Source organism: Kitasatospora sp. NPDC022856 (assembly GCF_055561235.1).
This window is the reverse complement of record NZ_JBVHHE010000010.1, coordinates 1-57671: the sequence shown is the minus strand read 5'-3', so window position 1 is coordinate 57671 and position 57671 is coordinate 1. Positions and strand designations below refer to the sequence as shown.

At 72.8% G+C, this 57671-nt stretch carries 43 protein-coding genes (1 of these 43 running past the window's edge); 19 read left to right on the top strand and 24 right to left on the bottom strand.

What is annotated here, in order from left to right; translation table 11 throughout:
• Together ACZ34W_RS14545 and ACZ34W_RS14540 are read right to left on the bottom strand one after the other, a co-directional pair.
• Positions 1–18 carry the 5' end (the start) of a YbaK/EbsC family protein gene (locus tag ACZ34W_RS14545; RefSeq protein WP_329490376.1) on the bottom strand. It extends 465 nt beyond the left edge of the window, so only the first 18 of its 483 coding nucleotides appear in the window; it begins with the start codon at positions 16–18; its stop codon lies beyond the left edge, outside the window.
• Positions 15–1763 carry a 2-isopropylmalate synthase gene (locus tag ACZ34W_RS14540; RefSeq protein ID WP_465604003.1) on the bottom strand — a complete coding sequence of 583 codons (1749 nt, stop codon included), beginning with the start codon at positions 1761–1763 and terminating at the stop codon, positions 15–17. Before ACZ34W_RS14540 ends, ACZ34W_RS14545 begins: the two co-directional genes overlap by 4 nt.
• A 202-nt stretch (positions 1764–1965) precedes the next feature.
• Between ACZ34W_RS14540 and ACZ34W_RS14535 the strand changes: the two genes are divergently transcribed.
• The 6 genes from ACZ34W_RS14535 (at position 1966) to ACZ34W_RS14510 (ending at position 8881) form a co-directional block, all read left to right on the top strand.
• Positions 1966–2658, top strand: coding sequence for a FadR/GntR family transcriptional regulator (locus ACZ34W_RS14535; protein WP_329490374.1), 693 nt, complete (start codon positions 1966–1968; stop codon positions 2656–2658).
• Positions 2659–3037: 379 nt separating this feature from the next.
• Positions 3038–6178, top strand: coding sequence for a nitrate- and nitrite sensing domain-containing protein (locus ACZ34W_RS14530; protein WP_465604001.1), 3141 nt, complete (start codon positions 3038–3040; stop codon positions 6176–6178).
• Entirely contained in the window at positions 6175–6606 is a 432-nt protein-coding gene (locus tag ACZ34W_RS14525; RefSeq protein ID WP_465603999.1) for a roadblock/LC7 domain-containing protein, read from the top strand. The genes ACZ34W_RS14530 and ACZ34W_RS14525 overlap by 4 nt, the downstream gene beginning before the upstream one ends.
• Before the next feature lie 7 nt (positions 6607–6613).
• Positions 6614–7039, top strand: a complete 426-nt coding sequence (locus ACZ34W_RS14520) for a DUF742 domain-containing protein (RefSeq protein WP_380386868.1) — start codon at positions 6614–6616, stop codon at positions 7037–7039.
• 3 nt (positions 7040–7042) lie between these two features.
• Entirely contained in the window at positions 7043–7654 is a 612-nt protein-coding gene (locus ACZ34W_RS14515) for a GTP-binding protein (RefSeq protein ID WP_465603997.1), read from the top strand.
• An 81-nt stretch (positions 7655–7735) separates the two neighbouring features.
• Positions 7736–8881, top strand: coding sequence for an FAD-dependent monooxygenase (locus tag ACZ34W_RS14510; RefSeq protein WP_380386865.1), 1146 nt, complete (start codon positions 7736–7738; stop codon positions 8879–8881).
• Positions 8882–9006: 125 nt separating this feature from the next.
• Here the strand turns inward: ACZ34W_RS14510 and ACZ34W_RS14505 are convergent, their stop codons facing one another.
• Together ACZ34W_RS14505 and ACZ34W_RS14500 are read right to left on the bottom strand one after the other, a co-directional pair.
• On the bottom strand, positions 9007–9816 hold the full coding sequence (locus ACZ34W_RS14505; protein ID WP_465603995.1) for a leucyl/phenylalanyl-tRNA--protein transferase: 810 nt from the start codon (positions 9814–9816) through the stop codon (positions 9007–9009).
• The gene (locus ACZ34W_RS14500; RefSeq protein WP_465604275.1) at positions 9813–13226 is read right to left on the bottom strand and encodes an amino acid adenylation domain-containing protein; all 3414 of its coding nucleotides are present in this window, start codon (positions 13224–13226) and stop codon (positions 9813–9815) included. Before ACZ34W_RS14500 ends, ACZ34W_RS14505 begins: the two co-directional genes overlap by 4 nt.
• A 356-nt stretch (positions 13227–13582) precedes the next feature.
• Between ACZ34W_RS14500 and ACZ34W_RS14495 the strand changes: the two genes are divergently transcribed.
• On the top strand, positions 13583–16756 hold the full coding sequence (locus ACZ34W_RS14495) for a putative bifunctional diguanylate cyclase/phosphodiesterase (RefSeq protein WP_329490367.1): 3174 nt from the start codon (positions 13583–13585) through the stop codon (positions 16754–16756).
• A gap of 6 nt (positions 16757–16762) precedes the next feature.
• Here ACZ34W_RS14495 and ACZ34W_RS14490 read toward each other — a convergent pair whose 3' ends face one another.
• Both ACZ34W_RS14490 and ACZ34W_RS14485 read right to left on the bottom strand, forming a co-directional pair.
• Entirely contained in the window at positions 16763–17230 is a 468-nt protein-coding gene (locus tag ACZ34W_RS14490) for an OsmC family protein (protein WP_352287520.1), read from the bottom strand.
• 41 nt (positions 17231–17271) lie between these two features.
• Positions 17272–18045 (bottom strand): dienelactone hydrolase family protein, encoded by a 774-nt coding sequence (locus tag ACZ34W_RS14485; protein ID WP_465603992.1) that lies wholly within the window; start codon positions 18043–18045, stop codon positions 17272–17274.
• Positions 18046–18252: 207 nt separating this feature from the next.
• Between ACZ34W_RS14485 and ACZ34W_RS14480 the strand changes: the two genes are divergently transcribed.
• From ACZ34W_RS14480 to ACZ34W_RS14470, 3 genes are all read left to right on the top strand, one after another.
• On the top strand, positions 18253–18786 hold the full coding sequence (locus ACZ34W_RS14480) for a hypothetical protein (RefSeq protein WP_329490364.1): 534 nt from the start codon (positions 18253–18255) through the stop codon (positions 18784–18786).
• Positions 18787–18958: 172 nt separating this feature from the next.
• Positions 18959–19621 carry a hypothetical protein gene (locus ACZ34W_RS14475; protein ID WP_465603990.1) on the top strand — a complete coding sequence of 221 codons (663 nt, stop codon included), beginning with the start codon at positions 18959–18961 and terminating at the stop codon, positions 19619–19621.
• Between the two features lie 58 nt (positions 19622–19679).
• Complete coding sequence (locus ACZ34W_RS14470; protein ID WP_329490362.1) at positions 19680–19904, top strand: DUF6458 family protein; 225 nt, start codon at positions 19680–19682, stop codon at positions 19902–19904.
• 107 nt (positions 19905–20011) lie between these two features.
• On the opposite strand, the gene ACZ34W_RS14465 is transcribed toward ACZ34W_RS14470, so the two are convergent.
• The 5 genes from ACZ34W_RS14465 to ACZ34W_RS14445 form a co-directional block, all read right to left on the bottom strand.
• Positions 20012–20368, bottom strand: a complete 357-nt coding sequence (locus tag ACZ34W_RS14465) for a cupin domain-containing protein (protein ID WP_465603988.1) — start codon at positions 20366–20368, stop codon at positions 20012–20014.
• 308 nt (positions 20369–20676) lie between these two features.
• Positions 20677–21510 carry a DUF1206 domain-containing protein gene (locus tag ACZ34W_RS14460; protein WP_465603986.1) on the bottom strand — a complete coding sequence of 278 codons (834 nt, stop codon included), beginning with the start codon at positions 21508–21510 and terminating at the stop codon, positions 20677–20679.
• Between the two features lie 115 nt (positions 21511–21625).
• Positions 21626–22591: a DUF4331 family protein gene (locus tag ACZ34W_RS14455; RefSeq protein WP_329490358.1), complete on the bottom strand. Its 966-nt coding sequence runs from the start codon at positions 22589–22591 to the stop codon at positions 21626–21628.
• Positions 22592–22760: 169 nt separating this feature from the next.
• Positions 22761–23060 carry a DUF397 domain-containing protein gene (locus ACZ34W_RS14450; RefSeq protein ID WP_465603984.1) on the bottom strand — a complete coding sequence of 100 codons (300 nt, stop codon included), beginning with the start codon at positions 23058–23060 and terminating at the stop codon, positions 22761–22763.
• Positions 23057–23929: a helix-turn-helix domain-containing protein gene (locus tag ACZ34W_RS14445; RefSeq protein WP_359805377.1), complete on the bottom strand. Its 873-nt coding sequence runs from the start codon at positions 23927–23929 to the stop codon at positions 23057–23059. Before ACZ34W_RS14445 ends, ACZ34W_RS14450 begins: the two co-directional genes overlap by 4 nt.
• 415 nt (positions 23930–24344) lie before the next feature.
• Here ACZ34W_RS14445 and ACZ34W_RS14440 point away from each other — a divergent pair, with 415 nt between their 5' ends.
• Both ACZ34W_RS14440 and ACZ34W_RS14435 read left to right on the top strand, forming a co-directional pair.
• Positions 24345–24521: an ATP-binding protein gene (locus ACZ34W_RS14440; protein ID WP_465603981.1), complete on the top strand. Its 177-nt coding sequence runs from the start codon at positions 24345–24347 to the stop codon at positions 24519–24521.
• Positions 24511–24678, top strand: coding sequence for a hypothetical protein (locus tag ACZ34W_RS14435; protein ID WP_465603979.1), 168 nt, complete (start codon positions 24511–24513; stop codon positions 24676–24678). The genes ACZ34W_RS14440 and ACZ34W_RS14435 overlap by 11 nt, the downstream gene beginning before the upstream one ends.
• Positions 24679–24742: 64 nt before the next feature.
• On the opposite strand, the gene ACZ34W_RS14430 is transcribed toward ACZ34W_RS14435, so the two are convergent.
• Together ACZ34W_RS14430 and ACZ34W_RS14425 are read right to left on the bottom strand one after the other, a co-directional pair.
• Positions 24743–26380: an amidohydrolase gene (locus ACZ34W_RS14430; RefSeq protein WP_465603977.1), complete on the bottom strand. Its 1638-nt coding sequence runs from the start codon at positions 26378–26380 to the stop codon at positions 24743–24745.
• Positions 26381–26441: 61 nt separating this feature from the next.
• Positions 26442–27983 carry an APC family permease gene (locus ACZ34W_RS14425; RefSeq protein ID WP_465603975.1) on the bottom strand — a complete coding sequence of 514 codons (1542 nt, stop codon included), beginning with the start codon at positions 27981–27983 and terminating at the stop codon, positions 26442–26444.
• A 134-nt stretch (positions 27984–28117) separates the two neighbouring features.
• Between ACZ34W_RS14425 and ACZ34W_RS14420 the strand changes: the two genes are divergently transcribed.
• Positions 28118–28849 (top strand): TetR/AcrR family transcriptional regulator, encoded by a 732-nt coding sequence (locus ACZ34W_RS14420; RefSeq protein WP_465603973.1) that lies wholly within the window; start codon positions 28118–28120, stop codon positions 28847–28849.
• Positions 28850–30166: 1317 nt separating this feature from the next.
• Here ACZ34W_RS14420 and ACZ34W_RS14415 read toward each other — a convergent pair.
• On the bottom strand, positions 30167–30499 hold the full coding sequence (locus tag ACZ34W_RS14415) for a hypothetical protein (RefSeq protein WP_465603971.1): 333 nt from the start codon (positions 30497–30499) through the stop codon (positions 30167–30169).
• Between the two features lie 115 nt (positions 30500–30614).
• The gene (locus ACZ34W_RS14410; protein ID WP_465603969.1) at positions 30615–37673 is read right to left on the bottom strand and encodes an RHS repeat-associated core domain-containing protein; all 7059 of its coding nucleotides are present in this window, start codon (positions 37671–37673) and stop codon (positions 30615–30617) included.
• 362 nt (positions 37674–38035) lie between these two features.
• Between ACZ34W_RS14410 and ACZ34W_RS14405 the strand changes: the two genes are divergently transcribed.
• On the top strand, positions 38036–42502 hold the full coding sequence (locus ACZ34W_RS14405) for a LamG-like jellyroll fold domain-containing protein (RefSeq protein ID WP_465603967.1): 4467 nt from the start codon (positions 38036–38038) through the stop codon (positions 42500–42502).
• A gap of 73 nt (positions 42503–42575) precedes the next feature.
• Here the strand turns inward: ACZ34W_RS14405 and ACZ34W_RS14400 are convergent, their stop codons facing one another.
• The 3 genes from ACZ34W_RS14400 to ACZ34W_RS14390 form a co-directional block, all read right to left on the bottom strand.
• Entirely contained in the window at positions 42576–43322 is a 747-nt protein-coding gene (locus tag ACZ34W_RS14400) for a hypothetical protein (protein ID WP_465603965.1), read from the bottom strand.
• A gap of 89 nt (positions 43323–43411) precedes the next feature.
• Positions 43412–44008, bottom strand: a complete 597-nt coding sequence (locus tag ACZ34W_RS14395; protein ID WP_465603962.1) for a PadR family transcriptional regulator — start codon at positions 44006–44008, stop codon at positions 43412–43414.
• Positions 44009–44045: 37 nt separating this feature from the next.
• Complete coding sequence (locus ACZ34W_RS14390) at positions 44046–46094, bottom strand: oxidoreductase (RefSeq protein ID WP_465603960.1); 2049 nt, start codon at positions 46092–46094, stop codon at positions 44046–44048.
• 247 nt (positions 46095–46341) lie between these two features.
• Here ACZ34W_RS14390 and ACZ34W_RS14385 point away from each other — a divergent pair, with 247 nt between their 5' ends.
• Positions 46342–47622: an FAD-dependent monooxygenase gene (locus ACZ34W_RS14385; protein ID WP_465603957.1), complete on the top strand. Its 1281-nt coding sequence runs from the start codon at positions 46342–46344 to the stop codon at positions 47620–47622.
• Positions 47623–47682: 60 nt separating this feature from the next.
• Here ACZ34W_RS14385 and ACZ34W_RS14380 read toward each other — a convergent pair whose 3' ends face one another.
• Together ACZ34W_RS14380 and ACZ34W_RS14375 are read right to left on the bottom strand one after the other, a co-directional pair.
• Positions 47683–48258 carry a TerD family protein gene (locus ACZ34W_RS14380; RefSeq protein WP_329490340.1) on the bottom strand — a complete coding sequence of 192 codons (576 nt, stop codon included), beginning with the start codon at positions 48256–48258 and terminating at the stop codon, positions 47683–47685.
• A gap of 166 nt (positions 48259–48424) precedes the next feature.
• Complete coding sequence (locus ACZ34W_RS14375) at positions 48425–49354, bottom strand: LysR family transcriptional regulator (RefSeq protein ID WP_465603955.1); 930 nt, start codon at positions 49352–49354, stop codon at positions 48425–48427.
• Positions 49355–49458: 104 nt separating this feature from the next.
• On the opposite strand from ACZ34W_RS14375, the gene ACZ34W_RS14370 reads away from it, so the two are divergent.
• Both ACZ34W_RS14370 and ACZ34W_RS14365 read left to right on the top strand, forming a co-directional pair.
• Positions 49459–50226: an SDR family oxidoreductase gene (locus ACZ34W_RS14370; RefSeq protein ID WP_465603952.1), complete on the top strand. Its 768-nt coding sequence runs from the start codon at positions 49459–49461 to the stop codon at positions 50224–50226.
• Between the two features lie 133 nt (positions 50227–50359).
• Positions 50360–50653, top strand: a complete 294-nt coding sequence (locus tag ACZ34W_RS14365) for a hypothetical protein (protein ID WP_329490337.1) — start codon at positions 50360–50362, stop codon at positions 50651–50653.
• A gap of 153 nt (positions 50654–50806) precedes the next feature.
• Here ACZ34W_RS14365 and ACZ34W_RS14360 read toward each other — a convergent pair whose 3' ends face one another.
• Together ACZ34W_RS14360 and ACZ34W_RS14355 are read right to left on the bottom strand one after the other, a co-directional pair.
• Entirely contained in the window at positions 50807–52363 is a 1557-nt protein-coding gene (locus ACZ34W_RS14360; protein ID WP_465603949.1) for a glycerol-3-phosphate dehydrogenase/oxidase, read from the bottom strand.
• Positions 52364–52483: 120 nt separating this feature from the next.
• Positions 52484–53194 (bottom strand): TetR/AcrR family transcriptional regulator, encoded by a 711-nt coding sequence (locus ACZ34W_RS14355; RefSeq protein WP_465603947.1) that lies wholly within the window; start codon positions 53192–53194, stop codon positions 52484–52486.
• Positions 53195–53214: 20 nt separating this feature from the next.
• Here ACZ34W_RS14355 and ACZ34W_RS14350 point away from each other — a divergent pair, with 20 nt between their 5' ends.
• Together ACZ34W_RS14350 and ACZ34W_RS14345 are read left to right on the top strand one after the other, a co-directional pair.
• Positions 53215–54837, top strand: coding sequence for an FAD-binding oxidoreductase (locus tag ACZ34W_RS14350; RefSeq protein WP_465603945.1), 1623 nt, complete (start codon positions 53215–53217; stop codon positions 54835–54837).
• On the top strand, positions 54834–55748 hold the full coding sequence (locus ACZ34W_RS14345) for a diacylglycerol kinase (RefSeq protein WP_465603943.1): 915 nt from the start codon (positions 54834–54836) through the stop codon (positions 55746–55748). Before ACZ34W_RS14350 ends, ACZ34W_RS14345 begins: the two co-directional genes overlap by 4 nt.
• A gap of 224 nt (positions 55749–55972) precedes the next feature.
• On the opposite strand, the gene ACZ34W_RS14340 is transcribed toward ACZ34W_RS14345, so the two are convergent.
• The gene (locus tag ACZ34W_RS14340; protein ID WP_465603941.1) at positions 55973–56299 is read right to left on the bottom strand and encodes a hypothetical protein; all 327 of its coding nucleotides are present in this window, start codon (positions 56297–56299) and stop codon (positions 55973–55975) included.
• A 108-nt stretch (positions 56300–56407) separates the two neighbouring features.
• On the bottom strand, positions 56408–57493 hold the full coding sequence (locus ACZ34W_RS14335) for an IS110 family RNA-guided transposase (RefSeq protein ID WP_465603939.1): 1086 nt from the start codon (positions 57491–57493) through the stop codon (positions 56408–56410).
• Positions 57494–57671: the final 178 nt, after the last annotated feature.

Here is a 57671-nt window from a genome sequence, read left to right as displayed (position 1 = left end):
GGGGAGGGAGGGTGTCATACCGGCATCCTCCCGTGCCCCGCGGCCGCCCGGCCGACGGCGCTCAGCACGGCCCGGACCCCGGCCACGAGGACGGAGGAGTCCCGGCCGGCGCCCCAGACCACCTGCCCCGCCACCCGCGCCTCGACGTAGGCGACGGCGTCGCTGTCGGGCCCGGTGCGCACGGCGTGCTCGGTGAAGCGGAGGATGTCGACGGCCGTCCCGGCGGCGCGCAGTGCGGCGGTGACGGCGTCCAGCGGGCCGTTGCCCTCGCCCCGGTGCCCGCCGACCTCGGCCCAGTGGCGGCCGTCCTCCTCCCCGGTGCGCCAGTCGACGGCCGGGGCCGCGTCCAGGTAGTGGGAGCGGAACAGCGCGTACAGCTCGTCGGCCCCGACCTCGCGGCCGCTGTCGTCGGCCGACTCCTGGACCACCCGGGCGAACTCGATCTGGAGCCGCCGGGGCAGCTCCAGCCCGTGCCCGGTCTGCAGCAGGTAGGCGATCCCGCCCTTGCCGGACTGGCTGTTGACCCGGATCACCGCCTCGTAGTCCCGCCCGAGGTCGGCCGGGTCGATCGGCAGGTAGGGAACGGCCCACGGGGCCCGGCCCGGTGGCAGGCCGAGGTCGGCCGCCGCCTTGGCGTGGTGCGCGAAGCCCTTCCGGATGGCGTCCTGGTGGGTGCCGGAGAAGGCGGTGTGCACGAGGTCGCCGGCGTAGGGGTGGCGTTCGTGCACGGGCAGCCGGTTGACGTGTTCGACCGTGCGCCGGATCTCGTCGATGTCCGAGAAGTCGATCATCGGGTCGACGCCCTGGGTGTGCAGGTTGAGCGCCAGCGTGACGAGGTCGACGTTGCCGGTCCGCTCGCCGTTGCCGAACAGGCAGCCCTCGACCCGCTGCGCGCCCGCCAGCAGGGCGAGTTCGGCGCAGGCGACCCCGGTGCCGCGGTCGTTGTGCGGGTGGACGGAGAGGATCACCGACTCCCGCCGGGCCAGGTGGCGGTGCACGTACTCGATCTGGTCGGCGTAGACGTTGGGGGTGGCGATCTCGACGGTGGCGGGCAGGTTGTGGATCACCGGCCGGTCGTGGCTCGCGTCCCACAGCTCGGTGAGGCCGTTGCAGACCTCCAGGACGTAGTCCGGCTCGGTCAGGTTGAACACCTCCGGCGAGAACTCGAAGCGGACGCCGGGGCGGCCCTCGGCCAGCCGGGCCATCAGTTCGGCGGCCTCGGTGACCAGGGCGCGCACCTCCGCCCGGCCGCGGCCGAGCACCACGCCGCGCCAGATCGGCGCGGTGGCGGTGTAGAGGTGCACGACCACCCGGGGCAGCCCCTCGACGGAGCGGAAGGTCCGCTCGACCAGGTCGGCGCGGGCGGCGGTGAAGACCACCACGGTGACGTCCTCGGGGACGGCCCCGGGCGTGTCGGCCAGCCGGCGGACGAAGTCGAAGTCGGTCCGGCTGGCGGAGGGGTAGCCGACCTCGATCTCCTTGAAGCCCATGGCCAGGAAGAGGTCGAACATCCGCTGCTTGCGCGCCGGGTCCATCGGCTCGGCCAGCGCCTGGTTGCCGTCGCGCAGGTCGACGGGCACCCAGAGCGGAGCCCGCTCGATCCGCCGGGAGGGCCACTGCCGCCGGTCGCCGGCGGGCAGCTCGACCCGCTCGTGGGCGGGGCGGTAGCGCTGGAACGGCATGGCGCTGCCGCGCTGCGGATTCCAGTCGGGGGCGGCGGCCGGTACGGGCCCGGCGGGGGTGCGGAGCGTGGGGAATGGCATGGGGGAAGTCCTTCGTCTCGGGTTCTGCACCGGAGGACGAACCGGCAGCACGGCGCCCCGCAGCGGGGTGCCGGTCCGGTCAGACCCCGCTGCGGCCACCAAGAAGGCCACCGCGAAGGCAGCCGGGAAGGAGACTCCACGACTTCATGCGGGGTACCGTAACCGTGAACCAAGTCCTCAGACAACCTGACAGGTGAACGCGATGTCTCCGCTCGACCCGCTGCGCCCCTCCCCCCTGGTCGACCAGGCGACCCGGCGGATCGCCGAGCAGATCGCGGCCGGGCAGTGGCCGGTCGGCGGCAAGCTCCCCGGCGAGGTGGCCCTGGCCAAGGAGCTGGGCGTCGGCCGGTCCACCGTCCGGGAGGCGCTGCGCGCGCTGGCGGGCGCCGGCATGGTGCAGAGCCGCCAGGGCTCGGGGGTGTTCGTGACGGCGGACCGGCCGGGCGAGGACTGGTCGGCGCGGCTGCGCCGGGCCGAGCTGGCGCACGTGTACGAGGTGCGGGCGATGATCGAGGTCCAGGCGGCCCGGCTGGCCGCCGTCCGGCACGACGAGGCCGACGAGGCGGCGCTCGACCGGGCGCTGACCGCCCGCCACGCGGCGGGCGCGGCGGACGACGCCGCCTTCGTGGACGCGGACATCGCCCTGCACGCGACGGTGGTGGCGGCCGCCCACAATCCGGTGCTCTCCGATCTGTTCGCCGAGTTCGTCCCGGTACTCCGGGAGCGCCTGGTCGAGCTGGTCGGACTGCTGGGGCTGCGCGAGGGCGATCCGCACCACGGCTACGCGACCCACGCGGAGCTGGTGGAGGCCGTCCGCCGGCGCGACGCGGAGGCGGCCGGGCAGGTCCTGGCGGACGAACTGACCTCGACCCTGACCCGCCTGCTCGCCGCCTGAGCCACCCGAGCCCCCGAGCCGCCCGAGCCACCCGAGCCCCCGAGCCGCCCGAGCCACCTGAATCGCCCGAGCCGCCGGGGCTGCCCGACTGGCCGGCCGGCCCCCCGCCCCGATCCCCCGTCAGCCCGCCTCCACGAGCACCCGTTCGGGCAGTCGCGGCCGCACCGGCAGGGCAGCCACCCCCCGGCCGGGCGGGCAATCGGGAGGCACGCTCCGCACACGATCACGGCGCATCGGCGGCCGGCCGCCGGAGCCCTGGAGCGCCGCGCCCCGCACGGCTCCTTCGTTCACCGATCATTAACGACCCGATGACGGTGTGTTAAGACTGTGTGCGCACACCGTCCAGGCAGCGAACGAGTTTTCACTCCTATCACACCGTATGACTAGTATCACTTCGTCAAAAGCTCGTGCCCCCGGACGGTTCGGCCCCACCAGGCCGGCCGCCAGTCCCAAGGAGTCAGCTCTGCGCGCGCGTGCGAATCGGCGGCCCCCGACGCCGAAGTCCCCCCGCAGGCGTCCGCGCCTGTCCCTGCGGACGGCGCTGCTCGTCCTGGCCGTCGTCCCCAGTCTCGCCCTCGCCGCCCTCTGGGCGGTCACCAGCGGCCAGACCTTCCTCGACTTCCAGCGCCAGGCGGCCCAGGGCCTGCTGGCCCAGAAGGCCGGGCAGCCGTCCAACCACGTCTACTACAACCTCCAGGAGGAGCGCCGGCTCAGCGCCGAGGCGCTCGCCCGGCCCGGCAGCGTCACCGACGCGCTGCGCCGCCAGCGACAGCTCACCGACGACGCGGTGCGCCAGTTCCAGTCGCTCTCCGACGAGACCGCCGACAGCGCGCCCACCGAGGTGCGCACCGCGGTCACCGAGGCCCGGCAGGCGATGGGCAAGCTGGCCGAGCAGCGGGCGGCGATCGACCGCGCCGCCGTCGACCAGCAGACCGCCTTCACCTACTACACCGACCTGATCGCCGTCGACCTGCGGCTGTTCACCGCGCTGAGCCACGTCGACAACGGCGAGGTCACCTGGATCTCCAAGACCCTGGTGAACGCCTTCTGGGCCAAGGAGATGCTGGCCCGCGAGGACGCCCTGCTGGCCCGCGGCTGGCCGTCCGGCAAGCTCACCGCCGGCGACTACCAGCAGGTCCAGCAGGCGATCGGCGCGCAGGACCACCTGTTCACCGTGCAGGTCGTGCCGTACGTGCCGGCCGCCGAGGCCGCCGCCTGGCAGGACGTCATGACCAGCCCCGCCTGGCAGGCGAAGGCCTCCGTGGAGCAGTCGCTGATCAGGGCCACCCCGGCCGATCCGAGCGGCGCCGTCAAGCTCCCGGCCGCCCAGGACCAGTGGCGCCAGGCGCTCGACCAGCTCAACCCGGAGCTGGTGAAGGCGATCGAGACCCGCACCGACGGCATCGTCGAGGTCGGCAAGGGCTCCTTCCTCTCACTGCTCACCGCCTTCGTGCTGACCACCGTCATCGGCCTGGTCGCGGTCGTCGCGGTGATCCTCACCAGCTGGCGGCTGACCCGCTCGCTGCGCCGCCGGATCAAGGCGCTGCACACCCAGGCCGAGGAGCTGGAGCGGACGCTGCCCGAGGTCGTGGAGCGCCTCTCGCGGGGCGAGCAGGTCGACGTCGAGGCCGAGAGCCGCGCCATCACCGCCGATCCGCACGGCAACGGCACCGACGAGCTGGCCCAGCTCGGCCAGGCGCTCAACCTGGCCCGCACCTCCGCGCTGGAGACCTCCGTCCGGCAGGCCGACCAGCACCGCGGCTTCGAGCGGCTGCTGCAGCGCATCGCCCGCCGCACCCAGCTGCTGATCGGTCAGCAGCTGCGCAAGCTGGACGAGCTGGAGCGCAAGCACGAGGACCCGGAGGTGCTGGAGGGCCTGTTCGACCTCGACCACCTCACCGCCCGCCTGCGGCGCTACGAGGAGAACCTGGTCATCCTGGCCGGCGGCCAGCCGCAGCGGCGCTGGCGCAAGCCGGTCCCGCTGCTGGACGTGCTGCGGGCCGCCCAGAGCGAGGTGCAGGACTACCGGCGGATCATGCTGGACGTCGAGGGCCACCCGTGGCTCTCCGAGCGCGCCGTCGGCCCGGTCGCGCACGTGATCGCCGAGCTGATGGAGAACGCCGCGAGCTTCTCCAAGCCGCCGACGCCGGTCGAGGTCCGTGCCGCGATGGTCGGCCGCGGACTCGCGGTGGAGATCGAGGACCGCGGCCTCGGCATGGACCCGGAGCAGTACGACGCGGCCAACGAGCTGATGAGCCGTCCGCCCCGGATGGACGTGCTGGCCCGGGCGGACGACATCCGCCTCGGCTTCTACGTGGTCGCCCGGCTGGCCGCCAACTCCAACCTGAGGATCGAGTTCCGCCCGTCGGCCTTCGGCGGCACCCGGGTGGTCGTGCTCGTCCCCGACGAGCTGGTCATCGACGGTGACGCCGGGCTGCCGGACGCCACCCCGGTCGAGCCGATCCCGCTCGCCCGGCGCACCCGCAGGACCGCGCCGGCCGCCCTCGCCGGGCCCCCGGCCCACGCCCGGCCGGCGGACCGGGAGGCCACCGTGGCGACGGCGGTCGCGACGGCCCCGCCGGCGATCGAGCCGCCGGAGACCGTCCTGGTCGCGACCGCGGCCGCGGAGAACTCGGCCGAGGCGTTCGCGCACGTCGAGTACATCCAGCCGCCCGCGCCCGAGCAGCCGGTCGAGCACAGCTCCCCGGTCGACGCCTCGGCCGGCTACGGCAGCGCGGGGTACGGCGCCGGCGGGTACGGCACGGCCGGCGACGGCGGCGCCGAGTACGGCACCGACGGGTACCGCACCGACGGCTACGGGACGAACGGGTACGGCACGGACGCCTACGGGGGCCAGGAGTACGCCGCGCCCGCCGACGGCACCCCGGAGTACGCCGCGCCCGCCCAGGAGCCGCTCGCCCGGACGCCCGCCCAGGAGACGCCCCTCCAGGACGCCTCCGCCCGGGACACCCCCGCCCAGGACGCCCCCGCCTACCCGGACATCGCCTACGCCAAGGTGACGCCCGCGGAGGCCCCCTACGCCGACGAGCAGTACCGCCCGGCCGACCACTACCGCCTCGCCGAGCGGCGCGAGTACGCCTCGACGGTGCCGCTCAGCGAGCCGGCCGACGGCCAGGCGCCGCTGCCGCAGCGGGTTCGCCAGGCCAGCCTGGCCGCCGAGCTGCGCGTCCCGCCGCCGGCCCCGGCGCCCGGCGAGCGCGTCACCGGAGCGCCGGGCATGCCGGGCTCCTTCGGCACGCCGATCGGCTCGGCCGGCGCGTTCCAGCGCCCCCCGCGCCGCTCGGGCGCGGCCATCGGCGCCTTCCAGCGACAGTCCCGGGTGGCCCGCGGCCAGGACTCCGGCGAGGTCCACCTCCCCGGGCCCGACGTCTTCACCCGCGGCTCCCGCCCGGCGCCCCCCACCGGATCCGCCGGCTCCCCGGCGCCCGCACCGGACCCGGCCCCCTGGGCCCTGCCCGCCGCGGATCCCCGAACCACTAGGACGGATGACCAGTCATGAACCGCACGATCGCCACCCACCAGGACCTGGACTGGCTGCTGGACGGACTCGTCGACTCGGTGGCCGGGACCAGAAACGCCGTGCTGCTCTCCGACGACGGCCTGGTCGTCAGCCACTCCCGCACCATCGAGCGGGCCGACGCCGAGCGGCTGGCCGCCGTCGCGACCGGCCAGCAGAGCCTCGCCCGGGGCGTCGGCCAGCTGTTCGACGGCGGGCCGGTGCACCAGGTGATCGTCGAGCTGTCCGAGGTCTGGCTGTTCATCATCGCCGCGGCGCAGGGCACCCACCTGGCCGTGGTCGCCTCCCAGGAGGTGGACGCCGAGGTGATGTCGGTGGCCATGCACACCCTGGTCCAGCAGGTCGGCCAGAAGCTGAGCACGCCGGCGCGCAGCGACTTCGACGCCTTCGCGGCCAGGAACCGGGGTTGATGCCCCGGTGATCCCGCACTGGAGCGAGGTGCCCGACGAGGACGAGGACGACGGTGCCGGCACGATGGTGCGCCCGTACACCATCACCCGCGGCCGCACCGCGCCCGAGCGCGACGACCTCACCCTGATCACCGTGCTGACCACCGTGTCGGAGGAGGCCCGCACCGTCCTGGCGCGGGGCTCCTCCCGCTCGGGGCCGCGCGGGCTCCAGCCCGAGCACCGGATGATCCTGGACCGCTGCCGGCGTCCGGCCGCCGTCGCCGAGGTGGCGGCGGAGCTGGACCTGCCGATCTCGGTCACCAAGATCCTCCTGGGCGACCTGATCTCCCAGGGCCTGCTGCTGGCCCGGGCGCCGCTCTCGGTGGCCCGGGCCGGCGGGGGCCTGGACCTCGGCCTGCTGACGGCCGTTCGCGAAGGACTCCGGAGACTCTGAACCATGGCACCGACCGCACCCCTTCCCTCCTCCTCCGCCTCCGGCGCCACCGCGCCGTCCGCCGTGAAGATCCTCATCGCGGGCGGCTTCGGCGTCGGCAAGACCACCCTGGTCGGCTCGGTCAGCGAGGTCGCCCCGCTGCGCACCGAGGAGTACCTGACCCGTGCCAGCGTGGGCGTCGACGACCTGTCCGGCGTGGACAGCAAGGACACCACCACCGTCGCCCTGGACTTCGGCCGGATCACGGTCAGCCCCGACCTGGTGGTCTACCTGTTCGGCACCCCCGGCCAGGAGCGCTTCTGGTTCATGTGGAACGACCTGGTGAACGGCGCGCTCGGCGGCGTCGTCATCGCCGACACCCGCCGGCTGGAGACCAGCTTCGCCTCGATCGACTTCTTCGAGAGCCGGGGCATCCCCTTCGTGGTGGCGATCAACTGCTTCCACGGGCAGAACACCCGGACGCCGGACGAGATCCGGGGCGCCCTGGACCTGGACCCGCAGGTCCCGATGCTGCTCGGCGACGTGCGCGACCGCGGCTTCGGCCGGGACCTCCTGCTGGCCCTGGTCGACCACCTGATGGACCTCTCCGCCGCCCGGCCCGCGCCGGTCGGCTGACCCCGGCCCGCCCCGTACCCGACCACCCCGCACCCGAGCCCACCGCACCGCCCGCACCGACCCCCTTGGGAGACCCCCGTCATGACCTCACCCCTGCGCGTACTGATCCACGGCGGCGGCATCGGCGGCCTGACCCTGGCCACCGCGCTCGCCCGGCGCGGCCACCGGGTCGACGTGGCCGAGCTGCGCGACGGCCTGGAGGCGCTCGGCGTCGGCATCATCCAGCCGTCCAACGCCCTGCACGTGATGCGCGAGATCGGCGTGCTGGAGGCCTGCCTGGCGGCCGGCTTCGAGTGGGAGGTGCTGACCATCTGCGACCCGTCCGGCGCCACCCTCGCCAAGATCCCGCAGCCCCGGATGGGTGACGCCCCGTCCAACAACGGCATACCGCGCCCCGCCCTGGCCGGGGTGCTGGGCGACGCCGCCACCGCCGCCGGTGCCACCCTCCGCTTCGGCACCACGATCGCCGAACTGACCGACGACGGCGCGGGCGTCGACGTCACCCTGACCGACGGCCACCACGGCCGCTACGACCTGGTGGTCGGCTTCGACGGGATCGGTTCGCCGCTGCGCCGCCGGCTGTACGGCGAGAAGTACCTGCCCGAGTACACCGGATTCGCCAACTGGCGGGTGACGCTGCCGCGTTCGCCCGAGGTGCAGGGCGTGGTGATGTCCGCCGGGAACCAGCGGGCGAAGGCGCTGCTGACCCCGATCACCGACGAGCTGATGTACCTGGGATCGGTGTTCGCCGAGCCGGCGGACTTCCGCCCGGACGAGGAGCGCGCCCACGAGCAGCTGGCCGAACGGCTGACCGGCTTCGGCGGCCCGGTCGCCGAGGCGCTGGCGCTGGTCACCGACCCGGCCGCGGTGGTCTACTCGCGGATCTCCCAGGTCAGTGTCGAGGAGCCGTGGCACGTCGGCCGGGTGGTGCTGGCCGGCGACGCCGCGCACGCGAGCACCCCGCACCTGGCGCAGGGCGCGGCGATGGCGGTCGAGGACGCGCTGGTGCTGGCCCAGAGCCTGGACGCGGTCGAGGACCCGGCCACGGACGTCGCGGCCGCGCTCGCCGCCTGGGAGGAGCGCCGCCGGCCGCGCGCGATGTGGGTGCAGGCGCTCTCGCGGGCGGTCCTGAAGCAGGAGACCGGCACGCCGACCACCCCGGAGGAGGACGAGCTGCTGAAGGTCGGCATCCCGGGCGCCGCGCACGTCCTCGTCCAGCCGTACTGACGCCGGGGCGTTCGCCCGGCCGACGTCACCGACCGGCCGGCCCCGCCGGGAACCTCCCGGGCGGGGCCGCGTCGTCGGCCGCCCCGGCGCCTCCGCCGCCTCCACCGCGGGACCGGCGGCCGCGGTCACCGGCCCAGCCGGGCCGCCGGGAGCATCGCGGTGGCCAGCGGACCGACCTCGGCCGGTGCGGCCAGTTCGGCCAGGTAGCGCTCGCGCGGGACGGCGGCGGCGCCGAGCGCGCGGACGTGGGGCGAGTCCCACTGGGCGTCCAGCAGGCGCCCGCCCGCGTCGGCGAACCGCGCGGCGAGGTCGGCCACCGCGACCCGGCCGGCGTCGGAGCGGCGGTGGAACATCGAGTCCAGGCTGAGCACCGGGCCGACGGCCACCCCGAAGACCCCGCCGATCAGCTCCTCGCCCTCCCAGACCTCGGCGCTGTGGGCGGCGCCGCGCCGCTGGAGTTCGACCAGCGCGTCACGCAGCTCCGGGACGAGCCAGGAGGGTTGGCGTGCCTGCGCGCAGGCTTCGAGCACGCGCGGGAAGGCCCGGTCGGCGCTGGTCCACCACCGCCGGCCGTTCCGCAGCCGCCGGGCGAGCCGGCTCCCGACGTGCACCGCGTCCGGGGCGAGCACCGGGCGGGGGTCGGGCGACCACCAGGCGAGCGCGTAGGGGTCGTCCTCGGCGCCGGGCAGCAGCGCCACCTCCCCCGCCGCCACCGCCTCCTCGAATCGGACTTCGTTGAAGGCGCTCGCGTAGTCGTCGGCGGCGGGCATCGGGAAGAGCCCGTGCCGGTAGGCCGCCAGCAGCACGTCCGGCCCGAGCCGCGCCCCGAACGCCACCGGCCCGTCCCCCGGCGCGCGCCGCACGTCCAGGCCCCCGAACACGGCGTCGCCGAAAGCCCCGTCGCCGAAAGCCCCGTCGCCGCCGCCCCCGCTCACCGCCGGACCACCCCCGCCGGGGGCATCAGGAAGCCCTCCGCGGTCAACTGCTCCAGGTAGCGGTCGAGTAAGGCGTCGTCCACCGCCGGGAGCTCGATCCCGCTGCCCACCAGCGCCTGGTCGGTGTTGGCCCGGTCGAAGAGCGGGAATGTCGGCCGGAAGTACATCTCGCTGATGGACAGTTCGGTGCCCGGGCTGCGGTCCACGAAGAGCGGCACGAACGGGGTCATCGGGTGGGTGGGGTGCCCGGCGGCGAACCGGACGAGGTCCTCGACCCAGGCCTTGTACGGGACTTGCTCCACCGGGTGGCCGCGCGCCCGCAGCCGTTCGGCGAGGTCGGCGAGCACGGCGGGGCGCGGCGAGGTGATGTGGTAGACCTCGCCGATCGCGGGGGCGTGCCGGGCGATGTGCGCGACGGCGCGGCTGAACCGGTCGGCCGGGACGAAGTCGAGCAGCAGCCGGACGTCCGGGCAACTCCCGCTGTCGGCGATGTACTTGATCAGCGCGCAGATCTCCGTGCCGGTGTTCATCACCCCGGTGGTGAGGTCGCCGGTGACGTCGTTGGTCCGCAGCACGGTGACCGGCAGCCCGGCCGCCGCCGCGTTGTGCAGCAGCTGCTCGGCGACCCACTTGCTCTCCACGTAGCCGACCGCGAGCCGGTCCGGGTGGGCCAGCGGCGTCCGTTCGGTCACCTCGCCGACACCCGCCGGGCCGAAGCCGGCCAGCACGGCGAGCGTGGAGAGGTAGTGCACCGGGATGCCCCGCGAGTGCCCGGCCAGCCGGACGACCTCCCGGGTGCCGCCGACGTTGGGGCCGCGCAACTGGTGGTACGGGTAGATGAAGTTGACCTGCCCGCCGAGGTGGTGGATCGCGTCCAGGCTGTCGGCGAGCGCCTCGAAGCGGTGCTGGGAGAGCCCGAGCAGCGGTTCGGCGAGGTCCCCGACCAGCGGGACCACCCGGCCGTCCAGCACGTCCTTGCGCAGGTACCGCTGCTGGGCGGCCCGGATGCGCTCCAGCGCGTGCTCCTCGTCGGGGGCGCGGACCAGGCAGTGGACACGTGCCCCGGTGGTGTCCAGCAGGGCGGCGAGCAGGTGGGCGCCGCAGAAGCCGGTGGCGCCGGTGAGCAGGATCTCGGCCGGTTCGGCGCGCGAGGGCGCGGGGCGCCAGGACTGCCGTACGGGGGTGCCGAGTTCGGCCTCGGCCGTCCAGTCGACGGCCGCCTCGCCGAAGCCGTTGCCGCCGGCGCGGGCGGACTGGGTGGCGGTCGCGAAGGCCCGCAGGGTGGCGTCGCGCAGCAGCGAGCGGGTGAGGAAGCGGATCCTGGTGACGTCGATGCCGAACATGATCCGGGCCCGGGCCAGCATCTCCATGGCGAGCAGCGAGTTGCCGCCGAGGGCGAAGAAGTCGTCGGCGGGCCCGACCTCCTCGACGCCGAGCAGCTCGGACCAGAGGTGCGCGACGGCGGGTTCGATCGCGCTCCCGGAGCCGTCGGCGAGCGGGCCCGCGGCGCGGCGGGCACCGTCGGGAGCGTCGGACCGGGTGTCGGCGCCGCGAGCCTCCACGGTGCCCTCGCCGTCGCGCCCCGCGCGCCGCTGGAGCTGCGGCGCGGTGCGCGGCAGCCGGCGCCGGTCGATCTTGCCGGCGGCGGTGAGCGGCATGCTGTCGAGGAGGACGAAGTCGGCCGGGACCATGAAGTCCGGCAGCCGCTCGGCGAGGTAGTCGCGGATCTGGGACCGCCGGGCCCGGGCGCCGGAGCCGTCCCGGTCGGCGAGCGTGTAGTAGGCGGTCAGCACGTGCGTGCCGTCCGCGGCGCCGTCGGCGGCGACCCGGGCCTGCCGCACGTCCGGGTGGGCGGCGAGCACCGACTCCACCTCGGCCGGGTCCACCCGGTAGCCGCGGACCTTCACCTGGTCGTCGAAGCGGCCGAGGATCTCCAGCTGACCGTCGGGCCGCCAGCGGCCGGCGTCGCCGGTGCGGTACATCCGCTCGCCGGGGACGGGCGCGTAGGGGTCTGGCAGGAAGGCCTCCGCCGTGAGCCCGGGGGCCCGCCAGTAGCCGCGGGCCAGGCCGGGGCCGCCCAGGTAGATCTCGCCCTTCTCGCCGGGCCGCACCGGGCTCAGCCGGGCGTCCAGCAGGTGCAGCCGCACCCCGGGCAGCGGCCTGCCGATCGGGACGGGGGCCGCGCCGAGCCCGCCCCCGCCGGCCGGCCCCAGCACCGCCGGGGTGACCTCGCAGAGCGTGGAGGTCACGGCCGCCTCGGTCACCCCGTAGGCGTTGACCAGCCGGACGCCGGGCAGCCGGGCCAGGCAGTCGCGGCTGTCGTCGGTGTGCACGGTGTCCCCGCCGACCACGACGAGCCGCAGGCCCTCGGGGGCCGGGCCGCCCTCGGGGAGCAGCGCGAGCACGTGGTGCCAGTAGGCGGGGGTGAGGTCGGCGACGGTCAGCCTGAGCTCGCGCATCCGGTGCACCAGCTCGGTGGGCGCCCAGGTCCGGGCGCCGCCGAGGACGAGGGTCGCGCCGCTGAGCAGCGCGGCGAAGACCTGCTCCAGCGAGGTGTCGAAGCCCAGCGCGGCGAGCTGCAGCACCCGGTCACGCGCGGTGAGCTCGTAGGCGCGGATCACCCGGTCGAGCGTGAAGACCAGCGAGCGGTGGGTGACGGGTACGCCCTTGGGGGTGCCGGTGGTGCCGGAGGTGTAGATCAGGTACGCCAGGTCGTCCGGCACGGCCGGGTCCGGCACCGGGACGCCGTCCTCGACCGGGTCCTCCGCCGGATCCGCGGCGGTGCCCGGGGGCGTCTCCGCGGTGCCCGGGCGCGGGTCGCCGTCCGGTCCGGCCGCGTCGGCGCCGACCACCGGGACCCCGGCGAAGTGCCGCCCGTGCTCCGCCACCACCACCACCGCCCGGCAGTCCACCACGAGCTGCGCGAGCCGCCGCTGCGGGTGCGCCGGGTCCAGCGGCAGGAAGGCCCCACCGGCCTTGAGCACGCCGAGCCAGGCCGTGACCAGGGCCGCCCCGCGCTCCAGGCAGACCGGCACCACCCGCTCCGGCCCGACGCCCCGGGCCCGCAGGACGGCGGCCAGCCGGTCACTGCGCAGGTCGAGCTCGCGGTAGCTCAGCTCGCCGTCCTCGGTGAGCAGGGCGACCGCGTCCGGGTCGTGGGCGGCCCGGGCCCGGAACAGTCCGTGCACGGTGTCCGAGAACCCGGCCCGGGCCGGGCCCCGGCCGGCGCCGCCGGGCCCGGGGAGCCCGAGCCCGGCCCAGCGCCATTCGCGCTCGACACGGGCCCGGCAGTCCGCGAGGCCGGCCGGCCCGAACACCGTGTGCCAGCCGCCCGGCACGGTGAAGTCACCGGGCCAGATCGCATACTGACCGTCTTCGTTCCGCACCACGGCGTGGCGCCCGGAATTCACATCCGGGCGCGCGCCCTGTGCGCTGTCGACTGCGTCGTCCACCGGCTTGACCTCGTGGTGTGGCGGCAGAATGCTGGGAGGTGCGACATTTCCGACTATACGCACCGAAGGACCGTTCCGAACGTCCGGCCGAAAGCCACCGGACGGACGGGGCCGCTGCCCGGAAACCGCGGGCTACCCCGAGCGGACTCCCCCGACAGGGCCTACGGTCGTACCCGAGTACACCTTTCGAGGAAGTCGAGCACAACCCCGAGCACAACCCCGAGCACATCCCCCGGACCTGCCCCGGCAGATCCCGTCCTCGCCCGAAGTCACCGCCGGACCGGCGCAGTGATGTCGCGGAGGAGGTAGCGTCCTTGACACGTCGGCGACAACGCCTGATGGTCTGTTACCTGTCGTGGATGGTGCTGTTCACCTGCATCTACTACAGCAACCCGACCCAGCGGATCATCTGGTGGACCGGCATCGGCCTCGGCGGCGTAGCGGCCATCGTGGTGGGTGTCCACCTCAACCGCCCGGCGCACCGGCTGTTCTGGTACCTGCTCGCCCTCGCCAACCTCAGTTTCACCGCCGGCGAGGTCGTCCAGGTCATCCAGATGCAGTTCCTGCACCTGGGCAGCCCCTTCCCCTCCGTCGCCGACGGCTTCTACCTCGCCGAGTACCTGCTCTACGCGGCCGGCGTGCTGGGCTTCATCCGCTGGCGCACGGCCCACCAGGACCGCGCCAGCCTGCTGGACGCCCTCATCCTGACCATGGGCCTGGCCCTGCTCGCCTGGATCTACCTGATCCTCCCGTACGCCCGCAACCCGGACCTCGGCTGGTTCCAGAAGGCCGTCTCGATCGCCTACCCGCTGGGCGACGTGGTGGTCCTCGCGCTGCTGCTGCGCCTGCTGGCGCCACGCGGCGGCGGCAGCCGCGCGCTCCAGCTGCTCACCATCGGCACGGTCGGCCTGCTGATCTCCGACATCCTGTACGGGCTCATCGTGCTGCACGGCAACTGGCGCATCGGAAGCCCGGTCGACCTCGGCTGGGCGGCCTTCTACACCGCCTGGGGCGCGGCCGCCCTGCACCCCTCGATGGTCGAGCTCACCAAACCGGTCCCCACCCAGCAGGTCGATCTCGGGCGGGGCCGGCTCGCCCTGCTCGCCGCCGCCTCGCTGGTCGCGCCGACCATCCTGATCGTCGAGTCGATCAACGGCAACACCCACAACGCCGGGGTGATCGGCGCCTTCTCCGCGCTGCTCTTCCTGCTCGTGCTGGCGCGCCTCGCGCTCGTGGTGAGCGCCCGGCGCGAGGCCATCGCCCGGGAGCGCGTGCTGCGCGAGGCCGGCGCCTCGCTCACCGCCGCCGTCACCGTCGAGGAGGTGGCCGACGCCGTCCAGAGGGCCGCCTCCACCCTGATGCCCACCGAGCGCGGCCACGTCGCCCTGCTCGCGGTCAGCGAGGCCGGCGTCCTGCACATCCGGCACGCCGAGCGCGGCCCCGCCCAGCACCACCTGCACGACGGCTCCGACTCGGACGAGGTGCTCGCCCTGGCGGCCGTCCGGGAGACCCGTTTACTCCCCGTCGAGGACATCGGCACCGATCTCGCCGCCCGCTTCGACGGCATGCCCTGCGCACTGCTCTGCCCGCTCACCTTGGCCGAGCGCCCCTCCGGCGACCCGCTGATCGGCGCCCTCATCGTGACCGGCACCGAGCAGGAGCTGACCAGCCTCTGGAGTTCACTGGAGATCCTGGCCGCCCAGGCCGCGCTGGCCGTCGAGCGCGTCATGCTGAGCCAGGAGATCACCCGCCGCAACAGCGAGGCCTACTTCCGCACCCTGGTGCAGAGCGCCAGCGACGTCATCCTGATCCTCAACGCCGACGACGGCGTCCGCTACGCCTCGTCCTCCGCCGAACGCGTCCTCGGCTACGCCGACCTGGACGGCGTCCTGATCACGGACCTCGTCCCGCCCGAGGACAGCCGCACCGTCGGCAGCGCGCTGGCCCGGATGCGCGGCCCGGACGGCGGGGTCCGCACCGGCGACAGCCGCGAGCAGCAGCGCGAGCACTGGCGCCTGCTGCGCCAGGACCGCACCCCGATCGAGGCCGAGGTGCGCTGCAACGACCTGCGCGGGGATCCGACCGTCGGCGGCCTGGTGCTCACCCTGCGCGACGTCACCGAGCAGCGGCAGATGGAGCGCGAGCTCACCCACCGGGCCTTCCACGACTCCCTCACCGGCCTGGCCAACCGGGTGCTCTTCCAGGACCGGGTCGGCCACGCGCTCTCCCGGGGCGAGCGCAGCGGGGCGGTCACCGGCGTGCTCTTCATCGACCTGGACGACTTCAAGGTGGTCAACGACACCCAGGGCCACGCGGTCGGCGACGAGTTGCTGGTCGCCGTCTCGCTGCGGGTCTCCACCGCGCTGCGCACCTCCGACACGGCTGCCCGGCTCGGCGGCGACGAGTTCGCGGTGCTGGTGGAGGACGCGGTGCGCCCCGCGGACGTCGGCGCGATCGCGGACAGCGTGCTGGCCGCCTTCGTCGAACCGTTCAAGCTGAGCGCGGGCGCCGTCCGGGTGACCGCGAGCATCGGGGTGGCGACCACCGAGGACAGCGTGGACTCGGCGGAGCTGCTCACCCACGCCGACCTGGCGCTGTACTCGGCGAAGTCGGCCGGCAAGCGCCAGTGGTGCCACTACCAGCCCGCCCTGCAGGCCGGGCTGGTGGAGCGGCACGAGCTGAACGAGAACCTGGACGTCGCGATCGCCGAGTCCGCGTTCAAGCTCTACTACCAGCCGATCGTCGACCTGGCGACGGGCGAGCTGGTCGCCTTCGAGGCACTGGTCCGCTGGCCGCACGACCGGCGCGGGATGGTCCTGCCCGACGAGTTCATCGCGCTCGCCGAGGAGAGCGGCCAGATCGTGCCGCTCGGCGCCTGGGTCCTGGAACGCGCCGCGCACGAGGCCGCCGGCTGGCAGCGGCTGACCGCCGACCGCCGCCGCGCCACCGGCCGGCCACCCCTGCGGGTCAACGTGAACGTGTCCGCCCGGCAGTTCCGGGACGCCGGCTTCGTCGACGTCGTGCGCGCCGCGGTACGGGCCTCCGGGATCGCCCCCGAGGCGCTGGTGCTGGAGCTGACCGAGTCGGTGCTGATGCGGCGCGACGAGCGGGTGCACACCGACATGCGCACGCTGAGCGAGGAGCTGGGCGTCGGCATCGCGATCGACGACTTCGGCACCGGCTACTCCTCGCTCTCCTACCTGCGGGAGTTCCCGATCTCGATCCTGAAGATCGACAAGTCCTTCATCGACGGGCTCGGGATGTCGCAGCAGCAGTACGCGCTGGTCGAGGGCATCACCCGGATCGCCGACACGCTGGGCGTCCAGGTCATCGCCGAGGGCATCGAGAACACCGAGCAACGCGACCTGCTCGCCGCCATGGGCTGCCCGCTCGGCCAGGGCTACCTCTTCGCCCGCCCGCTGACGCCGGACCAGGCCGGCGCCCTGGTCCGGGGCGAGGTCGACCTGGCCGGCCAGCGGCAGTCGTGACGGCCCTCAGCCCCGGGCGGCGGCCTCCGGCGGCACCTCCGTGGTGCTGACCACGACGCCGGCGGTCAGCGTCCGGTGCACCGGGCACTTCTCCGCGATGTCCAGCAGCCGCCGGCGCTGCTCGGCGTCGAGGGCGCCGTCCAGCCGGATCTCCCGGGTGATCCGGTCGACCAGCCCGTGCCCGCTCTCGCACTCCGCGCAGTCCTCGGCGTGCACCCGCTCGTGCCGCAGCGCGACGGTGACCTTCTCCAGCGGCCAGCCCTTGCGCTCCGCGTACATCCGCACCGTCATCGAGGTGCAGCTGCCGAGCGCGGCCAGCAGCAGGTCGTAGGGGTTCGGCCCGCTGTCGGCGCCCACCGGCCCCGGCTCGTCGGCCGCCAGCTCGTGGCGGCCGGCCCGGACCTGCTGGCCGTAGCGGCCGACGCCGCTCTCGCTCACCACGACGAGCCCGCGCTCGGACTGCTGCTGTTCCATCGTCATCCCTCTCGTACGGCTCCGGCCTGCCCGGCGGCGCTTCAGAATACGGAGCCGGCCGGGAGGCCCGGCGCCACGGGTACGCGCAGGTGCCGCTCGAGGAACCGCGCCGCGCTCTCCAGCTCCGCCGCGGGCACACCCGCGTGGCCGCCGGGGTTGGCGTGCAGGGTCTTCTCCGCCGAGCCCAGGGCGTCGAACAGCGCGAACCCCGCCGTGCGCACGACCAGTTCGTCGTCCCACTGCAGCACGAACCGGACCGGGACGGTGACCCGGGCCGCCGCCCCGGTCAGCGACTCGTGGCCGGCCAGGCCCAGGACGGCGGCGGCGATCCGCGGTTCCGCCGCCACCAGCGGGAGGCCGACCACGCTGGCCAGCGACAGGCCCCAGTAGCCCACCGGGTGCTCCGCGCCGACCTCGTCGAGCCCGCCCAGCGCGTCCAGCACCGCCCGCCACTCGGGCACCGCCCGCTCCGCGAGGGCCGCCGTGTGCTCGGCGATCCCCCGGCTCAGCGGCTCGCCCGCAGCCAGCAGCGCGCCGATCTCCGCCTCGAACCAGGCGTCCCGCGCGGATCGCGGCCGGTCCCCGTGGCCGGGCGTGTCCACGGCCGCGACCGCGAAGCCGTACTCCGTCACCAGGCGGCGGGCGCGGGCCGCCAGGACCGGCGTCCGGCTGTGCCCGCCACCGCCGTGGCCCAGCAGCACCAGCGGGCGGCCACCGACGGCACCGGCGGGCGTCCAGAGCACACCGGGGACGTCGCCGTGGGTGAAGCGGCGTTCCGAGACGCCGTCAGAGGTCTCCTCCACGAGGAAGCGCATGGGTTCGTGGCCTTTCTGGTCGCCGCCGGGGCGCGGTCGGTCGTGTACCCGGGAACCGTACCGGCACCGCGCTTGGACGGGCATCTGACGGCCGCTCGGGCGACGGCGGGACAGCCGCGCACCACCCAGGGGGGTTTGCCGGGCGCCGGACGGGCAAAGCGAGGGCCCGGCGGCCGCACCGGCGGCCCGCCGCCGAAAGGAGCGGAGATGGATCCTCTTCAGATCGTCATTGTCGCGGTCATCGCGGCGGCCGCACTCTTCGCCGTCCTGGCCCCCCGGCTGCGCTCGCACCGACTGCGCGCACGGTTCGGGCCGGAGTACGACCGCACCGTCCTGGTCCACGAGGGCGACGTCCGGGCGGCCGAGCACGACCTCACCGACCGGCTGGCGCTGCGCCGCCGGGTGAAGACCGTCCCGGTCGAGGCCGCCGACCGCGACCGGTACCTGGCCGAACTGCGCGGCCTGCAAGCCCTGTTCGTCGAGGACCCGCGCCAGTCCGCCGTCCGTACGGCGCGGCTGCTGGACTCCCTGCTGACCGACATGGGCTACCCGGGCGAGGGCCGTCCGGAGGTCCTCTCCGTCGACCACGCGGCGCGGCTGCCCGCCTACCGCGACGCCCGCCGGGCCCTGGACAACCCGGGCGCGGACAGCGAGGAACTGCGCTGCTCCGTGATCGCCGTCCGCGACCTGATCGTGGAACTGCTCCACGAGGAGCGCACCGGCGCGCTCGCCCGCCACTGACCCGCCCCGTCCGTACCCCACCCGCACAGCGCACCCGCATCCGTATCCGCACAGCACTTGTACAGCGCCGACCTGTACACCACCGGCCCGTACGCCACCGGCCCGTACGGCCGCCGTACGTATCCGGGCCGGTCCGGACGCATCCGTACGACGTCAGTCCGAGGAGGAGACGATGACCCGCATCGAGCAGCACCGCAGCGAGAACGGCCAGGGCAACGACGACCGGACCGGTCACGGCCGGGTCCACCACGCCGCCGACCCGCGCCACGCCGGCACCCACGCCGGCGGCCGGTCCGGCCACCCCCGGCACGCCGCCGGGCACGGCCCCGCACCGGCCACCGCCGGCACGGCCGAGCGGTCCGAGGACCGGCCGGACGTCGCCTCGCTCCAGAAGTTCCCGGCGGTCCGACCCGCGGAGCCGGACGCGGCGCCCGCCCCGGACGCCGTCCCCGCCGCCCCGACCGCACCGCCGGCGCCGGGCGCGGCCGCCCCGACCGCGCCCACCGGCGAGACGGTCGCTCCGACCGCGCCCGCCGCCCCCGGCCGACCGGCCGCCGGCCTGGGCCCCTGGCTGGACACCACCGCCGTCCAGGAGGCACGGGCCGAGTGGGAACGCGCCCAGATCGCCTTCGTGGACGACCCCGCCGGTTCGGCGGCCGCCGCCGACAGCCTGGTCAGCCGAACCGCCGACCTGGTCGCCGAGGCCGCCCGCCGACGCCTGGAGGACCTGCGCGAAGGCTGCCGGACCCCCGACGAGGAGCCCGGCGCCCGCACCGAGCAGCTCCGACTGGCGATGCGCGACTACCGCGCCGTCCTCGACCGACTGCTCGCCTGACCCCACACCCGCCCCGCCGGCCCCGGCCGGCCCTTCCGAGAACGGGAAGGAGACCGCCATGGGTATCGGCGGTTGCATCATCGTCTTCGCCTTGGGCGCCATCCTCACCTTCGCCGTCGACTGGCACCTCTCGGGCGTCAACGTCGATGTCGTCGGCATCGTCCTGATGGTGGCCGGCCTGCTCGGCCTGGTCGTCTACGCCCGCGCCCTGCGCCGCCGCCGACCGGTCGTCGGCGGGGTCGACCCGGTGGTGGAGGAGCGCCGCTACTACGACGGCGCCTGAATCGGCACCGTCCGCAGACCTTCACCAACGCCCTTCCGCCGCCGGCCCGTCCTCTACGGGCCGGCGGCGGAAGGGCGTTCGCGGCGAAGGCCGGAGCCGGAGCCGCCTCAGGAGGTCGCGCGCGGGCCGGGAGTGGCGAGGAGGAGCAGCGACGGGCCCTCCACGGCAAGGGCCGTGAGGCCGGTGGCCGTGCCGGAGGCGTGCTCCTCGCCCGGCTCCCAGCGGACGCCGTCACCGGCCGACACCGGCACCCGTTGCCCGTCGGCGCCCGCCACCCAGCCATCGCCCGCGATCACCAGGAAGAGCTGACCCACCGGAGCCGGATGGGCGCCGATGATCCCGCCCGGTTCGATGACCAGGCAGGTCAGGTGGACGGTTTCCCCGCCTGCGACGACCGGCGTCGCGGTGGCACCGAGGCTGTCGTAGCGGTCGACGACCTTCTCGGCGCGGTCGAAGCGGAACATCTCCAAAGAAGGACTCCTCGTACGATCGGAAAGCACCCGATCGTACGAGGTAGCCAGGCAGCGGGCGCCCGCACCTTCCGGGTGACCGGTCGGGACGTCGCGCGACCGCGGGGTGCGGAGGCGCCCGGCCCTGACGGGGCCGGGCACCTGACCAACACGATCAGGGCTCGCGGTGGCTGCCCGCCCGCTTCTCCCCCGGCCTGAGGGCAGGATCCGGCTCACGCCGCCCGGCGCCGGACTCGACCCGCACGGCTCGAAGAGCCACCGGTCCGACCGCAGGGTCCGACCGGTGGCACCGCCGGGCGCCGTCAGGAGAGGCGGCGCCAGCGCGCGGAGGCGAAGGAGAAGGCGCCGAAGAGCAGCAGACCGACCGCGGTGAGCACCAGCAGCCAGGGGCCGACCGGGGTGGTGGCGAGGCTGCGGAGGGTGTCGTCGAGCCCCTTGGCCCGCTGCGGGTCGAAGCGGACCGCGGCGGTGACGGCGAAGGCCCCGGCCGCGACGAAGACGATGCCGCGCGCGGTGTTGCCGGCGACCCCGCAGGCGGTGACGGCCGAACGGACGCGCGGCCCCATCGCCGCCGTGTCCAACCGTTCGAGGAAGCGGCGCCGCAGGGCCCGGACGGCGGTGCCGACCCCGACCCCGGCCAGCACCAGGCCCGCCGCGCCGACCAGGTACCGCCCGGCCGGCAGGTCGAGGGCGGAGGCCGTCCAGTCCTTGGAGGTGTCGTCGCTGCTCGACCGTCCGCCACTGCCCAGCGCGAAGGCGGCCGTTCCCCAGCAGACCGCAGCGTAGAAGAACGCGCGGCCGGCGTTGAGGGCGCGCTTGCCCGGCTTGCCGTCCTTGCCACGGCCGAGAGCGGCTGAGGCGGCCCGCCACAGCGCCATGCCCGCGAAGCCGGCCACCAGCAGCCAGAGCACCGCCCGGCCCAGCGGCTGGTCGGCCACCGTGCGCAGCGCGCCCTGGCGGTCGGCCTCGTCCGAGCCCTTGCCGAAGGCGATCCGCAGGGCGAGGTAGCCGACCAGGACGTAGACGACGCCCCGGGCCGTGAACCCGGCGCGTCCGGCCCAGCGCAGCGCGCGGTCCGCCGTGTCGTCGGCGGCCACTCCCCGGCCGGCCGGTCTTCCGTGCGCTCCTGCGGCCACGACGGCCCCCTCTCGGCAGCGGGCGCCGTGCGCGCCCGGTCTGCCGGGGCGTCTGCCCGGCAGACCGTCGGACACGCGTGCGGGCGAGCGGTGGGACGGGCGGGCGGCCCGGGCGTCAGACGGCCGGGTGCGGGTGGCCCAGGTGGGGGAAGACGGGGAGCAGGTCGACGTGCGGCGGGATGTGGTCGCCGGTGATCTTGCCGCCGGAGACCATGGACAGCCGGGCCGAGGTCACGTCGTCGACCAGGGTCCGCCCGTTGGGGTAGATCGCCGGGCGCGAGCGGTCGTAGCGCAGGATGTCGGGGAGGACGAGCTTCAGCGTCTCGGTGGCCGCGTCCGTGGTGTAGTCACCGGTGTGCTGGAGGACGGCCGTCCAGGGCTCGCGGTACTTCGCCCAGTCGTCGGCCGGTTCGCCCGCGTTGTACGCGTCCTTCACGTCCTCGGCGTTGAAGTAGGCGGTCAGGGAGGGGTGCGCGCCCCGGTCGACGGAGACCAGCCGGCCGTCCTCGTGGAGGCTGACCCGCGCCCAGACACCGATCGTCGCCTCCGGCCCCAGCTCGGCGTCCGGCGCTTCGAGGGCGATGCCGAAGACGTTCGCCTCGGCCATCGCGTCCTTGCCGGTCCAGGTGAAGTTGTTGACGATCCCTTCGAGGTCGGCGAAGAAGGGGTCGCTGCGCAGGCCGACGGAGAGCTTGTAGCCGTTGGCCTCGACCACGTCGGGGGCGTCGCCGAAGGCGACCGGGACGCCGGCGAAGAGGACGTCGCCGTTGGCCTCGTGCCGGCGCGCGGCGTCACCGGTGGCCCGGTGGACGGTGACGGTCTGGGCGCCGGCCTCGGGGTCGGAGAAGGTGAAGGAGTAGGCGACGTCGGCCTGGTCGTCCCCGTCGTTGTCGATGTTGATCCGGTAGACCGCGTCCGGGTGGAAGGCGTTGGCCCGGGTCGGCGCGTACGGGTTCACGTTCATGATGAGCACCGTCCGCCCCGAGGCGTCGGCCGCCGGGAACGCGAACACGTCGGTGAGGTCCAGCCGGGCGTCGCCCCGGGGCGACCGCAGGTCGGGACCGCTGAGGTGGTGGGACATGGCTGCGCTACCTCGTCTCTGCGTTCCCCCCTGGCTGTCGGCTCCGTTGCTACCAGCGGCACCCGTACAAGAGGGGGAGGCCACCCGTACAGAAGACGGCCGTCCGCCGATTGGCGGACGGCCGGAGGTCTGTGACGGGTAGTCGGAGAGGGACGTCGGAGCTACGGAGTCAGAGGGAGGAGGCGGCGGCGAACTCGACGAACGCCTGCCAGGCGGCGGGCTCGAAGGCCAGCTGCGGGCCGCTCTTGTCCTTGGAATCGCGCACGTGGACGGTGCCGGGCATGGAGGCGACCTCCACGCAGTTGGCACCCTCGTTACCGCTGTGGCTGCTCTTCTGCCAGGCCACCTCGACGCACGCGGTGCCCTCATTGCCGCTGTAGCTACTCTTCTGCCAGGCAACTTCGATGCAAGCAGCGCCCTCGTTGGTGCTGTGGCTGCTCTTGAACCACGCCAGCTCGGCCTTGCTCATCGCTCTACCAGCCTCTTCTCGATCAAGGCCAGCGACGCTTCGGAACTGAGCGCCTGTGCCCTGATGCTGCCGTAACGTACGGCCATTCTACGGACTTCCTCCGGATCCGTGATCAGTCTATTAACGTGCTGCACCTCTACATAAGCGATCTGCGACCGCCCGCTCGGAGTCAGAAGGATGAAGGAGCCTCCCATACCGGCATGCCCCGTCCCATCCAACGGCAGCACCTGGAGTTCCAGGCCCCGCATCTGCCCGATCGTCAGCAGGTGTCTCAGTTGTTCCTCATGCACATCCCAGCCACCCACCGGCCGTCGCAGCACGCTTTCGTCGACCACCCAACTCATCGCCGGTAGTGGCCATCGGCTCAGGATCTCCTGTCGGGCCATCCGGGCAGAAACCCACTGATCCACCTGCTCCGTCGACAACCACGGGCGGCGCATGTTGTACAGGGCCCGCGCATGCGCTTCTGTCTGCAACAGGCCAGGGACTGCGATCATGCTGTACTCGTGGATCTCAATGGCCCGGGCCTCTTCCTTGGTGAAGGCCTTCGACCATGCCGGGTGCCGCGTGCTGACGCGGATCTTCGCTTTCATCACATCGCCCGCGACAACCTTGAGCGCTCCGCCCGCGCCGAGGAGCTCGTCAGCGGCGTTCAAGAACTCGACCCGTGCCGTCCTCCGCCCTCGCTCGACCGCTCCGACAAGGTCCTCGCCGTATCCGACGCGCTGAGCGAACTCCTTCTGGGTAAGGCCAGCCCGCTCACGGAACAGCTTCACCAACTTCCCCACCGCGCTGAAGAACTCCGCGACCCCCTCGGAACCCTCCGGCAGTTCGCCGTCCTCGAACACCACGCGCTCATCGCCGCCCACAGCAACCACCCCGTCGTTTCGATCGGTTAATCCTCAGCCAACCGACAAGCCGACACTCCGCACCCGGACAAGCACTCTCCGTACTCGCCCGATCCATGGTCAGGGTACTTCCGAGGGACCAGGCTTTGTCACATGAAGTCCGAAATTCCCCTCGACACAGCGACCCCCCGCGCCCACACCGCGCAGCTCACCGCCTCCCCCAAGGGAGCCTCGATCGGGCGGCGGATCGCGAGACAACAACTCACGGCCTGGGGGCTCAACTCCATCGCCACCGAGACCTTCCACTCCGCGCTGCTGGTGATCGCCGAGCTGGCGGCCAACGCCAGCACCCACGGACGTGTGCCGGGCCGCGGGTTCGAGCTCGCGCTCCGCCTCGTCGACAAGCCCCCCGGGCGGCGCCACCCTCCGTATCGAGGTGTCCGACTGCCGGGGGGACCGTCACCCCACCGTTCCCGCCGCCTGCGCCGCCCACGCGCAGTCCGGGCGCGGGCTCACCCTCGTCGGCGCGCTCGCCGACCGGTGGGGCAGCATCCCCCGCCACCCCAACGCCAAGACCGTCTGGGCCGAACTCGACCTCCCCCGTGCCTCCTGAACGCCCCGGCACCGCCCAGGCCACGGTCCTGACCGTGCTCCCCCTCGCCCTGCTGCTCGCCCTCCTCGTCTGGGCGCTCCCCCTCACCGCGCGGCACCATCAACCGGCCCAGCCGCCGCGCCCGGCCCCGAGCGCGCCGACCGCTGCCCGCCCCTGAAACCGATGCTGCACAGGAAGTCGGACCGGCCGACTTTCTGTGCGGCACCGATTCGCGCGTCTCATCAGCCCTTCGCGTAGACCAACTGGCCGCCCACGTACGTCCGCTCCACCCGGGTGGCGGCGATCTCCTCGGGCGGGGCGGCGAAGAAGTCGCGGTCGAGTACCACCAGGTCCGCGAGGTGGCCGGTCCGCAGGCTGCCCGCGTCGTCGTGGCCGTTCACATGGGCGGATCCGGCCGTGTAGGCGGCGACGGCGGTGGCGAGGTCCAGCCGCTGCTCGGGGAGGAAGACCCGGCCGTCGGTCGCGTCGGGTTCCATCCGGTTGACGGCGACGTGGATGCCGGCGATCGGGTCCGGGCTGCTGACCGGCCAGTCGCTGCCGGCGGCGAGGGTGGCACCGGCCCTCAGCAGTCCGCCGAACGGGTACTGCCAGGCGGCCCGTTCGGGGCCGAGGAACGGGATGGTGAGCTCGTCCATCTGGGGCTCGTGGGCGGCCCAGAGCGGCTGGATGTTCGCGATCGCGCCGAGAGCGGCGAAGCGCGGGAGGTCGCTCGGGTGGACCACCTGGAGGTGGGCGAGGTGGTGCCGGGTGCCGCGCCGGCCGTTGGCGGCGCGGGCGACCTCGATGGCGTCGAGCGCCTCGCGGACCGCGCGGTCGCCGAGGGCGTGGAAGTGCACCTGGAAGTCGAGCGCGTCCAGGGCGGTGACGTAGCCGCACAGGGCGGCGGGGTCGACGAAGCTGAGGCCGGAGTTGGCGGTGGCGCAGCCGCAGCCGTCCAGGTAGGGGGTGGAGAGCGCGGCCGTGAAGTTCTCGGCGATGCCGTCCTGCATGATCTTCACCGAGCCGGCCCGGAACCGGCCTCCGGTCAACTGCTCGCGACGGGCGACCAGTTCGGGGATCTGGTCGGCGCCCCGGTTGCGGTCCCACCAGAGTGCGCCGGTGACCCGCGCGGTCAGCGTGCCGGCCTCGGCGGCGGCGGCGTAGGCGTCGGACGGGTCCGGCTGGCCGTTGAAGATGCCGAGCAGGGCGTCCTGCCAGCCGGTGATGCCGAGCGAGTGCAGGAGTTCCTGCGCCCGGTGCAGTCCGGCCAGCCGCCCCGCCGCGTCGGTCGGCGGGACGAGCCGGGCGACCAGGCCGGTGGCGCCCTCCTGGAGCATCCCGCTCGGGGTGCCGTCCGGCTCACGCTCGATCCGGCCGTCGGCCGGGTCGGGGGTGTCCCGGGTGAGCCCGGCGAGCTCCAGCGCCCGGGTGTTGGCCCAGGCGCCGTGGTGGTCGCGGTTGACCAGGTAGACCGGGCGGTCGGGCACGACGGAGTCGAGCAGTTGCCGGGTGGGAAGTCCGCCCGCGAAGCTCTCCATCGACCAGCCGCCGCCGGTGATCCACGTCCGGTCGGGGTGGGCGGCGGCGAACGCGGCGACGCGGCGCAGGTACTCGTCGGCGCCGACCGTCCCGGTGAGGTCGCACTCGGCCAGTTCGGTGCCGCCGAAGACGGCGTGGATGTGCGAGTCCTGGAAGCCGGGGATCAGCAACCGGCCTTCGAGGTCGACGACTTCGGTGCCGGGGCCGATCAGCTCGCGGACCTCGTCGTGGCCGACGGCGGTGATCCGCTCGCCGGTGACGGCGAGCGAGGTGGCGCGGGTGCGGGCCGGGTCGCCGGTGTGGACGGGACCGTTGGTGAAGACCAGGTCGGCCTTGGACATCGGTGGTGCTCCTGGGAGTTCGGCGGCCGGGGCGCGGCCGGGTTCGGGGCGGCAGTGGGGGTCAGGCTGCGGGGGCGGCCGTCGGATCGGCGGGGGCCGGGTCGACGGCCGCCGGGTCGGCCGGTTCCTGCCGGTCGAAGTAGGCGGACTTGCGGTGGAAGCGGGACCACGCGGCGGCCACCAGCCCGGAGCCGATCATCAGCACCGGTACGGACAGGCCGAACCAGCCGTTGTCGGCCGAGAGTTCGAAGTGGTCCGCGGAGTCGTACAGCATCCAGCAGAGATACCCGCCCACCGCCAGCAGCACCGCCGCGCCGAGCAGTGGGGCGACGACCGCGCGCAGGCCCTCCAGCGGTGAGGTGCGCAGCAGGTGCCGGAACCGGACCGCCGCCGCCACCGCGGTCAGCGCGTAGTAGAGCGCCACCACGATGCCGATCGCGTTGACCGTCGCCGAGATCAGGTCGTTCACGGTCGGGATGACCAGCGAGAGCACCGCGAGCAGGATGGCGGCGCCCGAGATCAGCAGGGTGCCGGCGGCGGGGGTGCCGTAGCGGGGGTGGATCCGGGTCCAGACCGGGCCGAGCGTGCCGTCCCGGCCCATCGCGTACATGCCCCGGGCGGTGGGGATGACGGAGGCCTGCAGCGAGGCCACGGCGGAGAAGGTGAGCGCGATCAGCGGCAGCGCCGCCAGCGGCTGGCGGGCCAGCTTCTCGCCGAGGTACGTCAGCCCGTGCGCGCCGTTGTCCGCCAACTCCTCCATCGGCAGCACCCGTTGGAAGGCCGTCCCGGCGAGCAGGAAGAGCAGCAGCATCACCGCCAACGCGATGAAGCCGCCGCGGGAGGCGTCGCCCGGTTCGCGGACCTCCTCGCCGATACTGAACACCGACTCGAAGCCCCAGTAGCAGAACACCGCCAGCACCATGCCCTGTGCGAGGGCGTCCACCGACGGGATCGCGAAGGGGTTGTACCAGTCGAGCGAGAACGGCTGGTCGCCGGCGAACAGGCCGTAGCCGCAGAAGGCCAGCAGCACGACGTACTCGAAGACCAGCAGGTACTTCTGCAGCCGGGCGGCGAGCTCCAGGCCGCGCACCGCGACCAGCGCGGCGGCCACCAGGACGACCATGCCCAGCAGGGTGGCCTGGAGGGTGGAGTCCGCGTCCAGCCGCAGGCCGGCCACCGAGCTGACCCGCGCCTGGCCGAGCAGCTGGATCAGTGCCGACCCGGTCACCGTCGTGGTGTAGGCCATGAACACCACGGTACCGACGGTGTTCACCCAGCCCGTGAGGAAACCGAGCCAGGGGTTGAGCACCCGGCCGACCCAGGTGTAGCTGCTGCCGGAGTCCGGGTCGACGCGGTTGAGCCGCCCGTAAGCGCCGGCGATGCCGAGCACCGGGAGGAAGGCCAGCAGCATGATCGCCGGCAGGTGCAGGCCGACGACGCCCGCCATCAGGCCGAGCCCGATGCCGATGCTGCTGGTCGCCGCGGTGCTTGAGGCGGCGAGGACGATGCCGCCGACCACGCCGACGGACTTGGGCAGCGGGCCCTCGGGGGTGGGCGCGCCGGCTCTCGGGGTGTCGCCGGAGTCCTTGACCGTCGTTGCCAACGGATCACCGCCTTGATCGTGGGGGGGAAGGGGTGGCGGCCGGTAGCTGTCCTGGCCGTGGCGGCCATGAAAGCCTCGCCCCGGTCGCACGTCAATGCTGTTGTCATAAGGCGCGATGCCCTAGGCTCCCCGCCATGACGGAACGCGTGGTCCCCGAACCGCAACGGCGGCGCCGGAAACCGACCAAGCAGGGCACGGTGCTGTCCGAGCAGGTCATCGTGGCCACCGCCCTGCGGCTGATCGGCCAGCACGGCGCGGCCGCCCTCACCGTCCGGCGCCTCGGCGCCGCCCTCGGCGCCGACCCGAGCGCGGTCTACCGGTACTTCCACAACACCGACGACCTGCTGCTGGCCGTCGCCGACGAACTCATCGGCCGCGCCCAGCACGGCCTCGCCCTCACCGGCGACTGGCGCACCGACCTCCACGCGATCGGCATGCGCGTCCACGCCGCCTACCTGGCCCACCCCCAGGCCGCCCAGCTCGCCGCCCACCGCACCACCGGGCGCGACCACGAGACCCGGGCCGTCGAGACCATCCTCGGCGTGCTCCGCTCAGCCGGCTTCCCCGACCACGAGGCCGTCCGGATCTACCACGCCTTCATCGACCAGGCCCTCGCCTTCGCCGCCCAGGACGCCGCCGCCCTCGCCCTCCCACCCCCGGCCCGCGCCGCCGACCTCGCCGTCTGGCGCGTCCGCTACGGCCGCCTCGCCCCCGCCACCCACCCCAACATCGCCGCCACCGCCCCCCTCCTCATCACCGACATGGACCGCAGCGGCTACCCCTTCGCCCTCGACCTCCTCCTGGAAGCCGTAGCCGCCCGCCTGCGGGGGCAGGAGGAGCAACCGCCGTCGCGGCGCGAACACTGACCGTCCGACCCGACACCAGAGCGACGTCGCCAACGCCCGCCAGGTGCGCCGGACGACCGGCTCGACGTGCGGCCTGCCCGCCGAGCCGGGGGAGCCCGTCGAACATCGGACGGGAAGGGCCTGCTCCGGGCACTACATGATCGCTTGCCGCGGCGCCGTCACGGCGGACGTCACCCCAGGAGCCAATCGATGCGCAGAGCAAAGACGCACCGGACAGCTTCATTGCGAACTTCATCCTGGAACCCCCTGCATCAAAATCGACGACCCGGAGCGTCGACGTCCCGCGCCAGCCCGACTGTAGTGCGGTCTGCCGGCACTTCCACGACACCGACGACCTGCTGCTGGCCGTCGCCGACGACTCATCGGCCGCGCCCAGCACGGCCTGGCACTCACCGGAGACTGGCGCGCCGACCTCCACGCGATCGGCATGCGCGTCCACGCCGACTTCCGTGCTGTCGCCCCCCATCGCGGTACGTCATCGACAACCCGCCGGCACGGCACTCGCCCGCCCCAGAACCATCCGAGTAACACACCGTTGACCGCCCGCCCCCAAGAGGGAGCGGGCGGTCAACGAAGGAACCCGACCGATATTCGACACGTATCGACGTCAGTCGCGCATTTCTAGATCGACCTTTCCCGCCAGCTGTCGCATGCTCTCGGCGGCCCCGTCAATCGATGACTCCTCAATGCCCACGACCTCGACAAGATACTGTCCATACCTCAGCCACATACCCCACTTCTGGCATTCGGCACCCTCCGACAGAAGGCAGGCGTATTCTTGATCATCGGCACTCCGGCTGCCGGGCACAGAGATCGGTTCAACCTGACCATAGCGCGAGTACCGGCTCTTGAGGCCACCAGACCGGAACACGAGCCACGCCCACGTCGGCGAACCGAACCGCATGACCGTCTGGCTCACCCTCCCCTTTGACGGATCCGAAGCATCTCGCACGAAGGAACGTTCCTGCCGCTCGTCCAGCCCTCGCATATAGGGAGCACCGGGATCCCGATCTTCCCGCCTCTGCCACGGCCCTTCAGAGACCGGTGACTCAAGAAGAAGGTCCGAAACCGACCCGTCCGCCCGCCACTGCCCCATCAGGGGAATATTCCATAGACAGATCCCCATGACAACCAGCACGGCAGCTGCTATCGAAATCACTCGCCCGACACGAGACTTGAAAACCGAGTCACGTCCCCCCATTGACCCAACTCCCCGACAATCTCTTCCTTAGATGCCTCGATGGGCGAGCCAAAAACCAAAAATATTCATCAGCGGCCCATTGAACCCAATACACAAGGAACGACAATATTCCCAGCTCAGCATCCGAGATCGACGTCCGATGGATAGAAGAGCCACATCTCGAAACCCGCTGCTGCCAGTATCCCCAGCACCGTTGAGCAGAATATGAAGAGCTCAGGATCACTAAACTTGGCCGACAACCCGGTCTTCACGGAGAGGAAAGATGCCGAAATTCCAGCCACCGATTGGACAACAAAGAAGAAGAGCAGAAAAACGGCGAGCGCAAATCGAGGGCCGGCGTCGATCCCATCGGCACAGGACGCAGTCTGGTTAGCCAATATTGAAACTAGCCAGAATGATACCAGACCGGATATGGCCAGCCCTCCGCAGCCGACTTTAAAACTTCCCATCCAATTCCTCCGAAGCCAACACGCCGCGCCGGGCGAGTAAGTTAGGACGGCGCTGGCGCCGCCGGCAGCAGCGGTGCCGACCGGCGCCAGCGCCGACTAGGTAACCAGGAACCTTCTACTTGTCATTAATCGGACGCCACTGGTCGGCGCCCGCCTTGGACAGCTGGTCCACTACATCCATCACTCCGAGATGAAACTGCTCGAAGGTGATATCGGGGCCGTACTTATCGTAGAGGGAAATTCCAGCCCTAACGGTTATTTCATCCCCCTTATCCGTCCTGCCGACGCCAGGTATGGGAACCTTGGCACCCCGTTCGAGCACATCTCCACTGAATCCGGCGGCACGACCTAGATATCCGTAGTGGATATTTGCCCAAATGTCATAGCTGACCTCCTCACTTTTCCCAGGGAGCTTGAAGTAGAAATCTTCAGGAGACGACAGCTTCAGATTCTTCTTTAGGTCAACTTTGTAGTCCCATTTGCGGCCCGACCACACCAGATCTGTCCAGCGAACGAAAGCTGCGGCCTTTGCGCCCGCAGCCGAAATCGGATCACCAAGACCACCACCAGAGAGAGCATCAGAGATTCCATTAAATTCCCCGGAACTCTGATTGCTTTTCATCTTGTCGAATGTGAAACGCTCCGCCGAGGCAAACCTTCCCTCCCCCTTCGCGAGCGCTGTTGCGCGATCCTTGGCCCGCTGCGCCAGCGGCCTCCTCGACACATAGACGTTTCCGCGCGGATCAGTGTTCCAGCGCCCGGTGTCAAGCGCGAGCTGCTTCATTCGCTCGGCCTCTTCCTGGCAGGCCTGCACGCCACAATTATTAGTATTATCACCAATCACACCATCGGTATCGAGCATCGTTCCAGCGCACCTACCATCCTTCCCTCCACCCGGCGCGCCATGCACACACTGGAGCCCGGTGGAGTCGAAGTTGTTGACAGGGTCCTGGTCTGAATATGCGTAGGCGTTCCACTGAAGTGGGTCGCCGGCGTCGAGGATGGGGTCCGGGCTGAGGAAGCGGCCCGTGCCGGGCTGGTACTGCCTCGCTCCCAGGTTGGTGAAGCCGGTGGCGTCGTCCTTGAGGCCGCCGACGTAGCCCTTGTCGCCGGACCAGGGGGTGGCGAGTGAGCCGGGGCCGCGGGTGGCGCCGAAGGGGTCGAAGGTGCGGCGGGTCTCGTTGGTGGTCGCGGACTCGATGGACAGGGAGCTGGTGCCGTGGTGGTCGGAGAACTGGTAGGCCAGCTTGCCCGGGCCCTCGCGGACCAGGGTGATTCCGCCGGGGATGCTGTAGTAGCGCGCACCGGTGCTGGTCCCGGTGCTGGTGTCGTACGAGAGTTCGTCGCCGCCGCCGAGGTTGACCGTCACCTTGCCCGGGTTGCGGCGCACGAGCTGGTTGCCGTCCGCGTCGTAGAGGTACGACGTGGTGGCCGAGCCCTGGGTGAGTGAGGCGAGCTTGCCCTCGACGTCCCAGGTCAGTGTGGTGGCGTTGGCGGCGTCGACGGCGTTCCAGGTGGAGCTGCTCCACTTGGCCTGCCAGCTCGACGTGAAGACGATGAAGTTGCCGTCGTCCTGCACCTTGGCGAAGTAGCCGCTGTTGTTGCCGACCCAGGTCTTGGAGGACCAGAGCGGGACGCGCTGCGGGTCGTAGACGACGAAGTTGCCGTCGTCCTGCATGGTCGCCCAGGCACCCGGGTGGTCCTGGGTGTTGGTGGACCAGATCGCCTTCCCGGTGCGCAGCGAGCTGAGGACCAGGTTGCCGTCCGGCTGCATGGCGAGCTGGACGCTGTTGGAGCGCACCGACTCACCGGAGTTGAGCACGAACCCTGCCTTGAGGTCCTTGCTGCCGCCCGGGTTGTTGATCTTCGTGGTGTTGCCGGCCGCGTCGTACTCGTCCGTTCCCTGCACACCGACTGCGACGCCGAAGGTGGACCTACCGGTTGCGAGCGCGTGCGGACCACCGGTGCCGCCACCCGTGCCGGCGGCGGCGGTGGGCGTATTCCGGCCGCCCGGGGCCGGGAAGGTCTGATCGACCTTCAGGTCCTTGCCCGGGTCGCCGGCCGGGTCGTGATTGACCAGCTCGGTGCGGTTGCCGGCCAGGTCGTAGCCGTACTCCTGCCAGTAGGCGGCACTGCCTCCCACGGTGGTCTTCGCGGGCGCGGTGGCACCGCTGGTGGGCGTCGAGTTGGCGCAGGACCCCTGTCCGCCGAGCGACGGAGTCGGCTGGTTGAGCTGCCCGGTGTCACTCCACGCGGTGGTGAGGCGGCCCAGGTAGTCGTAGCTGAAGCACTGCAGGTCGGTCGCAGCCGGGGTGTTGTTCGGGATCGCCCTGATCGCGGTGATCTGGCCGGCCTGGTTGTAGGCGTAGGCGGTGTTCTGTACGGAGCCGGTCCCTGCCGTCTGCTTGTCGACGTACTGGTTCAGCAGGCGGCCGGTCGGCTCGTCGTAGGTGTTGGTGGCGACGATCTGGGTGCCCCACGGGTTCATCGTGGAACGGATGTTACGCCCGTAGGCGTCCCAGTCGGACTGGCGGAGGTAGGTCGTCCCGGCACCGCCCAGATCGTGCAGCAGCCCGTAGTCCTCGTAGTGGTAGGTGATCCATTCGTCGGCCAGGGTTCCGGCTGCGGCGCGGCTCTCCGAGATCAGCGCACCCGTGATCTCGTCGTAGACCGCCTGGTAGCCGAAGGTCGCCTGACCGGTCCTGCCGACCTCACTACCGGGAAGCGTGACCGTGGTCGCGGTCGGCCGGTAGGCCACGTCCAGCCCGGTGACGCTCTTGCTGTACGCCGCACCGCTCGCACCGCCCACGTACCGGGTCGACGATGCCGCCTGGCCCTTCGCCACGGTGTCGTAGGTGTAGCCGGTCAACTGGTTGGCTGGGGCGACCGTGCCGTCGTAGGTACCGGTCTTGCGGCCGAGCAGGTCGTAGGTGAGCGCGACGGTCTGGTTGCGCGCGTCGGTCGTGGACGCGAGCCGGCCCGCGCTGTCGTAACTGCGGGTGGACACACCCGTGTCCGGGTCGTCGGCGCGGACCAGGCGGCCGCGCTGGTCGTAGCCGTAGCTCCAGGTGTTTCCCGCCGAATCCACCCGCGTCGCGGCTGAGCCGCTCGGCGTGTAGGTGTAGGTGGTGACGTCCGCGTCGGCCGGGTTGCCGGTCGCGCCCGGCGTCCGGTACTGCCACAGCTGGGACGTACGGCCACGACCGTCGGTGACGGTGCTGGTCGCGGTGGCCCCGGCGGGAGGGCTCACGTCGACCCGGTCAGCGCCCGGGTAGGCGGTGGTGGTGGTCGACTGCAGAACACCGAGGGCGATGAACTGGGTACTGACCGGGCGGCCCATGCCGTCGAACTGCGTGGCGGTCCGGTTCGGCACCATCGCACCGTCCGGGGCCCACCGGACCGTGCCGGGCCCGTTGGTGTCCTCGTAGTAGGTGTTGTAGGCCTGGTTGGCACGGCCCTGCGAGTCGTAGAAGGTGTCGGTGATCAGACGCCCGTGGTAGGCGGAGATTGCCGGAGGGTTCTGCGTCTGGATCACCCGGCCGAGGCCGTCGATGATCTGCGTCGCGGTGCCGTACTGGCCACTGGATCGCAGCGTTTTACTGCTGATCGTGGACGGTGCGGTGGTGCCGTTGACCGCGTAGTCGTAGGTGAAGTTGGCACTCAGGGTCGTGTCCCGGCCGGGCGTCCAGACGGCCTTGAGGCGGCCCAGTGCGTCATAGGACTGGGTGACCTTGCGGCCGTTGGGATCGGTCGTGATGATCGGCAGCCCTCGGGCCGGGTTCACCGTCACCGTGGTCTCACGCCGGCCGCCCGCGTCCGGAGCGCCGGCCGGCGCCGGGGTCCCGGTCACCGTACGGTTCGGCAGCTCGCCCGGATTGGCGGAGCTGTAGGAGGTGGTCACCACCGCGCCCTTGGGATTCGAACCGTCCGAGACCGTCGGGTCGGTGACGGTGGCCACGCGGCCGTACGCGTCGTAGGTGCTGGCACCACTGGTCACGTACTGGGCCGTACCCGAGCCGTCATAGCGGTCGAGCACCTGGCTGCCGGTGGCCTCGCCCTTGTCGCCCGCCACCTTGTAGGCAGCGCCGTCGTAGAAGGCGCGGGTACCGGAGACCGTGTTGGCCGCGGTCGCCGTGGCGGCACAGGCATCGGCGCCGGAGATGGTCAGCACCTCCGCGACCAGCCCCGTCATCTGCGGGTCGCTCGCGACCGCATAATCGGTGCGGGTGCAGATGTCAGGGGTCCCGTCGGCCGTGCTGAGCGAGGACTTGACCCGGTTGTTGTGGTCCTTGTCGGTCTTGGTCACCGTGGAGGTGGTGCGGGTGCCACCGGTGGTCTTCACCGTACTGACGGCGGTCGACGTGGTGGCCGCGTAGCGGGCCTCCAGGTCCGGCAGGCCGGTGCGCTTGTGCGTGGCGGTCGAGGCCTCTCCGGAGCTGGTGTTCACCGTGTAGCCGACGGGATCCGCGGCGTCGGCGTCGGTGTAGCTGTCCGACTCCAGCACCCGGCCAGCGAGCCAGTCCTTGTCGGCCTGGGCACCGCTCCTCGGACCGGCCACACTCGCGGTCTTCGGCGAGCCGTTCGCCTTGAGGTCGTTGTCCATGCCCTGGTAGTAGAACGTGGCGGACTTCGACTTGGCGCCGTCCGTACCGGAGCCCGTCACGGCGGTCACGCTGGCGTAACCGCGGAACTGGTCCCACGTCCGGTAGTCGGAGTCGACCAGGGCGCCGTCGTTGCGGTGCCACGCGGCCTTGCCGTACGTGTAGCTGGTGGTCTTCGGGACCGAGCCCTGGACGAGGTTGCCGTTCGGGTCCACGGTGACGGTCTCGACCGGGTAGCGCAGGAACCAGTCATCGGCGGTCGCCTTGATGCCGGTGTCGTACCACTTCACGTTGTAGCAGCTCATCGTGTTGCTGTCGGCGGACGCCGGCATCCGGCCGGCGGTGCGCGAGCACGAGTCGAGCGCGTACTTGACGGAGATGGTGCCGCCGGTCTCGGTGGTGATGACCTCGATGCGCGGACGGTTGTACCGCGGGCGCGCCGGGACGAGGCCGTCGACGCGGTTGGGCAGCAACGCGCTGGCGAAGGTGACCTCCGGGAGGCCCTTCTCCTCAGGACTGTTGAACGTGTCCTTGCCGACCCGGCGGACCGACGCCAGCCACGGGATCGCGGTGTCCTCGGTCGAGTTCTGCGGCTTCATGAAGCTGTGGGCGAGCTGGTAGCTGTCCACCGGACGGTACGAACCGCCGGAACGGACCTTGGTGGTGATCGTGTTGAGCCACTTGGTAGACCAGTAGCTCGGACCGGAGTTGGAGCAGACTCCCGACTGGGCGCACTGCTTGTCCAGCGGGACGTCCGGCCAGTTGGTGGCGTTCGCCGAGGTGCGCTGCGACGGGTCGCAGGAAGCGCCGAGGCACCGCTCCCCCGTCTCGAACTCGATCTTCGAAGCGGGCAGGTAACTGCCGCCGGCGGCGATCTGGTCCGCATCCAGCTGGCCGTAGCCGATCGAGGCGAGCGTGCCGCCACGGGTGTACTGGGTGTTCACCCCCGCGCCCGGGTTCTGACCGCCACCTCGCGCGTACCAGTTGGTCTCGGGTGCGTAGGTGTAGGTGGTCAGGTTGTGGTGCGTGTCGACGACGTAGTCGAGGTTCCAGCGCCACGCCATCTGGCACCAGGAGCCCTTGCCCTTGGCCGAGTCGTAGCAGGGGTCACCGGCGTTCGGCGAGTAGACCGGCACCGTCCAGGCCGACTTGCTCTCCGGCCCGGTCCGGCTCGGCGCGCCCGCTGCGGTGGGCACCTGGTTGAGGCCGAAGTAGTAGACCGTGCCCGAGGTGTCGGTGACCTTCAGGTACGACTCGTTCCAGGTGCCGTTGGCGGCGCCGGTGAGGAACTCGACCTTGGTGCCGTCGTCGTTCTTCAGCCGCCATTTGCACTTGGACTGCTCGAACCGGGCATCCGTGTTCACGCACGAGGCGTCGTGCGGGACGAGTTCACCGGAGTGGCCGCCGAGCGACAGCGTGAGATTGGCGCCGCCCCAGCACTGGTCGCCGGATCCCGCGATCCCGGCCTTGGCACACGCCTTGTAGGAGCGCTCCACGAACCCGGAGCTGAGGTCCCAGCCGTCACCGATCCACGAGGCCTGGGAGTTGGTGGAGGCCGTCCGGCCGTCCACTGAGGCGGAGTCGTAGCCGAGCGCGAGCTGAGGTGCCGCTCCGCCGAGGGTCGGCGGCGACTGGATCGGGTAGCTGTAGCTGAACGAGCCCGAGGAGCTTCCGGCCGTCCACGCCTGGCTCGACGAGAGCGAGGTCGCGCTGTAGGTACCCGTGCCACTGGAGGGTGCGGCCTCGGTCGCCAGGACCGTCGGTGCCATCGCTGCCGACGTCGCCGGTGCGGCGGACTTCGCCGCACTCTGCTCCTGCGCCGTCAGTGATCCCTCCACTGCCGGCAGTTCGACGTCCGCGATCAGCCGCTTGGCCTGCGTGTCGTAGTGGGACGGCACCGGGGTGCGAACCAGGCAGCTCGGCACCTCGGGTGTGGTCAGCGCACAGGCCGGCAGCGCGACGAGGCGCGCCCGCTCGGCGAAGTCACCGCCGAATCCGACGCCGCCGAGGTCGAGCTCCACGCGGACCTTGGCCGCCTCGGCCCGCCCGCTGCGGGAGAGGGCCAGCAGGGTGCCCTGCACGCCGAGCCCGTCGGCCGCCTTGGCCTCCGCCACGTCCACGCGAACGGACGTCGCGGTCGCCGCCGTGTCACCGGCGGCAGCGCTCTCCGCGCCCTTCGTCGCGGCCACGTCCGGGGCCAGCGGCGCGAGCCAGACCGGCAGGTCGCCCGCCTGCCGGGACGCGCCGGCGGCGGGCTCGCGGACCTCGGCACCGCCCGCATCCGTACGCGTCGTGACAGAACCCGCGGGCGGAGCCGTATCCAGTGTCGCCAGTGCGGCACCGTGCGGAGCAGGCGGCGGCGCCTTCGGCGGGACCCAGTTCGGCGAACCGGTGGCCGGCGGCACCACCTTGGGCTTCTCGGCCCTGCCGGGCACCGATGCCGTCTTCGGCAGCGGGGTGTTCGGCGGCGACCAGATCCGGTCCTTGTTCCCGTCCGCCGACGGCGCGGCGAGTGCCGGCGCCATCGGCGAAACCAGGGCACCCAGGATCGCCAGCGAACTCACCAGGGCCACCCGGGATTTCCGCCTCCCCGGTGACGGACTCCCCCTCCCGATCACCCAGGAGAAACGGACATGACGAACTGACACCTCGACCCCCCACAGGCTCAACCGCACCACGCATCGGGTACGGATGGATGACTGTGGCGGAGGCTAGGCCCTCGACTGCCCTCCGGTCGAGCAAATTGTCGACCTATCACCTGAGTGACTGACCTCACACGATGAGTAATCGGGAGCCACTCTGCAAATCGGACACCCGTACGAATAATCGGTTGACGAACCGTCACCCTCTGCGACAGCTTGCTAGCAGCCTCTGCGCGTGAGCTTCACAGATCTTCCACGCGCAGCTGATCCGACACTTCCGTGGGGGACTCACCATGCCTGCCGCTCCGCCCGGAGCTCGCTCCGGCGCGCGCTCTTCCGACCACTCGTCCCGGCGGTCCGTCGCCGCTGCCGTCGGCCTTCTCCTCGCCCTGACCTCGGGGGCACCGGTCGCCTTCGCCGCACCGGCCTCCGCGCCGACACCGGCCCCGCCCACCAGCTCCTCGCCCGGCCTCTCCGCGATCATGGCCGAGGCCGACGCCAAGCGGGCCGACGAGAAGACCGTGTCCGCTGCCGCCAACAGAGCGGCCGCCCGCGCCAAGGCGACCGGAAAGCCCGTCCCGGTGCCGGAGCTGACCGATGCGTTCAGCGAGACCGTCGCCACCCCGCAGGGACACCTCTCCCGCAGCCAGCACGCCGACCAGCAGCGGGCGAAGCAGCCGGACGGCACCTGGGCCAAGCTCGACGCGACCCTCGTCGCCGACCCGGCGGGCGGGTACCGGCCCAGGGTCGCGGCGTCCGGCGTCCATCTCTCGGGCGGCGGCCCCGGACCGCTCGGCACGCTGAGCAGCCCGGCGGGCGAGACGCTCGCCATCCAGTCGCCGTTCCCGCTCACCACACCCACCGTGGACGAGGACGGCGACGGCCTCGTCTACCCGGAGGTCGCCCCCGGCGTCGACCTGAAAGTGACCGCGTCCGCCACCGGCGGTCTCAGCACCGTCCTCATCGTCAAGACCCCCGAGGCGGCGACCGACCCGAAGCTCCAGAAGGTCCGCTTCGGCACCACCACCAAGGGCGTGACGGTGAAGGCGGACGCGGCCAACAACCTCACCGCGAGCGCGACGGACGGAACCGTCGCCTGGCATGCTCCAGCTCCCCGGATCTGGGACAGCTCCACCGCGGCCGCTCCCCCGGCCGGCAAGTCCGCGCGGGCCGCCGCAGGCGTGGACGGCGCGGACTCCGGCACACCTGGAAAGTCGCCCCGGACGAGCACCGCGGACGGACCGGGCGTCGACGCGAAGGTCGCCACCATGGCCACCACCGCCACCGCGGACGGCATCGAGGTGGTCCCCGACCGGTCCGTCCTCGGCCAGGGCCAGGGCCCTTGGTTCATCGACCCGGTCTGGCAGTACGACCGGCGCGAGGGAAACGCCTGGACGTGGACGCAGTCGGGCCATCCCTATGACTCCAACTACCTGAAGACGACTGCCACCGGCCAGGCGTACGACCACCCCGGCGTGGGCTACCAGGGGTACCAGACCGTCAAGGGTGTCGAACGCTCCTACTTCCAGTTCGATACCCGTTGGTACAACGACATCTACATCCACCGGGCGACCATGTCGGTCTGGGAGTACGAGTCCGCCGACCACTCCTGCACCAACAAGTACCCGGTGGACCTGTACCTGACCGGGGGGATCGACAACGGGACCACCTGGTCCAACCCCCCGGCGGTCGTCGGCGACCGGGTCGGCTCCACCGACGTGGCCGGATCCGGCGGCAACGGCTGCCACGACAACCTCCAGTTCGACTACGACGTCACCTCCGCCTACCAGAACTACGCACCGTCGCGGGACTCGCTGACCTTCGGCCTCTTCGCCCGGGACGAGCAGAACAAGCTCGCGTTCAAGCGGATGGACTACCGGCCGGTCGTCGTGGTCGAGTACGACCGCTACCCCGAGACCCCCACCAATCCGAACGCCTGGCCGGCCCCCAGCACCGCCGATCCCCGGACCACCAACCAGGGCTGCGACGGCTCCTCCCTGGGCTGGATGAACTCCTCGGCCGGGTTCAACGGCAACGTCTCGCTGAACGTCAACGTGCACAGCCCGATACAGAACACGCTCAGGTCCTGGACCCACATCTGGGACTACTCACTGCCCGGCGCGCCGGACGTGGCGAGCGGCAACTCGGAGGAGGTCCCCAACGGAGGGGTCGCCGGCTTCCCGGTGCCGCCCGCCGTGCTCACGGACGGCCACGTCTACGGGTGGGGCGCCCAGTCCTACGACACCCTGATCGACGCGAAGTCCGAGTCGACGCCCACGTGCCGGTTCGGCATCGACCTCACGCCGCCGACGCTGAGCGTCCCGAACGTCTACAGCCAGCTGTCCGAGGCCGACCTGGCGAACCAGTTCCCGCCCTCCGGCAACGGCCAGGTCTCCAAGAAGCGCTCCGGTGAGTGGGGCGTCGTCCCGTTCACCGCGGCCGACGCGGCGCCGAACGGCGGTTCCCCCTCCGGTCTGGTCTGTGCCCGCTGGTCGTGGAACCCACAGCTGGCGGGCGCGAGCTGGTCCTGCGGCGCCTCGTTCCCCCAGGGCGGCATCGGCGTCCTTCCGACGCACTGGGGGACCAACATCCTCTACCTCCAGGTGATGGACAACGCGAGCAACGTGTCGCCGATCGCCCAGTACGCCTTCTACGTCCCGTGGAATCCGGACGGACCTCCGCCGGCCTTCGGCGACCTCACCGGTGACAGCGCACCGGACATCCTCACCCCGGATCAGTCCGGCTACCTGCGCACCTACAACGCGCCCGGGAACCCCCACGCCACCAGTCCGGCCGTGGCGGTCGCCGCCACGGCGGCGGACTCGCCGACGGGGCAGGGCTGGAACAACATCCAGCTCACCCACCGGGGCACCCTGACCGGTGGGCACAACGTGGACGACGTCATCGCCCATGCTCCCGGGGACACCAACCTCTGGGTCTACGGCAACCCCAACAACGACAACGTCGTCGGACGGATCAACTCAAAGGCCAAGCTCACCAAACCGCAGTGCGTGGTGACGGCGACGGAGACCTGCGCCTGGTACACGGCGGCCGGCTACAACGCCGCGAACTGGTCCACCACCCTGCGGATAGCCGCTCTGGGGGACCCGGTGCACACCGACCTCGACGCCGGCCTGAAGTTCAGGAACAGGACGGGCCTGCTCACCGTCGAGAGCACCGACAACGGGGCGGACGCCGCGCTCTGGTACTACCCCGCCACCGGGACAAACACCCTCGGCAAGCCGGTCCGGCTGGCAGCCTCCGGGTGGAAGGACAAGGAGCTCATCACCCCCGGCGACTGGGCGAAGCAGGGCCACCCCGGCCTGTGGGCGCGCAACCTGCGGACGGCCGCCGACGGGGCACAGGGCGACCTGTTCGCCTACACCCTCACCACCGGTACGGTGGTCGCCACCAACGACCAGGGCCAGCCGGTCCTCGATGACAACGGTGCACCCCTGACGGTGCCGACGCTGACCCAGATCGCGACCACCGCGAAGATCGGCGCGGTGCCGGTGGACGGCTGGCCGGTCCTGGGCTCCGACGGTGACCTCACCGGATCCGGCCACCCGACGCTGTGGGGCAAGACCGCGGAGGGCCGGATCGACGTGTGGTGGGGACAGACGACCGACCCTGGCACCGCCAACGCCGGCTTCGCCTGGCAGGTCGGCCCCGAGACGATCGGGGACACCGGGGTGAATCCGCTCTGGTGGGCGCTGGACGGCCGCAGCGGCGGCGACACCGGTGACACCAACGCGCTGTACCCGAAGGAGAACATCGCGCGCACCACCGATCACAACGGTGCGGCCAACAAGGCCACCGCCTTCGACGGCACCAAGGTCTACCGGTCGACCGCTCCGGTCGGCCCGACCGCCGAGAAGCCCGGTCTGGACACCACGCAGAGCTACACCGTGGCCGCCTGGGCGAAGCTCGACAACACCAACGACTACCAGACCGTCGTCTCGCTGGCCGGCCAGGACCGGAGCCCCTTCTACCTCCAGTACTCGGCCCAGTTCGGCAAGTGGGCCTTCGTCTTCCCGGAATCGGACAACTACCACACCGGCACCTACTACGCGGTGGTGGACGACGGCGCTCGGCCGTCGCCGCTGACCGGTGTCTGGACCCACCTGGTGGGGACGTACAACGCCGGCACCGGTGTCGCGACGCTCTTCGTCAACGGCCGGGCGGCGGGTTCCGCGAACATCCCCGGAGTCTGGAAGACCAACGGCACGGTGAACATCGGCGGCGATGTCACCTCCCGCTACCCCGGCCCCAGCGATCGACTGAGCGGCGCGATCAGCGACGTCCGGCTCTACCCGTACGCGCTGACCGACCAGCAGGTCAACGCCCTGGCCACCACCGCCGCCAGTGTGCAGATCCACAGCGCCTACAGCCCCGGCAAGTGCGTCGACAACTGGGGCGGCGGTCTCGGTGCCTACGCCGCCGTACACGACTGCTACAACGGCGACAACCAGCACTTCACGCTGACCGAGAAGAACCAGCTGAAGGTCCCGGGCACCGATCGCTGCCTCGGCACCAAGGACGAGCCCGCGCACTGGGGCAGCAACGTCACGGTCCAGCCCTGCGGTGACCCCACGACGCAGACCTGGGTGCGGCAGTACGACGGTTCGCTGTACAACCCGGACTCCGCCACCTGCCTCGAACTGCCGGGGTGGAACACCGGCAACGGGGCCGCGCTCGGGGTCTGGCAGTGCAACGGCGCTCCGAACCAGCGCTGGTACTTCGAGGCTCAGACGCGCTGAGCCCTGAGGCGCACGCGTACGGCCCCCTCCCGAGTGGTGCTCGGGAGGGGGCCGTTCGTCGTTGTCGAGGGGGTCAGACCGAGGCGGGTGGGGCGGTGGCGGTGCCGGCGGCGGTGCCGAGGGTGCGTTCGGCCTTGGCGACGGCGGCGCGGTAGTAGAGGGAGGCGAGTTGGGAGGAGGGGTCGTCGCGCTGGTAGAAGCCGTAGGAGAGGGCGACGGTGCCGAAGCGTTCGACCGCGAGGTAGCCGCTGAGCGGGACGCCGGCGAGGGTGCCGTCGAGACGGACGGCGGGGGCGTCCTTGCGGTCGCCCAGGGTGACGGGGGTGACGGTGAAGGTCACGGAGGCGTCGGTCCCGTCGTTGAAGGTGAGGCTGTGGCAGTCGGTGAACGCGTCGGACACCACGGTGAGGTCGCTGGTGAGTTGGGTGGCGTCCTCGGCGGTGAGCGACTCGGTCAGCATCGGGTTGCCGTCGGGGCCGTCGAACTCGATCTCCTGGTGCGGCAGTTGAGAGGACGGCCCGGATTCGTTCCCGTTCAGCAGGGCGCGGAGCGCGTCGCAGCCGGCGACCGGGGAGGCGCCGCCCGCCGCCGTCGGGCTGTCGGCGACCGGGACTTCGGAGAAGTTCGGGCCGAGTTCGGTGTTGCTCAGCAGGGCCGCCTTCAGCTGGTCGGCCGTGGGGAGCTGGCCGGCCGGCGCGGCCGCCCGGATCGTCACGGCCGACGGAGCCGCGGAGCCGGTGGCGATACCGGCCGCCCCGAAGGTGAGCACGGTGACCACGGCTGCGGCGGTGAGGGCGAGGAGAGGCCTCGGGTGAGACATACGGCCCCCGATCGGGAGTCGGGCAGGGACAGGCACTCAGTGTCCCACCGGGCCTGCGGCCGCGCCCGCCCACGCGACATCGTCGCAGGTCAGGCCGTAGGGAGGCCAGGACGGGACGGGTCTGCGGGCAGGGCGGCCCGGGTCTCGGTGAGCCACTCCACCCAGAAGGACTCCAACCCGATTCCGGCCCGCAGTACGGCGTGCCGCAGCCGGTCCCCGTCGGCCGGCTCGTCGCCCTCGGCGGGCCGGCCACCCTCCGCCGCCCGGCCCGACGGGAAGTCCCGCCGCTCGATCTCCCGGTAGTCGGCCAACTGCGCACGGTGCAGCGCGAGGTGGCGGGCCAGCTCGGCGTCGAGCCCGGCAGTGCCGACCACCGCCGCCGCGCGCAGCCGCAGCAACAGCGGCTCGCGGACGGCCTTCGGGTCGTCCCCGCCGGCCGTCCACCGTTCGAGCTCGGCGCGGCCGGCGGGCAGGACGTCGTACTCCTTCTTCTGCCCCCGCGCCGGACCGTCCTGCGGGAGCGCCCGGATCAGCCCGGCCGCCTCCAGCCGGCCGAGCTCCCGGTAGATCTGCTGGTGGGTGGCGGACCAGAAGAACCCGATCGACCTGTCGAACCGCCGGGTCAGCTCCAGCCCCGAGGACGGCTTCTCCAGCAGGGCGGTCAGGATGGCGTGCGGCAGGGACATGCCCCGATCCTAGATCCCACCGGAGCACCCGCCCCCGTCAGATCGTGGCGGCCAGTTCGGTGCCCTGCTTCACGGCGCGCTTGGCGTCGAGTTCGGCGGCCACGTCGGCGCCGCCGATCAGGTGGGGGGTGATGCCGAGCTCGCGCAGGGCGGCGTCCAGGTCGCGGCGGGGTTCCTGGCCGGTGCAGAGGACGACGGTGTCCACGGGCAGGAGCTGCCGTTCGCCGTCCACGACGAAGTGCAGGCCGGCGTCGTCGATCAGCTCGTAGCTCGCGCCGGCGACCATGGTGACGCCGCGGTGCTTGAGCTCGGTGCGGTGGATCCAGCCGGTGGTCTTGCCGAGGCCGGCGCCGACCTTGGTGGCCTTGCGCTGCATCAGGTGGACGCTGCGCGGGGGGCGGGGCGGCTCGGGGCGGGTGAGGCCGCCGCGCTCGCGGTACTCCGGGTCGATGCCCCACTTGCGGTGGAACACCGGCGGGTTGAGGCTGGCGGCGTCGCCCTGGTCGGTGAGGTACTCGGCGACGTCGAAGCCGATGCCGCCCGCGCCGAGGACGGCGACCCGCTCGCCGACGGGCGCGCCGTCGCGCAGCACGTCCAGGTAGCCGACGACGCTGGGGTGGTCGATGCCCGGGAGGTCGGCCGGGGTGCGCGGGGTGACGCCGGTGGCGAGGACGATCTCGTCGAAGCCCTCGGCGGCGAGCTGCTCCGCGTCGACCAGTGCGCCGAGACGCAGCTCGACCGCCAACTCGGCCAGCCGGGTGCGGTAGTAGCGCAGCGTCTCGTCGAACTCCTCCTTGCCGGGGATCCGCCGGGCCACGTTCAGCTGCCCGCCGACGGTGTCGGCGGCGTCGAACAGGGTGACGGCGTGGCCGCGTTCGGCGGCGGAGACGGCGAACGCGAGCCCGGCCGGGCCGGCGCCGACGACGCCGATCCGCTTGCGCCGCTTGGTCGGTGCGAGGACGAGTTCGGTCTCGTGGCAGGCGCGCGGGTTGACCAGGCAGGAGGTGATCTGCCCGCTGAAGGTGTGGTCCAGGCAGGCCTGGTTGCAGCCGATGCAGGTGTTGATGGCGGCGGAGCGGTCGCGCCGCGCCTTGGCGACGAAGTCGGGGTCGGCGAGCAGCGGGCGGGCCAGCGAGACGAGGTCGGCGCAGCCGTCGGCGAGCAACTGCTCGGCGATCTCGGGGGTGTTGATGCGGTTGCTGGTGACGAGCGGGATGCCGACCGAGCCCATCACCTTCTTCGTCACCCAGGCGTAGGCGCCGCGCGGGACGGAGGTGGCGATGGTGGGGATCCGCGCCTCGTGCCAGCCGATGCCGGAGTTGATGATGGTCGCGCCGGCCGCCTCGACGGCCTGGGCGAGCCGGACGACCTCGGCGAGGGTGGAGCCGCCGGGGACGAGGTCGAGCATGGAGAGGCGGTAGACCAGGATGAAGTCGGGGCCGACCCGTTCGCGGACCCGGCGGACGATCTCGACCGGGAAGCGCATCCGGTTCTCGTAGGCGCCGCCCCACTCGTCCTCGCGGTGGTTGGTGGCGGCGGCGGTGAACTCGTTGATCAGGTAGCCCTCGGAGCCCATGATCTCGACGCCGTCGTAGCCGGCCCGCTGCGCGAGGGCGGCGCAGCGGACGAAGTCCTCGATCGTCTGCTCGACCTGCTCGGCGGTGAGGGCGTTCGGCACGTAGGGGCTGATCGGGGCCTGGAGGGCGCTGGGCGCGACCAGGTCGGGGTGGTAGGCGTAGCGGCCGAAGTGCAGGATCTGCATCGCGATGCGGCCGCCGGCGGCGTGCACGGCGTCGGTGACGACGCGGTGCCGGTCGGCCTCCGCCTCGGTGGTGAGCATGGCGCCGCCGCCCCAGGGCCGGCCGGCCTCGTTGGGGGCGATGCCGCCGGTGACGATCAGGCCGACGCCGCCGCGGGCGCGCTCGGCGTAGAACGCGGCCATCCGCTCGAAGCCGTTCGGCGCCTCTTCCAGGCCGACGTGCATCGATCCCATGATCACGCGGTTGGGGAGGGTGGTGAAGCCGAGGTCGAGCGGGCTCAGCAGGTGCGGGTACGGCTTCCGGGCCCGGTGGGGGTCGGTGCTCATCGGCGTCTCCTGTGCGGCGTGCGGCGGCTCGTTGTTACCACACGGTAGGGGACGTGGAGCCGAGTATGCAACTAGTTGCATAAACGCGCCCTCCGGGGGACGACGGCCGGCCCCGCCCGGCCGCGTCCGAAGTTGCCTGACCACTCGTCAGCTCGGGGCCGGATGTGCGTAGGGTTCCTCCTCGGCGGGGGTTCGGAGGAACCCCGGGACCGGTGGGGGTTCGGAGAACCCCGGGGAGGGGACGACTGTGCGAGGCGGATCGATAGCCGTGGTCGGCGGCAGCATCGCGGGGTGCGCGTTCGCGCGGGCGGCCGCCCGGGGCGGGGCGGAGCGGGTGGTCGTGCTGGAGCGCAGCCCCGGCCGGCTGGAGGACCGCGGCGTCGGCCTCTGCGTGCTGGAGGACCGCTTCGCCGAACTGGCGAGCGCCGGCCACCTCGACGACGGCATGCGGTGGCACCGGCTGACCGAACGGCACTGGCTGGCGCGCGATCCCGACGGCGGGGGCGGACCGCGCGGGCGGCTGCTCTGGGCGCAGGAGATGCCGTTCCGCTCCTACCACTGGGGCGTGCTCTGGCAGTCGCTGCGCGAACGCACCCCGGACAGTGTGGAGTTCCGGCTCGGCGAGGCCGTCCCCGCCGTCGGGAACGGCACCTCCGGTGCCGGCGCCCCGGGCACCGGCACCGACCACGCCTGGGTGACCGGCGCGGCCGGCGGACGCGAGCCGTACGACCTGGTGATCGGCGCCGACGGCTACCGCTCGGTGGTCCGCGAGGCCGTCTGCCCCGAGGCCCGGCCCGAGTACGCGGGCTACGTCTGCTGGCGCGGCAGCTTCGACGCCCGGCTGCTGGACGGGCTGCCCGGCGGCGCGGCACTCTGGCCGGAGCACGAGGTGATCACGGTCTGCTACCCCGGCGGCCAGGTGGTGCTCTACCGCATACCCGGCCTGACCCCGGGCTCCACCCAGGTCAACTTCGTCTTCTACGCGCCGACCCCGGCCTGGCTGCGGCCGGGCGACCCGACCAGCGTCCCGGCCGGCGCGCTCACCGGCGGGCAGTTCGAGGAACTGGCCGAGCTGGCCGAGCGGCACCTTCCCTCCTACTGGGCGGGGGTCGTCGCGCTCTCCCCCCGCGAGCGGACCTTCATCCAGCCGATCTACGACCTCGCGGCGCCGCGCCGGACCGCCGGGCGCCTACTGCTGGCCGGGGACGCGGCCACCGTCGTCCGCCCGCACAACACCAGCGGCGCGGTCAAGGCGGTGCAGGACGCCTGCGCCTTCGAGGACGCCTGGCGGGCGGCGGACTCCTGGGCGGAGCTGCTGCCCGCGTACGACCGCGAACGCGGCACGGTGGGGCGGGAGATGGTCGAGGTCGGCCGGCGGCTCGGGCGGGCCCAGGTGACCGGGGCGCCCGACTGGGCGGCCATGGACGAGGACGCGATGACCGCGTGGTGGCGCCAACAGGTCGCCGGTACGGGCGGGTTCGGCGGCCACGCGCTCGGCCGTCCACCGACGGGGTGTCAGAACTTCTGATTGTCACCGTGTTTCACCCCCGGACCGGCGCGCCGACGGTCCGGGGGTGGCTCTGGCGCCTCAGACGTTGACGCCGTAGTCGGTGGCGATGCCGCGCAGGCCGGAGGCGTACCCCTGGCCGATGGCGCGGAACTTCCACTCGGCGCCGTTGCGGTACAGCTCGCCGAAGACCATCGCGGTCTCGGTCGAGGCGTCCTCGGAGAGGTCGTACCGGGCGATCTCCTGGCCGTTGGCCTGGTTGACGATCCGGATGAACGCGTTGCGGACCTGGCCGAAGCTCTGCAGGCGGGCGTCGGCGTCGTAGATCGACACGGGGAAGACCACCTTGGCCACCCCGGCCGGCACCGCGTCGAGGTCGACCCTGATCTGCTCGTCGTCGCCGTCGCCGCCACCGGTCAGGTTGTCGCCGCTGTGCTCGACCGAACCCTCGGGGCTGCGCAGGTTGTTGAAGAAGACGAAGTGCTGGTCCGAGACCACCTTGCCGAGCGCGTTGCAGAGCAGCGCGCTCGCGTCCAGGTCGTAGTCGGCCCCGGTGGTGGTCCGCACGTCCCAGCCCAGACCGACGATGACGGCGGTCAGGCCCGGCGCCTCCTTGGTCAGCGAGACATTGCCACCCTTGGCCAGCGAAACTCCCACGATGCCCTCCTCGGTTGCTCTCCCTCCGAAAGAATCTACAACACTGTAGAGATCACGAGAATCCATCCGACCTGATGCGCCCCCGTCGTGCGCCCCCGGCGGCACCCACCCGCGCGCGCCCCGGCCGCCCGACGTGCTCCCGACCCTTCGCCGGCCCGCTCCACCGCTACTCGCCGGGCGCCGCCGCCGCCCCCGCGAGCACCTCGGCGACGTGCGGCGGCAGCAGGCAGGCCTGCCGCGCCAGCAGATCGACGAAGGCCGCCGTCAGCGGATCCGGCCGGGTCCGGGTGTACGCCGCGAGCGGGCGCCGCACGGGCGGCTCGGGCAGGCGGACCAGGCCGTCGAAGCCCGGCGGGACGAGGTTGGCGGGCACCAGGGCCGGCCCAAGCCCGGCCGCGGCCAGCAGCGGCGCGGCGGCCGTCTGCTCGGTCCGCACCGCGGCCCTCGGCCGGAACCCGGCCTCCGCGCACGCCCCGTCGAGCAGGTCGGCGAGGCCGTTGCCCGGCGCGTAGTGCACCCAGTCGCGCCCGGACAGGTCCGCCAGCCGGACCACCCGGCCCGCCGGCACCGCGTCCGGTTCGGCCGGCAGCGCCAGCACGAACTCCTCGACGCCCAGCTCCCGGATCGGCCCCTCCCAGTCCGGCGGCGGCGTACCGACCGCGACGTCGGCCTGACCGGCCGCCATCGCCGCGCGCAGCTCGTCGTTGTGGGCGTACTCGCGCAGCCGGATCCGCACCTTCGGGTGGAGCCGGTGCCAGGCCCGCAGCACCGGCGGCAGGATGCCGAGGCTGATCGAGTAGACGGTGGCGAGTTCGAGCTCGCCACCGTCCAGACCGGCCGCGAGACGGGCCGCGGTGCGCAGGCGCTCGGCGTCGGCGAGCGCGGCGCGGGCGTGCGGGAGCACCGCCCGGCCCATCGGCGTCAACCGGACGGCACGCGGCAGGCGCTCCAGCAGCGTCCCGCCGACGGCCCGCTCCAGTGCCCGTACCTGGTGGGAGAGCGCGGGCTGGGTGACGTGCAGCAGCTCGGCGGCCCGGGTGAACGAACCGGTGTCGACGACGGTCACCAGGTATTCGAGCTGTCGGAGAGTGGCCATGCACAGAGTTTATGGCTCGGCGAAAAGACAAGCCTTGGACGCATCGGTGCAGCTCGGCGCAGGGTGGAACACGAAACCGCCCCCCTTCTCCCGGAGTATCGATCATGACCGCCACCTCCCCTGCCACCGCGCCCGCCCTCGCCCCCGCCGCCCTCGAAGGGCGCCGCGTCGTGGTCGTCGGCGCCGGCTCCAACACCGGTCGCGCGCTCGCCCGCACCGCCTCCGCGGCCGGCGCCGAACTGGTCCTGGCCGGCCCCGACCCGCGCAAGCTGGAGTGGACCGCCGGCGAGCTGTCCGGCCCGTCCCGGGTCGTCCCCGTGGACCTCACCGACGAGGCGTCGATCGCCGCCCTCGCCGCCGCGACCGGCCGGTTCGACCACCTGGTCTCGACCGCCGCGATGCCCGCCAACGGCCCGCTCGCCGCACTCGAACTCGTCGACGTCCAGCGCGCGTTCGCGGCCAAGGTGGTCGGCCCGCTGCTGCTCGCGAAGCACCTGGCCGGCCAGGCCGCGACCGACGGGCCGGACGGCGCCTCGTTCACCTTCTTCTCCGGCGTCGCCGCCTGGCGCCCGGCGCCCGCCCGCACGGTGATGGCCGCCACCAACGGCGCGCTGGCCTTCCTGGTGCAGGCCCTCGCGGTCGAGATCGCCCCGGTCCGGGTCAACGCCGTCTCCCCCGGCATCGTGGACAGCGGCGCCTGGGACCGGATGGGCACCGACAAGGAGCCGTTCCTGCGCGCGGTCGCCGAGCGCAACCCCGCCCGCCGGGTCGGCAGCCCGGACGACCTGGTCCGCGCCGTCCTCTTCTCGATGGCCAGCCCGTTCGTCACCGGAACGGTCCTGCACGTGGACGGCGGCGGCCGCCTGGTCTGACCGCGAAGGGCGTGGGCGGAGCCGTGGGCGGAGCCCGGTGCCCCGCCCAGGTGGCGGAGCACGCGCTCCGGCCACGCCGCGAGGTCCGGCCTAGACTGGCCGTGCGGGCCAGGACCCCCGCGCGGGAGGTGCCGTGCGCCGCCGGTACAGCTTCCACCTCGACCGGGCGGGCCGGTCCGTCACCGTGAACGTCCGCTCGGGCTGGATCACCGAGACCGAACTGCTGGTGGACGGCCGGGAGTGTGCCTTCCACCGCGTCCACGGCCACGGCCTCTACCCGCTCACCCTGGCCGTCCGGCTGCCCGAGGATCCCCCGCTGCCGGTCTCGGTCCGGCTGGAACGGACCGGCTCGGCGGAGCACCCGCTCACCTGCACGGTCGACCTGGACGGCACCGTCCACCCGGTGCCGGAACGCGTCGAGCAGTGAGGCGTTCCGGCACCGGGCGTTGAAGGCCGGGCGGCGTGAGCCCGGCGTCGAGGGTCGGGCGTTCCGGCGCCCGGCGGCGAGGGCCGGGGTGTGAGGGCCGGCCTTCCGGCGCCCGGCCGCGGGGGCCCGGCGATGAGGCCCCGCGGCCGGCCGCTACCCCGCCAGGGACCGCTCCACGATCTCCTCCACCGCCGCGCGGGCCCGGGCGGCGTCCGCCACGACCAGGCCGATCCGGGTCCGCCGGTCGAGCACGTCCCCGGCGTCCAGGGCGCCCTCGTGCGTCACCGCGTAGGCGATCTCGGCACGGGTCACGTCGATGCCCTCGGCGATCGGCTCGGCGCCGCCCGCCGCCAGGACCTCACGGGCCGCGCCGCCGTGCCGGGCGAGCAGCGATGCGGGCACGCCGCCCTCCGGCACCGGCCGGCTGTCCCGGTGCCCGGGCGCGCCGACCAGGGGCAGCCGGGCCGTCCAGCAGTCGCGGGCCGGCAGGCCGCGCAGGCGGACGGCGGTGTCCACCGCGTCCTCGGCCATCCGCCGGTAGGTGGTGAGCTTGCCGCCGACCACCGTGATCACCCCGGACGGGGACTCCAGCACCGCGTGCCGGCGGGAGATGTCCGCCGTGCTGCCGCCGCCGGTGTCGATCAGCGGCCGCAGCCCGGCGTAGGCGCCGCGCACGTCCGCCCTGGTCAACTCGGTGGCCAGGGCCGCGTTGACGGTGTCGAGGAGGAAGTCGAGCTCGGCCTCGGTCGGCTGCGGCTCGTCCGGGACCGGTCCCGGCGCGTCCTCGTCGGTCAGCCCGATCGCCACCCGGCCGAGCTGCTGCGGCAGCGCGAAGACGAACCGGCTGGTCGAGCCCGGCACCGGCACGGTGAGCGCGGCGACGGGGTGGCCGAGCGCGGCCGCGTCGACCAGCAGATGGGTGCCCCGGCTGGGCCGCAGCCGGATCGACGGGTCGACCTCGCCCGCCCAGACGCCGGTGGCGTTGACGACCGCGCCGGCGGTGACGACCAGGGACTGCCCGGTCAGGCTGTCGACCAGCCGGACCGAGCTGCCGGTGACCTCCTCCGCCCGGACCCGGGTCAGCACGGTGGCGCCGTACTGCGCGGCCGTCCGGGCCAGTGCCACCACCAGCCGTGCGTCGTCGACCAGTTGACCGTCGTGCGCGACCAGCGCACCCGCCAGGCCCACTGACCTTACGCCGGGCACCAGTTGGCGGGCCCGGGCGGCGTCCACCCGGCGCATCCGGGGCAGCACCGCCCCGGGCGTGCGCGCGCTCACCCGCAGCGCGTCGCCCGCGAGGAAACCGGCCCGGACCAGCGACGCCTGCCCGGGGCGCAGCAACCCCGGGAGCAGCGGGACGAGTTGCGGCAGCGGGCGGACCAGGTGCGGGGCGGTGCGGGTCATCAGCACGCCGCGCTCGACGGCGCTCTCCCGGGCCACGCCGATCCGCCCGGAGGCGAGGTAGCGGAGGCCGCCGTGGACCAGCTTGGAACTCCACCGACTGGTGCCGAAGGCCAGGTCGCGGGCCTCGACGAGGACGACGCGGAGTCCGCGCGCGGCCGCGTCCAGCGCCACGCCGACGCCGGTCACCCCGCCGCCGACGACCAGCAGGTCGACGGCCGGGGTGGCGGCGAGCGCGTCCAGCTCCACCTCCCGCCGGCGGGAGCTGAGTCGGGTGGTTCCGGCGAAAGGCCCGGCGTTGATCGTCATGGCGCGAGGTATCCGTTCGTCACGGCGTGCAGGGTATGACGCGAGCGGTCAGGGGGCGTTCGACTGCGGGGCAGGCAGCCGCGCGACGGGCCGCCGCCCCGGCCCGAACCCCGCGAGCGGTCACGGCGCGAGGTATCCGTTCAGCGCCCGGGCCAGCTCGCGCCGCCAGGCCGCCTCCGGCAGCAGCTGCGCCACCATGCGGTGCGACTGGACGGTGGACTGGGCGATCAGCAGCACCATCGCGGCCAGCTCGACGGGCTCGCCGGCGCGGACCGAGCCGTGCGCCTGGCCTTGCTCGATGCCCCTGCGCAACGCCTCCAGCAGCCCGAGCTGGCTGGTGCCGAGCCGCTCGACGACGTACTCGAAGAGCGCGTCGGAGTCGGCCGAGCGCAGCAGGGCGGCGAGCACCGGGTGGTCGCGCAGCCGGACGGCGACCTCGACGACGCCCTCGACGAAGGCGGCGCGGTCCTCGCCCACCAGCGGGACGGTGGCCTGGGTCGCCAGGATCTCCCGGGTGAGCAGTGCCCCGATCACCGCCCGGACGTCCGGCCAGCGCCGGTAGACGGTCGGCCGGCTGACCCCGGCGCGCCGGGCGATCTCGGCCAACTGCGTCCGGCGCACGCCGAGGTGGACGATCAGCTCGGCGGCGGCGTCGAGAATGGCGTCATCGGTACTGCGCGGCTCGGCCGCACGCGACTCGGCTCCACGCTGCGCAGGGCCGCGCGCCTCCGCGCCGCGCGCCTCCGCGCCGCGGGACTCCGCGCCGCGGGACTCGGTGCCCGCCCCGGGGCCGACCGGGCGGCCGTCGTGATCATCGTTACTACTTGACATGATGTGTGAAACTGTAACGCATGGCACCTGAGACGCAAGCGGGACCGGCCCACGCCGCGCTGCCGCTCCCCCCGATGAAGTGGGACGCCTGGGGCGACCCGGCCCTCGCCAAGGAGCTGTCGGCCGACATCAAAGCCCTGCTGGCCGCCGCCCTCGGCGTCACCGGCGACGCGGCCCCCGGGCCCGCCGCCGAGGAGGTCACCCTGCGGCCCTCGCGGCTGACCGAGGCGGACCTGAAGGCGCTGGCCGCCGTGGTCGGTGAGACCCACGTCAGCGCGGCCCCCGCGGACCGCCTCCCCCGCGCGGGCGGCAAGTCCACCCCCGACCTGCTGCGCCGCCGCAGCCGCGAGCCGCAGGACGCGCCGGACGCCGTCGTGCTGCCGGGCGGCGAGGACGAGATCGCCGCCCTGCTCGCGCTCTGCGCCGAGCGCCGGATCGCCGTGGTCCCGTTCGGCGGCGGCACCAGCGTGGTCGGCGGGCTCGACCCGGAGCGCGGCGGCCTCACCGCCGTCGTCTCGCTCGACCTGCGCCGCCTCGACGGGCTGCTCGACCTGGACGCCACCTCCGGCGAGGCCGTCCTGGGCGCGGGCCTGACCGGCCCGGCGGCCGAGGCGCTGCTCGCCGAGCACGGCTTCGAACTCGGCCACTACCCGCAGAGCTTCCGCTTCGCCACCATCGGCGGCTTCGCGGCCACCCGCTCCTCCGGCCAGGACTCCGCCGGGTACGGGCGCTTCGACGAGATGGTGCGCGGCCTGCGGGTCGTCACCCCGGGGGGCGTGCTGGACCTCGGCCGCGCCCCCGCCTCCGCCGCCGGCCCCGACCTGCGTCAGCTCTTCCTCGGCTCGGAGGGCACGCTGGGCGTGATCACCGCCGTCCGCGTCCGGATCCACCCGGTGCCCGCCGTGAAGGCCTACGAGGCGTGGTCCTTCCCGGACTTCGCCACCGGCGCGGCCGCACTGCGCGCGGTCGAGCAGCAGGACACCGGTCCGACGGTGATCCGGCTCTCCGACGAGGCCGAGACCATGGTCAACCTCGCGATGACGGAGAAGATCGGCGGCGAGCCCGCCGTCACCGGCTGCCTTGCGGTCACCGTCTTCGAGGGCTCCGCCGACCAGGTCGCGACCCGTCACCGGCTCACCCGGGACGTCCTGCTCGCCGCCGGCGCCACCTCGCTCGGCGAGGCACCGGCCCGGGCCTGGGAGCACGGCCGGTTCAACGCGCCGTACCTGCGGGACTCGCTGCTGAGCGCGGGGGCGCTCTGCGAGACCCTGGAGACCGCGACCGACTGGCGACGGCTCGCCGACCTCCGCCTCGCGGTCACCACCGCGCTGACCGGCGCCCTGCCCGCCGCCCTCGTGCTCTGCCACATCTCGCACGTCTACCCGACCGGCGCCTCGCTCTACTTCACCGTCGTCGCCGCGCTCGGCGAGGAGCCGCTCGCCCGCTGGGCCGTCGCCAAGCGCGCCGCCGGGGACGCCATCCTCGCCAACGGCGGCACCATCACCCACCACCACGCCGTCGGCGCCGACCACCGGCCCTGGATGGCCGAGGAGATCGGCGAGCTGGGCGTCCGCATCCTGCGCGCGGTCAAGGCCGAGCTGGACCCGGCGGGCATCCTCAACCCCGGCAAGCTGATCCCATGACCGACCGGAGAACCATCACGCGGGTCGTTCTCCTCACCAACCCGGCCGCGGCCGCCGGCCACGCCGAGCCGGCGGCCCGCCGCGCCACCGACCGGCTGCGCGCCCTGGGCGTCGAGGTCGACGCCCGGGCGGGCTCGTCGGCCCAGGAGTCGCTCGACCTGGCCCGCGCGGCCGTCTCCGCCGGCTCCTGCGACGCCCTGGTGGTCGTCGGCGGCGACGGCATGATCAACCTCGGCCTCCAGGCCGCCGCGGGGACGGAGGTCCCCCTGGGCGTCGTCCCGGCGGGCACCGGCAACGACCACGCCCGCGCGTACGGGCTGCCGCGCGGCGAGCCGGAGGCGGCGGCCGACGTCATCGCCGCCGGCCGCACCCGCACGGTGGACCTCGGCCGGATCACCTCGGCGGACGGCACGCGGCGCTGGTTCGGCTCCGTCCTCGCCAGCGGCTTCGACTCGCTGGTCAGCGACCGCACCAACCGGCTGCGCTGGCCGCACGGCAGGATGCGCTACAACCTCGCCATCCTGGTCGAGTTCGCCAACCTCCGCCCGCTCCCCTTCCGCCTCACCCTCGCCGACGGCACCGTCATCGCGCGCGACCTCACCCTCGCGGCCGTCGGCAACACCAGCAGCTACGGCGGCGGCATGCTCATCTGCCCCACCGCCGACCCCACCGACGGCCTGCTCGACATCACCCTCGTCGACGCCATGCCCCGCCACCGCATCGCCCGCTTCTTCCCCACCCTCTTCAAGGGCACCCACGTCGATCACCCGGAGGTCACCACCCACCGCACGCCCTCGCTGCGGATCGACTCCCCCGGCATCACCGCCTACGCCGACGGCGAGTTCATGGCCGCCCTGCCGGTCGACGTCGAGGCCGTCCCGGGCTCCCTGCACCTGCTCACCCCGGCCTGAAATCCGGCCTGAGACCGCCCTGAAACCGGCCTGAGGTCCGGCCCGGGCTGTCCCACCCCTCTTCCGGGCAACGAACGCCCCTGCTTCGGCGGGACTCGCCGCGACGTCCGGGGCGACGAGCCGAGCGTCCCCGGCCCCCGCGCAGGATGTCGGACCGGCCGACTTCCTGTGCGGAGGTGCCGGGCGGAGGGGGCCGGGGCCTCCGGGGCCCTACCTCCCGGAAGTCACCAGCCGCGGGACCGGTCCGCCGCTGCCGCCCGCAGCCGCCTCACCTCGGCGATCAGGCGGGGGACGTCCTGGCGGGCGGCCGCGATGAAGTCGATGTCCGCGTCGAGCCTCGGGTCCTGTCCGGGCAGTCGGGCGCCCTCGACGAAGCGGCTGACGTGGATCTCGTCGTCCGGCCCCGCCTCGGGGCGGACCTGGATGAAGCTGTCGCCGCCGACGCCGTGGCGACCCTCCAGCCAGGCGGTCCACGGGCCCGGCGCCGCCGCGGCGGCGCGTCGTTCCATTGCGCTGAGGTCTTCCTCGGTCAACGGTCCGTCAGCTGTCATGCGCCGATCCTCCCGTCACCCCGCCCGGATGTCCACGTGCCGGGCCCGGGGACGGGCGTCATCCGGCCGGTCCCGAGGAACGGGTGCGCGCGGATGCTCCTATAGACGTCAAGCCGCAGGAGCAAGGTCGGGTTGGGTGATTCGTGAGGTTGGAGTGCTGGTCAGTGCGCGGTAGACCTCGCGGGCGACGAAGCGCTTGAGGCAGCGCGTGATGTCCTTCTTCGACAGTCCTTCCTTGGTGCGGCGGGCGACGTAGGCGCGAGTGCGTTCGTCGTAGCGCATGCGGACCAGCACGATTGTGTGGAGGGCGTTGTTCGCGGCCCGGTCACCGCCTCGGTTAAGGCGGTGACGGTGGGTGCGGCCCGAGGAGGCGGGGATCGGTGCGACGCCGGCGAGGTGCGCGAACGCTCCCTCGGAGCGCATCCGTTCGGGGTTGTCCCCGGCCGATGCGAGAAGCTGGCCGGCGGTCTCGGGGCCGACGCCGAACAGCGCGAGAAGGTCGGGCGCGGCTTCCCGGACCAGCGGGCCGATCTCGGCGTCAAGCTCGGTGATCTCCTCGTCCAGCGCCTGGTGGCGGCGGGCCAGGCACCGCAGGGCCGCCTTGGTCGCGGCCAGAGGTGTCGACAGGTCCGTACCGGGCCGCAGCCGGGCGAGTGTGCGTATCAGGGCGGCCCGTTCCAGCCCCGCGAGCTGCTCGCGCAGGACCGCCGGAGCGGACACGAGCAGGCCGCGGATCTGGTTCATCGCCTGGGTGCGGGCCTTCACCGCGCTGCGGCGGCCTACCCGCAGCACGCGCGCGGCCTCGACCACACCGTCGCGGCTCTTCGGGACGCCGGTGGCCCGTCCCGAAGCCACCGCCGTGGCAGCCGCGTAGGCGTCGATCGGGTCGGACTTGCCCTTCAGCCGCCGGGTCTTTCGGTCCGGCCGGTCGACGTCGACGACCGTGACCCCCGCGGCGGCCAGCACCCGGGCGAGTTCGGCACCGTAGGCGCCGGTGCCCTCCACACCGACCGCGGTCAGGACGCCGTGCGAGCGCATCCAGTCCAGCAGGTCCCGGTAGCCGACGATGGTGGCTGGGAACTCCCGGTCGGCGAGGTGTCGGCCAAGCGAGTCGATCACCGCCGCGTGGTGGGTCAGGCCGTGAGTGTCGACTCCGCCGGTGATCTCCGGGCCGTCGTGCGTCATGCTGGTCATGTCCGTCCTTGTCGCTTGTCCGAGCCGAGGGCGGCACGCGCCGGTCGGGCGGGTGGACAAGACAGTGACGGGGCCTCTGGCCAGGCTCCTGACTTGTTGAATCGGACCCAGGCGCTCGGTCTGCAGCCGTAGCGTCCAGGGTGTCGGTCGGCACGGGCCCGCAGTGCTCCTTGCCGCC

Excerpts from the sequence above, each read along its gene's own strand:
- ACZ34W_RS14405 (WP_465603967.1), top strand. The coding sequence starts at position 38,036 with ATGCCTGCCGCTCCGCCCGGAGCTCGCTCCGGCGCGCGCTCTTCCGAC.
- ACZ34W_RS14370 (WP_465603952.1), top strand. The coding sequence starts at position 49,459 with ATGACCGCCACCTCCCCTGCCACCGCGCCCGCCCTCGCCCCCGCCGCC.
- ACZ34W_RS14390 (WP_465603960.1), bottom strand. The coding sequence starts at position 46,094 with ATGAGCACCGACCCCCACCGGGCCCGGAAGCCGTACCCGCACCTGCTG.
- ACZ34W_RS14475 (WP_465603990.1), top strand. The coding sequence starts at position 18,959 with ATGACCCGCATCGAGCAGCACCGCAGCGAGAACGGCCAGGGCAACGAC.
- ACZ34W_RS14420 (WP_465603973.1), top strand. The coding sequence starts at position 28,118 with ATGACGGAACGCGTGGTCCCCGAACCGCAACGGCGGCGCCGGAAACCG.
- ACZ34W_RS14535 (WP_329490374.1), top strand. The coding sequence starts at position 1,966 with ATGTCTCCGCTCGACCCGCTGCGCCCCTCCCCCCTGGTCGACCAGGCG.
- ACZ34W_RS14455 (WP_329490358.1), bottom strand. The coding sequence starts at position 22,591 with ATGTCCCACCACCTCAGCGGTCCCGACCTGCGGTCGCCCCGGGGCGAC.
- ACZ34W_RS14350 (WP_465603945.1), top strand. The coding sequence starts at position 53,215 with ATGGCACCTGAGACGCAAGCGGGACCGGCCCACGCCGCGCTGCCGCTC.
- ACZ34W_RS14355 (WP_465603947.1), bottom strand. The coding sequence starts at position 53,194 with ATGTCAAGTAGTAACGATGATCACGACGGCCGCCCGGTCGGCCCCGGG.
- ACZ34W_RS14525 (WP_465603999.1), top strand. The coding sequence starts at position 6,175 with ATGAACCGCACGATCGCCACCCACCAGGACCTGGACTGGCTGCTGGAC.
- ACZ34W_RS14515 (WP_465603997.1), top strand. The coding sequence starts at position 7,043 with ATGGCACCGACCGCACCCCTTCCCTCCTCCTCCGCCTCCGGCGCCACC.
- ACZ34W_RS14400 (WP_465603965.1), bottom strand. The coding sequence starts at position 43,322 with ATGTCTCACCCGAGGCCTCTCCTCGCCCTCACCGCCGCAGCCGTGGTC.
- ACZ34W_RS14450 (WP_465603984.1), bottom strand. The coding sequence starts at position 23,060 with ATGAGCAAGGCCGAGCTGGCGTGGTTCAAGAGCAGCCACAGCACCAAC.
- ACZ34W_RS14540 (WP_465604003.1), bottom strand. The coding sequence starts at position 1,763 with ATGCCATTCCCCACGCTCCGCACCCCCGCCGGGCCCGTACCGGCCGCC.
- ACZ34W_RS14490 (WP_352287520.1), bottom strand. The coding sequence starts at position 17,230 with ATGGAACAGCAGCAGTCCGAGCGCGGGCTCGTCGTGGTGAGCGAGAGC.
- ACZ34W_RS14485 (WP_465603992.1), bottom strand. The coding sequence starts at position 18,045 with ATGCGCTTCCTCGTGGAGGAGACCTCTGACGGCGTCTCGGAACGCCGC.
- ACZ34W_RS14335 (WP_465603939.1), bottom strand. The coding sequence starts at position 57,493 with ATGACCAGCATGACGCACGACGGCCCGGAGATCACCGGCGGAGTCGAC.
- ACZ34W_RS14430 (WP_465603977.1), bottom strand. The coding sequence starts at position 26,380 with ATGTCCAAGGCCGACCTGGTCTTCACCAACGGTCCCGTCCACACCGGC.
- ACZ34W_RS14530 (WP_465604001.1), top strand. The coding sequence starts at position 3,038 with ATGACTAGTATCACTTCGTCAAAAGCTCGTGCCCCCGGACGGTTCGGC.
- ACZ34W_RS14470 (WP_329490362.1), top strand. The coding sequence starts at position 19,680 with ATGGGTATCGGCGGTTGCATCATCGTCTTCGCCTTGGGCGCCATCCTC.
- ACZ34W_RS14345 (WP_465603943.1), top strand. The coding sequence starts at position 54,834 with ATGACCGACCGGAGAACCATCACGCGGGTCGTTCTCCTCACCAACCCG.
- ACZ34W_RS14480 (WP_329490364.1), top strand. The coding sequence starts at position 18,253 with ATGGATCCTCTTCAGATCGTCATTGTCGCGGTCATCGCGGCGGCCGCA.
- ACZ34W_RS14415 (WP_465603971.1), bottom strand. The coding sequence starts at position 30,499 with ATGGGAAGTTTTAAAGTCGGCTGCGGAGGGCTGGCCATATCCGGTCTG.
- ACZ34W_RS14465 (WP_465603988.1), bottom strand. The coding sequence starts at position 20,368 with ATGTTCCGCTTCGACCGCGCCGAGAAGGTCGTCGACCGCTACGACAGC.
- ACZ34W_RS14360 (WP_465603949.1), bottom strand. The coding sequence starts at position 52,363 with ATGACGATCAACGCCGGGCCTTTCGCCGGAACCACCCGACTCAGCTCC.
- ACZ34W_RS14340 (WP_465603941.1), bottom strand. The coding sequence starts at position 56,299 with ATGACAGCTGACGGACCGTTGACCGAGGAAGACCTCAGCGCAATGGAA.
- ACZ34W_RS14395 (WP_465603962.1), bottom strand. The coding sequence starts at position 44,008 with ATGTCCCTGCCGCACGCCATCCTGACCGCCCTGCTGGAGAAGCCGTCC.
- ACZ34W_RS14510 (WP_380386865.1), top strand. The coding sequence starts at position 7,736 with ATGACCTCACCCCTGCGCGTACTGATCCACGGCGGCGGCATCGGCGGC.
- ACZ34W_RS14375 (WP_465603955.1), bottom strand. The coding sequence starts at position 49,354 with ATGGCCACTCTCCGACAGCTCGAATACCTGGTGACCGTCGTCGACACC.